This window comes from Alkalitalea saponilacus (assembly GCF_900168165.1).
In the GTDB taxonomy this organism is placed as follows: Bacteria; Bacteroidota; Bacteroidia; order Bacteroidales; family Marinilabiliaceae; genus Natronoflexus; species Natronoflexus saponilacus.
Window position 1 is genome coordinate 1 of the sequence record NZ_FUYV01000007.1, and the last position, 57,671, is coordinate 57,671.

Sequence of the window (57,671 nt, forward strand, 5' to 3'; positions counted from 1 at the left end):
AGTTAAAACAGATTTACTAATCCTGGATGATTTTGGGCTTACCTATCTGGAGAATCAACAAAGGATGGACTTCTTGGAAATGATTGAGGATAGACACGGCAAGAAATCAACGATTATTGCAAGTCAATTGCCAGTCGCAACATGGTATGATGTCATTGGAGAAGAGACTATTGCCGATGCAATTCTTGATAGAATCGTCCATACCTCTTATCGAATTGAACTCAAAGGAGAAAGTTTAAGAAAAAAACTGTAATATTGTCAGTCCATCACGTTCTTTGAACCTTTAACAAAAAGGAAAAATCCTCCGGTTCTAGGGGGTCAATATCACCGGAATATCCAACAAACACCTCTGATGAAACCCGGCAGGGTTTGACGGAAATAATCAAACTTGGATTGGCACCATATCTGGCATCAACTCCCATGGGCAGTCATCTGTTTCTAACAATGAAAGAAATTCAAACTATTGAAAAAAATACGCAGGAAGATCCTTTTAATAACTGGATTTTTGAAGTATATGCAGGAAGTAATTTCTCATTTGAATCACAAAGAGATAATTTTACGGCTCGTTATGGCTTTTACGCCAACAAAACGACGGAAGATATAAAACTACAATTCAGGCCATACTTTAATTATGGGAAATTGAGATTCGAAACAGATAACGAAACAATTATCCGCAAATCACATAGAAATGGCTTTGAAGGTTTTGCAATAAAGAGCATAAATGACCATTGGTCAATGGGTCTGTTTTTGTACTCACTTTCGAGTACATTTCATAATACTCGGTTCAATGTTGAATTAATACCAGGAATTGAGTACAGCCTTTACCCCTATCAGGAAGCAACCCGAAAGTCAATAACAATGTCGTACCAACTTGGAGCCGGATACCATAATTACATTGAAGAAACAATTTTTAATCAAACAGAAGAGTTTTTATGGGGTCATAAACTAAATCTATCTGTAAGAATTCAGCAGCCCTGGGGGAACATAATGGGAGGTATTAACGGATCTCACTATTTTCATGACTTCAATGCCAACCGCGTAGATCTATTTTCCAATCTAAACCTGAGGATATTCAGTGGTTTTTCACTCAGTTTTCGGGGAAATTTTAACTTCATTAACGACCTCGTTGCATTGCCCATAGGCGACATGTCTGTTGAAGACATCTTGCTACAGCAAAGACGCCAGAGCACCAATTATCAGGCAAGTGGATCCATTGGGTTTTCATATACGTTTGGGTCGAAATACACCAATGTGGTAAATACGAGATTTTAGCATCAGTTAGATAATACGACACCTGATTAATTAATAGGTCAGCCGTTGGCGCGAGTTTGCACCTTAAATCCTCTCCATTGACGCTAAACGAAATTTGACGTAGTCATTTTTTAATTCGTTTGCAGTTCATGACTAGCCCGGGCTTCGACTTTGCCCCGATTGCAAATCGGCGCGAACGGGAGGCTAGAACGATATTTTATTTGCGAAATAGCCGTTTTATCGGGAGCACAAAAAATAGAATCAAAAATCCTCGGGAGACGCACTCAAATTCGTGATAACGTTTTCGCACAAGCACAAAACGAATCACAAATATTAGCTACCACTATAGCCAAATTCGAGTGTTCAAATCCAGATCTTCAACAACATCAGTTAGCAGACCAAGATAAAAGTAGTGTTTTTGAATAAACTCCTTATTGTTTATGGGTTTTAGATAACGAGGTTCAAAGAGATCCGTTCGGGATGGGATAGTAACATATAGATAATTATCAATAAATGAGAAGCTAACATTAGCATTTAGCTTTTTCTTATAGTTTAACATTTTATCCATAAGGGCTGGAGTAAGCTTATAACGTGACTCTACCTGATTCTCTGCAATTGTCAGAAATCTTTTGTTGAACTCAATATTTTCAAGCTTAACATATACTGCTTTTTTCATATAACCAAAGAAATTCAATCTGACTTTTCTTAATAAAGGCCTATTTCTGCGGTTAATTAACACTGTTTTGGAACTGAATCGTTTATTAAACTTCACCGCAATAAAAATCCCGTTAAAGACTGCCCCCTCAGTCAATATGGGGTCAGTAGTGATTTCTGACATATAAACAACGGTACTATTTATTCTACAACTAATAAAATCTTCTCCCTCATGGTTATAAACATAATGATTAAACAAAAGGCTTTTTCGTAACAGATTTACACTCATCTTCTGATTGGGAAGATATTGCACATCTTCATAGAAATATTCGAGTAAGCCCAGAATAACAACATCTTTGAACTTAGACCTTATATTTCTCATAACAATATCGAGATTGACGAAGAGTATAATCACTCCGGCCATTATCAACATAACAAAAAGAAAGGTAAAAAAATGTAATTCTAATATAATGCCCACAACAACCATAGCAAACGAAATAGAAGCAAGGATCCCCCCTAACAGAATACCCCTTGCGCTATTTTTCCTTACCTCCTCCAATGGTTTCAAATGGGGCAGAATCTTTTCAAATATTTCATCAAAACTTTTCCCTTCTGTTTTCATAATTCAGGTTAAGGTATTTAAATATAAATGGTTACAACAAGGCATTAAGTCCAAAATTGTAAGCCATTTTCAAGTTGACAATTGTAGAAACAATAAAAAAGAGTTGGTTTGTGATTTGTTCGTGTAAAAACTTCAATACATCCAAGAACTAATATCTTTAAATAAGCTTATTGGAACGAGCAACCACTCAAACTAACGGCTTGCTAATATAGCTAAAAAAGCACGAATTAATGCTCGACTCTGCTGCTTAACCTTTGAAACGAAATTCGTGCTAACGGAACCGGGAAGTCACAGAAACAAAATGACACATCGCCCTAATTATTTAAATACTAACCTCCAAAATAGTCAGAACTATATTTGATTAAATAAAAGAGAGACATAGTGGTAAAAACTACCCCAGCCACGGTAAAAAACCATGCCATCCAATACGGAGGGCGGTAGCTCATCACCATTTGATTATTGGCAGTGAGTTGTTTTATGTATACTCCACCTGGCTCTGTCCAAATTGTTATGCTATCACCAATACTAAAAGTATAGTTTTCTATAACTTCTCGTTCTTTTCTTCTATCGGTGTAATAGATTTCTTTATAACTTTAAGATAGAAAACGGATCTTTCTAAATCAACTGCTTTGGAATAATATACTGCATCGCCATAACTAACAAGTTTACCTTCGTGTAACTTGAGATCTTTAGGAGTATCAGGGATATCGTTGACTATTTGTATTCCTCCTAATAATGATGCAACACCAAATGGCAATCCGATAAATAAAACTCTTAAATACCCACTCTTCTTGAATATGCTCATTGTAATAATTCATTTTTTCAACTTCACCGCCCATGCTCGGCGAAGCTTGTAACTTCGTCGTTTTAAACCGTAGTCTTATGACTACACATATCTAATTATCTAAGCTGGCAAAGTCAAAACATCAACCTTCAAATAATTACTCAACCCTGCATAATTGCGTGCCGAACTCCATAAATAATCTTCCGGCCTTTCAACAATTCCCTCAACAACAAGATTGTTATAAATGTAGTTTAGCGTTTGGTCGAAAAACTTATTGGACTCTATCATTTCTGCATGATTACCATCTTGCCAGAATTTATATTCTTTTACGTTTTTAAGGTTCCCGGCGGCTTTTTAAAAGTAAGAGAGCATCCACTCACGCCGACTTACCGTTGGTGCGAGTTTACAACTCATGCCCTATCCACCTTAAATCCTCTCCATTGACGCTAAACGAAATTTGACATAGTCATTTTTTAATTCACTTACAGTTCATGACTAGCCCGTGCTTCGACTTTGCCCCGATTGCAAATCGGCGCGAACGGGGAGTTATTTGCGTTTCTTCCAGATTTTGGGGTTTCTACTGGTATGTTGGATAGCTAAAACATAGATGACTCCATTTTCAACAATAAAGAATATCCCAAAAGGGAAACGTTCTATTAAAGCCCTTTGAATATTTTTATAAACTACCTGAAAATGGCTAGGATTTCTTTGGATGGCATTAATTTTTGCATCTAAAGCCAGTAAAAACTCATTCCCTAAGCCTTCTCTTTTATCATTGTACCAGATAGCTGCTTCAGTGGCATCTAATTCGGCAAAAGGCTTGATAATTAGCCTATGCATCAGAACTGACTTTTTATCCTGGCTTTAACTTCGTCCCAGCTTGAGCCTTCCTCCGGGTTATTTTTATGGCCTTCAAGCCTTTCTTCCAATAATTGCTTGGTTTCTTCCGATAATTCAACCTGTTCATCACTTTCAGCAATACTGTCCCAAATGGCTTCAACCATTAAAATGCGCTCTGAAACGCTCAATTTTAATATGTCTTGCATTATTTTTGTCATACTACAAATTTAACGATTTCTACCTGGTTTTAGTTCCATTTTAATGAACAAAACCCCCTCCGTTGGCGTGCTTTTCTGATGACTGACGAGGACGAATACCGATTTACCGACTTGTGCGGGGGGATAATTTTCCAAATATCCGAAAAACTCTTTCTCTAATAGATTCTGCAACAAAGTTATTTAATGACATTCTATCCTCCATTGCAAGTAAAGCTGCTTTCTGATGAAGCTCGGCCGAAATCCGAACATTAAAACTGCCTTTAAAGGGCTTTTCTGGTGTAATCCCCTCTTCCTTACAGTCAGACAAATATGCATCAACAGCTGCTTTAAAATCAGCTTCTAACTCACTGCCTGTTTTCCCTTCATAAGATATCAGACCATTGATACCAAGAACTTTTCCATACAACAAATCATCTTCTTTGCTGTATTCAATGCTTCCTGTATATCCTTTATGTTCTAAATTTTTCATGTATCTATAATTTGTTTTTCAATGGGCACATGGAACTCGCCACATAGTCATTCCCTAATGAAAAAAGCTTTGACTTCATCGATCTGTCGATTCTCATGGCTCGTTTCATAATCCTAATACCTCTTTAATTTGTTTCAACTGATACTGCTTCATAATCCCAGATGGGTCGGCTTATGAAGCATTATGGGCAATCCATCTGGATTCATAAACTTAACCCGGGAACCCGAAGTTTTCCCTTTTCTCACTTCTCTAAATTCAAAATAGCCTAAAAGCTTAACCATCTCATCGTAATGAAAATCAGATGGCATAGTCAAAAAACGGGCTATTAACTTTTCTCTTTTAGACATAATACAAATGTAACTATATTTAGTTGCAAAATCAACAGTTTTTATTTTAATGGATGATATTTCTCCATTTCTTTCTGCAAATCCTCCAAAGTGTCTATTCTATAGCGTTCAGTACTACTTACGTATTTGTGGCCGGCCATGCATTACACTTCTCTCAGATTGTGATGTTTGAGCCAATTGGTAATGATGCTTGCACGGATTTGTGCCATGTTTGTGAGTCTTGGTTCATAGCGGTTTATCATAGCTTTTATTCTGAACCTGCCAGGGAATAGACAACCGTTGGCGAAAGATTCTGTAAAGGCAAAGCGGCAGAGCCGAGCGGCAACACGTGTCAATTTCAACTCAAATCCGCTCCAATTTGCCCCATTCTTTTATAATCTCCAAATAATTTCTTAAACCTGTATAATTTCGTGCACTCGAATATAAATAATCTTCCGGCCTTTCAACAATTCCCTCAACAACAAGATTGTTATGAATGTAGTTTAGCTTTTGGTCGAGAAACATATTTGCAATTCATGATTTAAAGCAAAGCGCAAATTACCGCTCACAATAACGAGGTGAACTGGAATAAAAGTACGAATTACCGCTCGGCTCTGCCGCTTAGTTTACCAAGAAATTCGCGCGAACGGGGGGGGGGGTAGACTAAAAAACCATTTTCAAGCTTATTGATAAAATGCTTACCAATAAAAAGTTTAAAGATTTTTTTAATAAAAATATTGCGGCCTTGTAATATAATAGCACGAATTGCAAATTGACAAAGTCGAACTTGGTTTTGCGATAACGGGATTACCTAATATATATAAAACCATCCAAGTCTCTGGTGAATGTGTAAGTATCCTTATTCTGCTCATACCATTCACGCGCTTGAAGTATCAACTCCCACTTCTCATGTTTATCGTCTTCTATCCTTGGATTAATAACTCTGTCTAAACTATTAATAGCAGTAGGGAAGCCATCAACCATCATTGCTAAGTGATGTATGGCATCTGTGCCTACCCATCCATAATATTTTATCCCATCACCATAATCCTCCATAAGCCGAATACTGTCGTCATAGAGATACTGGAATAACCGCTCGATAGTTTCCTTCTGCCTTGCGTAGTTTAAAAGTATCATATGGTTTAATATTTCCGAAGCAGAATCCTCGTGGCTGGTTCTATCAATTTGTAGATTCGCCAGAGAGTCTATCGTATGTTGGTCCCCCAAGCGAGCAAGGGCGGCATCAAGGTTACTATGAAGTAATTTACTGCCACGAGGCCGCTCACGTTTCCCCCATGCCCTTAACCTTGGGAGCTCGCTTTCTAACCCCAACCATACAACTAATAATGGTAGATCATAATTACCACCCCTAAAAAACATAGAGTCTCTCATTGCCTCAACATGAGAAGGGGTGAATTCATTAACATCAGCCCACTTAGTTAAACTCCCTGTTATGCAGGCTGTCTCATCAAGTAGCGGATTTTTGGCCATTTCAATTATCTTACCTATGAAACACTCCCGGTTAGTGGTATCATCCTTGGGAATATGCCTCAAAAAAACAGCAAGTCTACAATGAAAATGCACGTAACGACGACAAGTGGTAAGGGTATCAAGAATACTACTGTAATAGCTAACGCTGAATGCCACATCCTGAGCTAAAAGCACATAATTAGGTTCAAACTTCTGTTCTGCCAGAACGCTATCGATATCGGCCATTATTTCCGCATGCTGCCCCTTAATTGTGCCAACAAATAAGGTCGCCACTGCTATAAATAATACTATTCTTCGGTCCATTGCTGTAAATTGTTAAAGTAATAGAGTTTTTCAATCAGGAAGAGCACCTGGTAAGCCTTTAGTTTAGCTCCGTTATAACGACCATAATTCATTATATTAAAGGGATCCAGGACTACTCCAAATTCTTCCCTCACATCCCTAAGTCCAAAGATGCTATGCCCAAGCTCGTGGGCAATCGTAATGTCTTGATTAGTCGATTTAGTGGTTACTGTGGCAAAAGGATGCTCACCAATTCTTGGAAAATTTAAATTTCTAATTGCATACCCATTTATGATTCTGCTTTCTTCGCCTACAATATCTTTACCAATTATAAAAAGGTAATAAGTATTAGACTTTCGATTTATGCTATTATGAATTGACGATGTTGATACTCTACAAGTCCTATCAAGCTTGTCATCTTGGTTTAAGTTGTAGTCTAAACTAATCCTTTGAACATTACCAATGTTCATATTAATGTTCACGCCTAAAGGGCTAAAAATCTTGTTAACTTCTGCTTCAATATCATTCCAAGACTTTCTATAAGTGGGGTAATCATCCTCCGTCGGGTGCTTTACTAAAACAATCTGAACATTGAAAGTATAAGATGGTATTGGCTTCACTGCTACCACATTTAACTTCCCTACCACCTCGCTTTCTGGGGTACTGCGTGCTTCAACAAAGTAGTTCCCAGTTCTTGGGTACTGGTTGCCAAGTAACTGAATATTCAGAAAATCGTTATCGCTTAACTGAGCTTTGCCATTCCCCGTTAAAACAATATCTCTACAAGTATTGTGCCCATCAAACGTTAGACTAACCGTTTTTTCTTCTTTTTCACCAATAAAAACCCAAGGAACTCCCTGGCCCATAGGAGTTGAGAAAGATGGATATTGCTTGCTCTCTCCATTCAGTATTGCGCAATTAGGATCTGCTGGTGAAACTGTACAGTTATAATCTATTCCATAATCGTAATCTATACTACCACCTTTTCTAAACTTCACGTGGGTAGGTGGTAAGCAACTTTGTTCTTTTGTTATTGTATAGGTGATTGGCGATCCAAGTTTTGGTACTATAGTGAGAGAATTCTCGTCCTTGGTAAAAGGATACTCCACCCATGAATTATCAAATTCAATATTTTCTCCATTCCACTCCACCTTCCTTATAAAGCTAAGTGCATCCGCAAAATCCGAAAAGTGCGCTCTAGGATTCCGCTCATAATAATAAAAGTCAACTCCCCTAATCTTAAGCTCTAGCGGGTTAATCCTTTCAATCGTGCGTTCTCGGTCTATTGGGTCTATCCTAAGGTCAATCTTGTCAGAACTTTCAGGGGTAGAGTTATAGAACACCTGTGGCATTAATGGGACAAACCTAACAAAAGAGGGCAAATTGTTTCTGCTACTATAATCACACCATAATTTAAGAATTACCTCTTGACTTGAAAGGTCTAATTCAATAAATTCATTATCAATAAGTTCAATTTCTTCACCTTCATAATACTTCCATTTAGATCTTTGAGAATACCTAATTTCACCAGACCTGTTTAATACCCCACCTCTTAATTTCACTTTGAAAACTTCTTCAGTTGGAAAATAGTAAACAACCATTTCTTTCAAAAAATCAATTGATGAAGCACCTAAAGCTTCTCTATTATATATTTCATGCAGTTCTCCTTCTATTTCAATATAATGATCACCTGAAGAATAATACGCCCCTTCCTCCTCATCCTGACTCCACGCAAACAAAATCTTCTCCGGGTTATGAATCAAGTCCCATTGGTACTTCCATAGCTCCACACCGTCGGCGTAGTCCATGAGGTTGCGGGTTTGGTTTTGGGGCAAGTAGTGTTGGGCTTTGTCGCTAAAGGTGTGGCGCAGGTTAAAGGCACCATGCGCCAATTCGTGTGCCAGTAAATCCAAATCTCTTGTTTCAAAGTTAAAAATAAATCCGTAATTGCCCGCCAAAGGCATAAATCCTTTTCGGTTGCTGGCCAAACTGGGTATGTCAACAAAAAACAGGTACATGGTGTTGTCATCGGCAGGGCGGTTGCGCTTGTAGGTGCGGATGACCTTGTTCATGTCGGAAGTGTACTTGCTGAGCATGGCGGTGCCTTCCACTTTAAAGTCCTCCTCATTAATGCGGCCTACTTCTATGGCATCATCTACCCTCACCTGCCAGTTTACAACGGCAGAGGAGTAAATCTCGTTCAAGCGTTTGCTTATGCTGCTGGTATTGGTATTGGCAGATGGAAAACCTGCCTGATTTACCGGAACCAGTACAACTTCTTTTATTTTGCGGTTATAAGTAACCAGACCAAGGGAACCGGCTTCAGTCAGCATCTCGTCGGTTACAGAGTCATTAACATGTACCGTTGATGCCCGCGCCACTGTCAGCATCTCTTCTTCTCCGGCCATACCGCCGGTAATGAGTAACTCCAGCATGTTGTTTTGCCCCGGCCGCACGGGTGTAATAATGCCACTCTCGCGAATCACCCTGAGACTGTCACGGCTACACAGGCCGGTGGGAATAATGTTAACCACATCGGTATTTCCGGCATCTATGGATTTCCATGGAATATGATTCCCACCGCGGTCGCGCGTGAAGTATGCGTCAGGTTTAATGATGTTATTTCCATCATGGTCGAAACCAAACCTTTGAGTTGCAGAGGGTCGAAACTCTACCTGACAACCATAAACCCGGGATTGAGCCTGAGTGCGGATGTTCGAAGAGCTTCCGGGACTGGAAGTAGGAGCCTGAAAGACCTGTCCGGTTGCCTGGTCGGCAACGTAAACAGTTCCGGGAGTAATAACTCCCATGCTCGGCGAAGTTTGCAACTTCGTCGTTTCAACATTTGTAGTCTCCTGACTACACCTATCTAATTATCTTAGCTGGCAAAGTCAAAACATCAACCTTTAAATAATTACTTAACCCAGCATAATTACGGGCACTTGACTACAAATAATCTTCGGCATGTTAAACTATTTGCGCACGAACAGGATTATTATGGATATATTCGATTTTTTCAGCTATGAAATCGTTTGAATATAACAATACAGCATGATTCTCATGCGTCCAAACCTGATAGGAACTATTGCGCTTATGTTGTGATGCGGCTTTGCTAAAAACACTTAATAGCCATTCTCTTCTGCTCTCTGGTATTGAATTTATCGTTTCAATAGGTCTTTTACTTGTGAATTTCATGATATCTCGAATAGTGCCGCTCAAATCGCCAATGCTGCTATTGGCAATTAAATGAACATGGTTCGACATTATGACATAAGCAAACAACTGAATGCCTTTATACTCCATAGCAAAACGAAAGCTATCCAGCACTATATCCCGGTAAACTGAACGTGAAAATATATCAGCCCAATATACTACCTGAAACGAGCCATTAATTATCCAACATTATATCAAAAACAGGACATCGCCATGAACCGGAAGCTATTGGCGAGTTCTATGCGATTATTAAAAAACAAATGTTTGACGCATAAAATGTGAAGTAGTGTAAACCGTTCTGTTCCTTTATTTGATAACCTTTGGACATTACTGATCTTTTTAATTTGAAGATAACGAATTTACCATATATTTGATTGTGGTAATGGCAGATCTTGGTAAATCAAGCGCCATAGCCGAGCGACAAACTGCTAGTTATGATGCGATGTAGTCAACCAACGCTTTTTTTTACACACAAGACTACGCCGAGCAGAGGGCAGAGATAGTTGCAAACTACTGAAAAAAGAAAGCGTAGAAGCAATCTACGCTTAGCCCTTTCAATCTTTTATGCAATTATTTATAAACTACTATTTGCAGGGGATTATTTGCGTTTCTTCCAGATTTTGGGGTTTCTACTGGTATGTTGGATAGCTAAAACATAGATGATTCCATTTTCAACTATAAAGAATATGCCAAAAGGGAAACGTTCTATTAAAGCCCTTTGAATATTTTTATAGACTACCTGAAAATGGCTTGGATTTCTTTGGATGGCATTAATTTTTGCATCTAAAGCCAGTAAAAACTCATTCCCTAAGCCTTCTCTTCTATCATTATACCAGATAGCTGCTTCAGTGGCATCTAATTCGGTAAAAGGCTTGATAATTAGCCTATGCATCAGAACTGACTTTTTATCCTGGCTTTAACTTCGTCCCAGATTGAGCCTTCCTCCGGGTTATTTTTATGGGCTTTAAGCCTTTCATCCAGTAATTGCTTGGTTTCTTCCGTTAATTCAACCTGTTCATCATTTTCAGCAATACTGTCCCAAATGGCTTCTACCATTAAAATACGCTCTGAAACGCTCATTTTTAATATGTCTTGCATTATTTATGTCATACTACAAATTTAACGATTTTTACCTGGTTTTAGTTCTATTTTAATGGATAAAATTTCCTCCGTTGACGTGCTTTTCTGATGACTGACGAGGACTGTTTATCCCGAAAAGCGGGAAACACCGATTTACCGGGCTTGTGTGGGGGGATTTAAATCATTGCAGTCCTTGAACCTGTGAAATATTCTTTTATAGATTCTATCTTCAAGAGTTTTTCTCTTTTTTCAGGGTCTAGTTTTACTTCTCTATTTCCATAAACTAAAGATTCTAATGGAATACCTAAGTATCTGTTCAATAGGGTTATCATTTTTAAAGTCAATGGGCGTTTTCCATGCAAAACTTCAGACACCCTGGTTTTCCCTCCGAACAAAGGTGCTACATCAGCCTGTTTTAAATTCATCTGTTCCATTCTAAACTTGATGGCTTCAACCGGATTTGGCGCTGCCACCGGATAATGTTCTTGCTCGTATTTTTCAACAAGTAAAGACAATAGCTCCATTTCTTCACCTTCCGGACTGTCGGGTTCTATCGCATTTTCATTGCTGTTAATCAAAGTGTAAATGCGTTCACAAGCTTCGTTGTACTCTTGTTCTGTCTTTAATATTTTAGTTTTCATTTGAAAATAATTAGTTTAAATCATTGGCCAAATGTAACTTCCATGAGGTGGTATTTTCATCTTCTTGTTGTGAGTTTCGCACTCATGGGCGTTTCATCCGAAAATAATTTAGTTAATTCATTGGTATAATGAAACTTCCATGAGATGTTGTTTTGGCTAAGGCCGATCATCGATTCATTTTCTTGTAGTGAGTTGCTCACTCATGGGCGTTTCATCCGTAAATAATTTTTATGAATATGGCCGGATGGAACTCGCATGATGAATTTTCATCCATATTTGTGGTTAACGAATCATGCTCGTTTCATAACTTACTGTTTTTGCGTCTATCTTGTCGTATTCTTTATGCATTCCAAACCAAACGACAAAGACTATTTTTAACTTATATTCAATGTCAATAATCAGGCGATAATCATTGCCTTTAATATTGAACACTACTCTTTTTGAACTTATTATACTGGCATTGCCATATTTTGCTTTTAGTTCTTTTGCATTGTTCCATGTAGAGAACCGAACTTCGTAAATCCAGGCTTTTACAGACTCTTCAGCCTGTTGATACTTGCTTTGCTTGCAATACTCGGTTAATGTTGATTCTTTTATTGTTCGCATACTCTACAAAGAAAACAAAAGTTACCCTTATTGGTAACTTAATTTGATTTTATCTTTTTGACATATCTATACTGTATGCAAACGTATCAAAAAGTCATTTCAACTTAGTCACTACGCTTTTTTATACAAAAGACTACGCCGAGCAGAGCTACAAAAATTTGCCGTATTGTTTGATATGACCGTTGACCAAATACTGAACTTTGAAGGCGAACTACCTAAAGAAATTTCTTTGGAAGACAAAACCGAAATGGAACAGTTTAAACTCATTCAGCAATTAGAAGAAGAAGATAAACAAACTGTTTTCAAAATCATCAACACAATGCTTACCAAATCTAAGTTTAAAGACTTCTTTAATATAAATATCGCGGCGTTGTAAAACAACAACACGAATCGGAGATTCGCGCTAACGGACAACGAGCTTCTTAATCTCTTTAATAGAACACAAGACTTACCGGATGACCAAAAGAAGACCGTTAAAGATTTACTTTCTGCTTTTTTGTTGAAATCTAATCTTAGGCAGCAACTAATTTAAAATCACTTTGCATGAATCGCAGATTTACACTAACAAATATAGGAACGCAAATTATTATTTACTTTTCTTTCATGAATTTTTTATATGCCCACCAAAAACAAAACAGTGCAATCAATATTAAAAACGACAACACCATTGATTTACCGCCAACATCATCTAATTGCCTCAATATTAACAGCCCTAATTTAGGTCCTTTCCCTCTTGGTAATTCTCTATTCTCTAGTAATAATTTCTCATAACTACTCTCTAAAAGAAAGGCAAGTACTAAGGCAACAAAACCCATGATTATATTTAAATACCAAGAATCTTCAAAATTCCTTTTCATAAATTTCATTAACTAAATTACCTAAATTAACACCAACCTTTGCTAATATCCATTCTACTAAATCTTTATCCAAACCTAAAGAATATAACCGTTTTACAGTTGCTTCAGCATCATTATTTAAAGATCTTTCTATCAGCCTACTATATCTGCATCTTGACTTCAACAATCTATTCGCTAAAAAATTCGTCAGAAAAGCTTGCCCACAATCAAAAATCACTGTTTCATAATCATATCTCATACCTCCCATCTCAAGAAAAGCCATATTCAAACAAGTCATTGTACTTGCCTGTAACCAGCTGGAATGAAAAGTTTCTACCCCGCTGTAAACAGCAGATCTCCAATCTATGAAATCATATGCATCCTCAACACTTGTACCACCCAAAGTTAACAATGCCATTTGCAAAGTGATATCAATCATAGCACCAACAGTAAACTTTACTCCTGTTTGCACAACCGTTTTTCCTATTCCATATCCTGTACCAGTTGCAATAATAAAAACTGCATCGATTGTAAAATCATTTAAATCATATTCTATATCAAATTCATATATACCTGGCGTTCGATCGTAAACACTATACATATCTATAAACGGTGTTTTTTCTCTTGGGTCTTGTCTGAATGAATAAAACCCATCAAGCATTGCTGAAATACGCCATGGTAGTTCTTCAATTCGATTTTCTTGATTGAACGTTAGTACCTTTTCTTTATTAAAATACTGCATGGTTAACGCAACTGCCTGTGAACCTGAAAAGTTCATTTTTGCAAGATAATATCCATAACACCAATATATCAACTCATCGCCACAATAATATTTTGTATTACCAGATTTCTCATTCCAAAAAACAGAATTGTCAATACTATAAAGTACTTCATCTTGAACGTTAAAATACCTTCGAATATCTAATGCACCACCTTTTAAGGATTCTATTGCAAACAATTGCCTTGATTTCTTATTGTTTAGCAACACACCTCTAAAGTTCCAATGTTTATTACCCCAACTATCAAAATAACTCTCAATTTGAGATGGCAGAATTTCAATAACACGAATATGATTATTTGTTATCGCACTAATTGTGAAGGGTGAATTTATGCAATATGATGTTGCACTACTAATGCTTTTCAATCCGTCCAAATGTTCTTCGATATATTCATTTGGAAGGAACGGATTTCGTTTTACAAAAGTCTCTTTTTTTATTTTTAAATCTAAATCATAATCAACAAAATAATAAAAAGCACTATTCTTATCAGCAGCTTTTTTGATGTTCTTATCCCATGGATATGGTACTTTATAATCAGCACCTTCAAATGTCAAAATCTTATATTGACAAGAATTATATGGCTCATCAAAAACAATTATCTTTCCTAATGCAATCGCCGCCCCCTCACTCTCATCCTGGCTCCACGAAAACAAAATCTTCTCCGGGTTATGAATCAAGTCCCATTGGTACTTCCATAGCTCCACACCGCCTGCATAATCCATGAGGTTGCGGGTTTGGTTTTGGGGCAAGTAGTGTTGGGCTTTGTCGCTAAAGGTGTGGCGCAGATTAAAGGCGCCATGCGCCAGTTCGTGTGCCAGTAAATCCAAATCTCTTGTTTCAAAGTTAAAAATAAATCCGTAATTCGCTGCTAAAGGCATAAAACCTTTATGGTTGCTGTCCATGTTAGGTATATCGAGGAAGAATAGATACAAGGTGTTGTCGTCGGTAAAGCGGTTGCGCTTGTATTGTCGGATAACCTTGTGAGGGGATTATCCCACTCTCGGCGAAGTTTCTTTGCAAGCAATATGGCAGAGCCGAGCGGAATACGTCGATTTCCGCTACGCTCCAATTCTTTGGTTTAACGGTCAATTACAAATCGATACTATTTTGCACGTAACCCTTAAATAGCTTAGCCCATTTCTCTATTGCCTTATATGCATCGGGATTACTGCTTTTTAATCGGTTAAGTTTATCAGCTACTTTTGACGCCCAAATCTTTGTTCCTCTATCCGTAATTAAACTTATAAAGTCATCATCGTAACCTTTAGCTAACAGCACATCGCAAAGGGTTTGGTAGTCTTTAACCAAAAAGGAAGGACTGTACTTATCCTCTTTATTAGGCTCGTCATCTCTCCACTGTCGAATAACCTTCTGCATTCCGTTGACAAATAAAAGACTAGCAACAATACTAAGAAAGCCATAAACGAAAGTTTTACCACCTAAAACACCAATAATGCGTAATAAGTAAATTACACTTACCCCCAAAAAATCTCTTTTAGGTTTTTCAATTATTGATCCATAATCAACACATAGTATAAATAATACAACTATACCTGAAAGCAAAAAATCAATCCACCAGTGTCTAAAATCATTCGTACGCATCCTTAATAATTATATGAATATTCCTATAAGTTTGCTACGTGGTAATTCTAAACAACTTACGCACTTAAATTTTCAACACTAAGATGCCTTAGTTTTAAAATTTTGAGAGGTTACTGTTATCACAAAACTCTCAATTTATGGGCATCCCCCGTTCATCGAAGCTTTAATCCGTCGATTAGAGGGCGAAATCTTTTTAACAATTATCTCCAACAAAACAAGCATAAAACTACCGACCATTAATACAAAAACAATATTGGCCAAAAGGCCATTGTGTTTTATTATTATTTCATCGCCTCTATTTGCCTGAACAATTATATATTCTCCATGCATTCTATAAAACCATAACTTAACTTCATCTCCTGGCTTAAATGAATCTGCGTATTTAGTATTTCTATGAATAATTCTTCGTTTAAATGAATCAATTCTGAGAGCCATACAATCATATGTACTATCATTACCTCGAAGATTCGTCATTGTCCATCTACAATGACTATATACTTCAACTATTTCTCCATTAACAGTTTTAAATAATGGTAATATTCTAATTCCGTAAACAATGTGAGCGATAATAGTTAATACTAATATTATTTTCCCTAACAAAAACGTATTATCCCAGAAAATGCTTTTAGCATCAATCTTACTCAAAAATGTCTTCATGCTCTATATTTTATGCTTACCAACATATTTATCATACATAAATCCAAACCCACTTTTAAACCAAACTCAATCTCCATAAAGCTTTTTGTATAACTTATCTTGTTTGAGTTTTTCAACTTCTCTTTTATTTAACTTCATCTTAGGCGGTTTGTCTTTTTTCTTGCGTGTTAAAAAGAGATAAATATGCTTGAAGAAATTCGGTGGAGGATTATCATCATCAAGGTTATTTACTAATCCATTTACATACAACCTGTTTTTACGATAATAGCGGACTAGTTCATAAACCTTATAATAAATGCAGATGCTAAACCCAAATATGGCAATGATAGGTATTGCCATTAATCCCGGCTTGCCTAAGTAATGCGCAATAAGTTTTACAATAATAGCATCTCGCATTTGACCCGCATGGCCGGAGATTTCTCCTTCCTTAATATGAGCAAGAAGAACCTCCTCATCGATAAACATATCAAAAATCAATAACCCCAATGAAAGCAAAAATCCGCATCCGTATATGAAAAGATGAGTAAAATATACCGATGGAGGCTGAAATTTCTTTATAGGTTGCGGCTTCATATAACATCGAAATTAAATCAACAGAGCACTCCTCCTACTCCACCTCCCCCTTGCCTTCCAGCACGCCATCGTCAGAAATAAAAGGGAATTCTTCAAGTTCTTCGGTTTTTATTTCAAGAAGTTCTATGAGGGTTTCGAGGGAGTCGGACATGCGTTGAAGTTCCTCCGGAGAGAGGCGTTTGAGTTTTGAAGAGAGACGTTGTTGCAGCAAATCGGGAGTTTTTTGCAATAATTCATCGCCTGATGATGTTAATGTGATATGCGTAACACGCTTATCACCCGATTTTGGCAGTCGTGCCAACAGTCCGTTTTTCTCAAGCCGGCCTATAATCCCGGTTACGGTGCTTGAATTAAGGTTCAGATGTTCCCTGATGGCACGTTGTGTGGCCTGATAGTTAGGAGAGTTTTTTAAAAATTCCAGACAAAGTATCTGAGGAATGCTGACGCCAAAATCCTTCTGAACCTTTTTCGACTCCAGATTGATGGAGCGGACTATACGCCGTATTTTTATAAGGATGCTTTTATAATCCATTTTTGCGCAATTTAAAAACGAAAAACTTCTCCCACAGCAAACCTGTTGGTCACTTTAATCTGAAATTTGTCGGACAGTGCCTCAAAAGCCGATGCAGCAACATCGGGTCTGTTATTCTCTTGCGATAAATGCGATAAAAACACAACTTTTAATTCCGGATGATGATGGCTTTGCAATAACTCGCATGCCTGTGTATTGGATAAATGGCCAAAATCACTTGCAACCCGGGTCTTCAGGTAATATGGGTAAGGACCGTTCCATAACATATCTTCATCGTAATTGGATTCAAGAAAAAGGGCCTGACAAAAAGCCAGATGTGAAATTACATTATCACAAGCCTTGCCAATATCGGTAAAAACGCCAACGTTTTTACCTTCATACTCCAGCCGGAAACTGCAAGGTTCAGCTGCATCATGGTTTTTCAGAAAAGTGTGAACCTTAAATTTTCCAATATTAACAACATCTCCGGGTGAGAACAACGAGACCTTATCAGGTCTGTTTGGCCCCCAGCTTTTTTCCCACGACTTTTTGGTCATATAAACCGGGATTTCCAATTTCTTACTCAAAACCCTCACTCCCCGAAAATGGTCGGCGTGTTCATGTGAAATAAAAATGGCTTTAACTTTTCTGATATCTAACCCACATTTATTCATTCGTTCCAAAACCTGACGCCGACTGATTCCGGCATCAACCAGAACGGCCTCTTCTCCATTACCTATGTAATAACAATTTCCGTTGCTCCCCGAAGCAATTGCACAAATTTCAAGCATCCTTGTTTATTTTAATCCCTGACAACCAATTGTAATTTCCTTAACTTTTCCAAACTCTGCCAACAAATCTTCAGCATAATCAATGGCTTTTTCCAAAGCTTCTCTTTCACCGTTATAGGCCGGAATAATCATCAAAAATCGTTTGGTACTTTCTGTCACCATGGTACGAACCGAATCACTGGTAGATGTTCCAAAAGCACCGATTTCATCTCTGAAAACCGGAAGGTTTTCAATGTTTAAAGCGCCACGACCAATGCCTTCATAAGGTTCATCAGTTTTTCCTACCCCAAATGAAATATTCCCGGAAATTTTATCGGCATCATAACCTCCAATAGAAAATCCGGTTTTAACCGACACCATATTAAGAATATCAACCATATTATTGACCTGATACAGTCCCTTGCCCAGAGCCAAACGTCGTAATAGGCTTTCAGCTGCCGGACGATACCGGTTAGGGTCTTTGCCCAGTTTTCGGTAGGCATTTTTTGTGGCAGACACAACAGAATGATTTCTTATAGATTCAGGAGACAAATCCGGAGTTAGCATTTCGCAAAGCTCATTCATGGCAGTCACCAGCTCATCGTCTGACGGTTTAACATCCACATGAACCAATAAACAACCAAATGAAATTTCCGGAAATGTCTCTGCTATTTGATTTTCGATAATAATGTTCATTTGTCAAAAATAGCAAAATTTCCACAAAGCCACCAGTAAGCATACGGCAACTAAAACAAAATTTGCATCTTTGCAATCATGATAAACAGAAAAATACTTCCGAAAAACATACAAGCAATTTTTTTCGATATGGATGGCGTTTTATACGACTCCATGCCTAATCATGCCTCTACATGGGTGGAGAGTTTTCGCCGGTCAGGGATTAATTTCCCCGAATATGATGCATATCTCAATGAAGGCCGCACCGGTCCGGCAACCATAAACATAGCATTTGAGAAATGTGGCAACCGCCAGGCCACCGAAGACGACATCAAAACCATTTACGATACAAAAACGGAATTGATGCAGGCAGCTCCGGAAGCTCCTATAATGCCGGGGATGAAGGAAGTGGTAAGAAAAACCATCGAAGCAGGATTAAAAGTAGTTGTCGTGACCGGTTCACGTCAGCCGTCATTACTGGCTCGTTTGGAATCCGACTACGGCATTTCCCGCGATAATGTAATCAATGGGTTTGATGTTAAAAGGGGAAAGCCCGATCCGGAACCATACCTTATGGCTCTGAAAAAGGCAAATTGCAAAGCCTCCGATGCCATCGTAATTGAAAATGCCCCAATGGGGGTGGAATCATCTGTAAAAGCGGGAATCATCACCATAGCAGTAAACACAGGAATCCTGAAACCTGAGGTGCTATCTGATTCCGGAGCTTCAGTTGTTCTACCCGGCACCGAAGAGTTACTAAAGCATTGGGGAGAAGTGACCGATTCAGCTATAAACCGTTAGAATTAACTTACGCGGACCACCATAGTTTCTGAATTCGCATAAATAAATCCCCTGCCACATACCCAAAGCCAGCCTTCCATTGGCAATTGGAATCGTGAGAGACTGCCCCACAAGCGAGGATTTAACATGCGCAGGCATATCATCCGAACCTTCCATGTTATGTTTGTATTCTGAATGGCTTTCAGGCACCACCTTGTTCATAATGGTTTCAAAATCTTCACGGACGGTGGGATCTACATTTTCATTCAATGATAGTCCGGCGGAAGTGTGCTGAATAAAAATATTCACCATCCCTGCCTCAGGCAAGTGCCCAAGCTCCGATTCAATATATTTGGTAACAAGATGAAATCCCCGACTAAATTCAGGAAGCTTAATAAAACGCTGTTCAATCATACAAAAGATTTGAGATTTTCTACTTCATTAAAAAATTCCCTCCTTCAAATATAAATAATTACCGAATATATTTTGAAGGATTTGCGATTAAAAAGAATAGTTCAGGATCTTCTGCGGGAATTCTTTTCACATGAAACACATATCCTGTTGTGATATTGCAAATTACAAGCATTATAAACAAATACTCAATCTTTGGGTTAGATGGTCATGTATGTTTCTCCCTATTTTTTTGATACATTTGTAATTCACATATAACTGATGTTGAAAATATTCTTTTATAAGAATATATAGTTAGACTTTTAGATTTTTATATAATAGATAGATGTGGATTCTTGATTTCATGCCAATTACGCATTTAACAGACAAACCATATCTATATACATATCAACCGAATAAGATACCATAACGAGTTGATGTTTAGAATATCTTTCTGATGTCAGACAAAGGTCATCAATCAGGAATCCCAGAATAAAAAATACGTATTACGTATTTTTTATTTACAGCATCACAAAAATTACAAACAGATTATTAACAAAGGATAAGAAAAAGGGACTATGATAAACCAGGTAAGAGAATTACTTGAAGCCGAAGCCGAAGCCATAAAAAAAATCCCCGTCACCAACGATTTTGAAGATGCAGTCAATCTCCTTTTTCAACAAGTTCATGAAAAAGGAGGCAAACTGATTACATCAGGGATGGGTAAAGCAGGCCAGATAGCCATCAATATGGCAACAACCTTTAGCAGTACGGGCACGCCGGCAGTTTTTCTACATCCGTCCGAAGCACAGCATGGAGACTTGGGAATTGTGCAAAAAAATGACATCATGCTGCTTATTTCCAACTCCGGTAAAACGAGGGAAATTGTTGAATTAATAGATCTTGCAAAAGGCCTCCGTCCCGATATTAAGTTTATCGTCATCTCAGGAAATCCTGATTCGTTATTAGCGCAGGCAGCCAATGTCAGTATATTTACCGGCAATCCAAAGGAAGTATGTGCGTTGGGATTAACGCCAACAACATCTACTACCACCATGACTGTGATTGGAGATATACTCGTTGTTTTGCTGATGAAGAAAATTGGTTTCAACAATCATGAGTATTCTTTACGTCATCACGGCGGATACTTGGGTGATAAATCGAGAAAAGCAGCCAACTTAGAAAAAAAATAACAACATTATGAGCAACTTTGATTGGAAAAAACTTCAGAATGGCTCCGACATCAGGGGAATTGCCCTTGATGGGGTTCAGAATGAAGAAGTGAACCTGACGCCTGAAGTAGTGGCGCGCCTTGGTGAGGCCTTTGCCGCATGGTTAAATGAAAATCACCCAACCTCAGAGCAAACCAGAATAGCAGTTGGTATGGACTCCAGACTTTCCGGCCCAAGACTCAGCAAAGCATTAACTGACCAACTCGCTAAGTGTGGTATTGAAGTATTTGATGTTGGACTAGCATCTACACCGGCCATGTTTATGAGTACGGTAATGGGTGAGGAACCCATGCACGGAGCCATCATGCTTACTGCCAGCCACCTGCCATACAATCGTAACGGACTTAAGTTTTTCACACCAAATGGAGGTTTGGAAAAAGAAGATATCTCTAAAATTCTGGAATATGCATCCGGATTACAAGAATACAAATCTGAAAGCAAAGGAAGTGTAAAAAGTTGCTATTTCATGGAAAAATATGCGGCTCACTTTGTGGATTTAATCAGGACAAAAGTAAATCACCCCGACCACTACAATGAACCCCTGAAAGGATTAAAAATTGTAGTGGACGCAGGAAATGGAGCTGGCGGATTTTATGCCACCAAAGTTCTGGAGCCTCTTGGAGCCGATATTTCCGAAAGCCAATACCTTGAACCCGACGGCCGTTTCCCCAACCACATTCCAAACCCTGAGGATGATCTGGCCATGGCCTCCATCATTAGAAAAGTAAAACAAGTCAATGCAGATTTAGGTGTTATTTTTGATACCGATGTGGACAGAGCCGCTCTTGTTAGTCAAAGTGGAACTCCAATCAACCGCAACAGCCTTATTGCTTTAATTTCAGCCGTGGTTTTGGATGAACATCCAAAATCCACCATCGTAACCGACTCCATCACATCCAATGGCCTTGAATGGTTTATAAAAGAACATCTCAAAGGCAAACACAAAAGATACATGCGAGGTTACAAAAATGTAATCAACGAAGCCATCCGGTTAAACAACACCGGAGAACCATGTTGGTTAGCCATTGAAACATCGGGACACGCTGCACTAAAAGAAAACCATTTCATGGATGACGGCGCCTATCTGGTTACTAAACTGATCATTAAAATGGCTCAACTTAGTAAATCAGGCAAACGGCTCACCTCTCTGATTGAAAAGATGCCGGTACCTGCAGAATCAGCAGAAATCAGAATCGGAATCAATACTCCTGAATTTAAAGAATATGGCGAAAAGGTAATTATGAATCTGGGACTTTTGGCCGGAAGCAAACAAGGATGGGACATTGCACCGGATAATTTTGAGGGAGTTAGAATAAATTGTGATATTCCCGGACAAAAAGGGTGGTTCCTCCTTCGCTTATCGCTGCACGACCCGGTTATCCCCTTAAATATTGAGTCGGAAGATCAGGGTGGATTAATCAGAATAAAAGAAGCGCTGATGGAGTTTTTCAACGATTATGATAAACTTGACTTAAGTGGTTTTAAGAACATATAGAAGATGAGAATTGAGAAAGAACAATCCATAGCAGTAATCATTGATGTGCAGGAAAGACTGTTCCCTCACATCCATGAAAGTGAAAAACTGGCAGTAAATTTACAAATATTGATAGAAGGACTTAACGTCCTTCAAGTGCCAATTAAGGTAACCGAGCAATATAAAAAAGGCCTTGGTGAAACCATACCGGCCATCGCTAATCTGCTCACAGGGTGTAAATCGGTTGAAAAAACAGCCTTCAGTTGTTGTGATGAGCCGGCATTTCTCTCAGACATAGAGAAAAAACCGGCTAAATTTGTCATTCTGGCAGGAATCGAATCCCATATTTGTGTGTTACAAACTGCATTAGATCTGAAAGCCAATGGCTTTCAGCCTGTGGTGGTTGAAGATTGTGTTGCTTCACGTAATCCTGAGAACAAACGCATCGCCATTAACCGCATGCTACAGGAGGGGATTACCGTAACAAGTTATGAATCGCTTCTGTTTGAATTATGTCGTATGGCTGGTACAGATCAATTTAAAGCCATATCAAAACTCGTAAAGTAAAAAGTTCTATGCGTCATATTTACGGTATCGGAGAAGCACTTCTTGATGTCATTTTTAAAAACAACCAACCCGTTGGCGCAACGGCAGGTGGCAGCACGCTGAATGCTATTGTTTCTTTGGGACGAATGGGTTACAACCCCAGTTTTATCAGTGAAATTGGAAACGATCGCATTGGCGATCTGATCGACAATTTCTTGTTGGAGAACGGTGTCTCAGACACCTTTCTCTTTAGGCGTGAAGGGAATCGTTCTCCTTTGGCACTGGCATTCCTCAATCAAAAAAATGATGCCGAATATGAAATATTTAAGGACTATTCATCTCAATCACTCAGCGGTGAAATGCCCAACTTTAAAGAAGACGACATAGTACTTTTCGGTTCATTTTTCTCTCTGAACCCGGCTTTGAGACCTCAGCTGAAAAAATATCTCAGGGAAGCTAAAGATAAAGGAGCCATCATTGTTTACGATCCGAACTACAGAAATCACCATTCGCATAAAACAGACAAACTGATTACAGTAATTGAAGAGAATTTCTCAATGGCTGACATTGTTCGTGGCAGCGATGAGGACTTCAAAAACATATACGGCACAGAAGATTTGAAAGAGATTTCTGATCGGATTAGAAAACTTTGCAACAACCTTGTTATTACAGCAAACTCACATGGGGTTCATCTGTTTGGAAACGAAGTTGACAAATGGTACGAAGTGCTAAAAATTGATCCGGTAAGTACAATAGGTGCCGGAGATAATTTCAATGCCGGACTCGTGCATGGCCTTCTCAAGCAGAACATATCAATCAATAATATTCATTCAATCACAGAGGATCAATGGGATGAAATAATTCCCTGCGGCATTGCTTTTGCTTCTGAAGTATGCTGCTCGCTTGACAATTACGTACCAAATAACTATATTCAAACTTTGGATAATCAGGTTTCAGAAATTAAAAATTTACAATATGCGACCTAAAACAAACAACATGACTGTCTTAAAAAAGAAAGTTCAATTCTCTTTTTGGGTGTTTATCGCTCTTACAATTTTGTTGGTTATATTTTCCGTGCAAAACTCAGGCGCCATTGAAGTAAAGCTTCTATTCTGGAAACCAAATGTATCGTTGTCAATTTTGCTGATTGGAACCTTTTTAACCGGACTCATTACCGGAGCACTATATGCTTACAAACGCTTCCTGCCCGAAAAAGGAGAATACATTGAATACAAGGAGTTACCCCCGGAAGACAAATCGAAAGTTGAAAAAGATATTTAGCACCTCCATATTTCCTCCTGTTCACTATTTTGCCCATCTGGCATCCTGTCAGGAGGCTGTTATTGAGCGCTATTGTAACTATTCAAGGCAAACTTATCGCAACCGGTATGTTATTCTTGGTGCAAATGGTGTTTTACCATTAACAGTTCCGGTTGTGAAAACATCTGGCAAAAAAACCTGCACCAAGGATGTTGAGGTAGATTATGACACACCATGGAACCAGGTTCACTGGAAATCCATTGAAGCAGCGTACAACTCTTCTCCCTACTACATCTATTACAAAGATGATATTGAGCCAATATTTACAAAAAAATGGAAGTACCTGCTCGATATGAATCAATACGCTTTGGAAGTTGCTATGGAATGTACCGGTGTTTCTGCAAAAATCAGTTTTACAAAGGAGTGGCAAAGGGAGTATCAACATCCGGATTTTCGTGACTCCATACATCCCAAAAAAAACTATTCGGTTGATAAAAGTTTCAGACCGGAGCCTTATCGTCAGGTTTTTGCGCTCAACCAACCGTTTATACCAAACCTGAGTATTCTGGATCTGCTTTTTAACAAAGGACCAGAGTCACTGATTGTACTAGAGAAGAGCATTAAAGCAGATTAATTGCATCCTGAATAATATCTGCATGATCAAAAGCCAACTCAGGAAGTTCATCAATTTTGAACCAAGCTGCATCGTGGGCATCATCTCCGGCATTTAGTTCAAGTTCAACATCTGTTAAGGCCAAATAGGCAACGGTAATGGTGTGTCCACGAGGATCCCGGTTAGGTTTTCCATAAGCTCCAATTTGCTTAACCTTTACACCGGAAAGGCCGGTTTCTTCTTCCAGTTCTCGAAGCGCAGTATCTGTGAGATCTTCATTTTCGTCCACAAATCCGCCGGGGAGTGCCCACAAACCTTTAAAAGGCTCAAACTTTCTTTTTATCAGCAGCAACTTTGATTGATCAATTCCAACCGAAAAAACAACAATGTCGCAAGTTACAGAAGGACGCGGGTAGTTATAAGTATGCATAATATTATTCCATCATTCGCTTGATAACACGCAGGTGGTGAGTGTATTTTTGCAATTCACGATTAAATATACCCTGATGATCCAGATGATCTAACCGAACCTCACCGCTGGCATGTAAAATACGGCCTTGCCCCAAACAAATTCCAACATGGGTAATTTCACCTTCGGGATTATCAAAAAAAGCAAGATCTCCTGCTCTGGCCTCTTCCACGAAACTAACCATGGCTCCATGTTCAATTTGCTGTGAAGCATTGCGAGGTAATCGCTTTCCCATTATTTTAAAAACAACCTGAGATAAACCTGAACAGTCGATGCCAAATATATTTCTCCCACCCCACAAATAGGAAGTATTTAAAAATCCTTTTGCAATTTCTTCAAGATCTGGAGTACGATCAGGAACAGTACTTTGGCAATAAAATTCCTTATGACCTATTACAAAAGAGTTTCGGTCCTCACCATTAAAAACAATTCGGCTTCCCGCTGAAATTAATTGAGCTGACTTTTCTGGCTCACGGATCAACTTGAACATGGGCGTAGGTATTATCACTCCGGGAGCTGATAGCCACAACTCTATTTCTTTGTCCCTGACCGGATAATACATGCGCTCATCTATCCAGCCTTCATATCCGTCAAATTCAGTTTTGATTTTAACCCAGCCATTCATTATTTCATCTACGTAAAAAACCTCACCAAACAACAACTGGGTTTCGAGCTCAGATTTTTCGGAAGGCTCACGCCTTACCGAAAGCACACTATATGGACTAATCGAACCTCTCATATCTCGCTTCTGTTTATATTAAAGGGGATGCAGCAATTTATGCTCCATAAAAAAATCAAATCGAAAGATAATTAAAAGAATGATTGGATGTAAAAATAATCTCAAAATTATTATTATCAACTGATGTTCGGTAAAAAAGAGTTAATAAAAAAACTTGGGTTTAGATTCCTTTCCGCAAGGCGGAATTCGCAATGACAGTTACTTAGCTTTTAATTGAATGGGGTTCGTAACGGCAAAACCGTTACGAACCCCATTCAAAGCAAAAATCCACGAAAGTCATGTCATTTCGACCAAAGGGAGATATCTCGAAAATTTTCCAAGACACCAATGATTCTCCTTAAAAACAAAAAAGTCACATCTCATGTTATATCCATAGATTGGAAAAAATGCTTAGATTAGCATTATAATAAGGATGGTTACAATTATTGGCATTTCAGGTTATGCGGAATCAATAGATCATCCTGAACTAATTTATCTAAATCTTGATTAATTGATTTTAACATGATTGACTCTATAAAAAAATATTCCAAAGCAATCAACCGTATACTGCTATTTATAGCCGCCATTTTACTTGTTATTTATATATTTCCCCGACAAGGAAAATTTCGGTATGAATATACACACGGGCGCCCATGGACTCATGAGACTTTAATTGCACCGTTTGATTTCCCAATACATAAATCTCAGGCAGAACTGCGCGCCGAACGAGAGAATGCTCTTCATAATTTCAGACCCTATTTTAATTATGAGCCATCTGTCTCGGGACAAATGACCCAGTTTTTTGAAGAAACTTATGTCAGTCAACTTCCCACGCTGCTTTCAACCTACCCATTCTTAACCAACAGGTTAAGAAACAATGATTCAAAAACTGTTTATAATCATATAAAGGAACTTGCACAACAAAAATTGATCAGCATATATAACACCGGACTCATATCGCTTCCAGAAGAGTATGAAGAATTACCAGAATCAACTGTCATTATGGTGGTACGTAATAATTTTGCCGAACCATATGAAATAGGGGAGTTTTTTAACTATCAGAGTGCATACCTGGAGCTTTCCACGATTATTTTTGACATCATTGATAAAAACAGCAATGTATCACAGGATCAGACTGATAATTTAATCAGCAATCTGCAACTCAACAGATATTTGGAGGCAAATATCCGTTTTGAGCCGGAGCGTACTGAACAGGAACGTCAAAACATTCTCAGGAACATCAGCCTCACCAGCGGAATTGTCCTGGCTGGGCAACGCATCATTGAGACAGGTGAACTAATTACCGAAGAGACCGGAAGAATACTTGATTCACTCAGACTGGAATATGAAACAAGCTTAGGAAGGGGCAATAGCCACTACTTTATTCTTGCAGGTCAAGCAACCATCATCGTTCTTCTGTTTGTTATTATATTTCTATTCCTTTACTATTTTAGGACAGATGTATACAACAACCTGTTGTCTGTCCTTTTTCTTCTCATGATGGTGTCATCTATGATCCTGATGGCAAGCATTTCACATCGCACTGACAATTTCCCTATATATGTTATCCCGTTTGCGATTCTACCTATTATTGTAAGAATATTTTTTGATTCACGGCTTGCATTCTTTATACATGTAACCACGGTGTTACTTGCTGCATTTTATGTGAGTAATAGCTTTGAATTTGTAATACTACAAATACCCGCAGGGCTAACAGCCATGTTCAGCTTGTTCCGTATGGTACGACGCTCCCAACTTGTACGAGCCGCCATTTTGGTTTTCCTTTCATATTCATTATTCTACACCGGATTATCACTATGGCAGGAGGGTGATTTTCTACAAATCAATCACAATACTTACTTCTATTTTCTGGCAAATGGAGTGTTGCTGTTAATGATTTATCCACTGATTTACATCTTTGAGAAGCTATTTGGATTCTTATCCGATGTAACTCTGGTGGAGCTTGCAGACACCAACCACCCGGTGCTCAGGCGACTGGCTGAAAAAGCTCCTGGTACATTCCAGCACTCCATTCAGGTAGGGAATCTTGCACAGGAGGCTGTTTACAAAATTGGAGGAAACCCGCTGCTTGTAAGAGCCGGCGCCATGTATCATGATATTGGCAAACTTTGGTCGCCAATATATTTTACTGAAAACCAGTCATCAGGCATGAATCCGCATGACAACATGCCTTACGATGAAAGTGCACAGTTAGTTATTCATCATATTGAAAACGGGGTAAAAATGGCGCAAAAGGAAAAACTGCCTCGTCAAATCATTGATTTTATCACAACCCATCAGGGAACCATGAAAACCAAATATTTTTACAACTCTTATGTGAATCAAAACCCGGGTGAAGACCCGGATGTAAGTCTCTTCACCTATCCCGGGCCAACGCCATTCACCAAGGAAACAGCTGTATTAATGATGGCCGATTCGGTTGAGGCAGCCTCCAGAAGTCTTAAAAACTATTCGGATGATGAGATTGATAGGTTGGTGGAAAACATCATAAACGATCAGATTGCAGAAAACCAGTTTATTGACGCACCCATCACATTCAAAGAAATTACAGAAGTAAAGGAAGTTTTTAAGCAAAAGCTTAAAAACATTTATCATGCAAGGGTTGAATATCCGAAATTAAAAAAAGGGAAATAGGCGATAGGTTAGTGGGTTGTTAGGATATTAGGAAACAAGCAGGTCGTTAATCCTGAATAACACTGGATTACATTCAATATTGTTTGGAAAATGATGTTTTGTCCTAAATTACTGTGCCGTTAGGCACAAAATATCGGTAGAAAGACATGATATCATCAGATTCAGTGTCCCTTAGGGACACAAGAATTAATGGTCATATAAATATTTCACCTAAATTTACTATATATTGAAATTGCAGACTACAAAAAAATCCTCTTTCGTTAAAAAAAAGAGGATTTTTTATATTTAAATCACATTCAGTATTATAATGTTCCTTCGGGAAAGAATCTCTTTTGGAAAATCAGGATGATAAAAATCCCAACAGTAATGGCCGAATCAGCAATATTGAAAACGGGACGAAAAAAGATAAATTCGTTACCTCCAACAAATGGGAGCCATTGCGGATAGGTACCAGTAAGCAGTGGGAAATAGAACATATCAACTACCTTTCCATGTAAAAAGGGAGCATACCCACCACCTTCAGGCAAGAAAGTGGCAACACGGCCATAACTTGCATCAAATATCATCCCGTAAAATGCACTGTCGATGATATTACCCAAGGCACCGGCAAAAACAAGACTAACACTCACAATCAAACCTGTATGCGCATCTTTTTTAGTGAGATTATACAGATACCAACCAATGGCAGTTACAGCTACAATGCGAAAAATACTAAGTATAATTTTACCATACTCACCAGCGAGCTCCATCCCAAATGCCATACCATTATTCTCCACAAAGTGGATAATAAACCACTCGAAAATGCGATATTCTTGTCCGAGCATCATGTTGGTTTTAATCCAAATCTTTAGAACCTGATCAATAATAAGGATTACACCGATGATAATAAGTGACAATTTCAATTTGCTGATATCAACCTTCATCCATTCAAATTTTTAATATCGCTTGTACCATGCGATAAAATTGATAATAATTTACCACTCAATATTTGTGCCGTTCATACCCCCTACCCCAAAAACAAAAGGTGACACGCGATATCTGTTTACCGCTGCCACCAGTAAATTTATGAATCTGTTTACGCTTTATAATCAGAGTTGGACTACTTCTGATTGCGCTTTGCATCAATACTTAGCGTAGCATGTGGAACAGCACGTAACCTCTCTTTAGGTATTAACTTCCCTGTTTCACGACAAACTCCATAGGTTTTATTTTCAATGCGTACCAACGCCCCTTGCAAATGCTGGATAAATTTTTGTTGACGCTGAGCCAGTTTGCCTGCCTCCTCTTTTGATAAAACTGCAGCTCCCTCTTCCAACACCTTAAATGTAGGTGACGTATCCTGAGTGTCATTTCCATCGCCAAGAGTTATGGTGTTTTTCAACAAGTCATAATCTTTTTTAGCTTTGTCCAGTTTGTTAAGAATAATTTCTTTAAACTCCTGAAGCTCTTCTTCCGAATATCTGGTTCTTTCGTTCATAATATAATCCGTTTTTGGGTCGGTAAAACTTAGTTCTTTTGTATATAAATAGATGTCTGGATTTCATTATCCACTTCTACGTTAACAGCCGTTGATTCGTTACATTTTTCCACAAGGTTAATGGCAGTAGCTAAAGTTTGCGAACCAATGTATTCACGATGTTTTTCAACAGCCTTCTCAACCAGTTCGTTACGCTCAATGGTAAGATTAATTTTATCTGTTACATCAAGACCACTGTCTTTCCGCAAATTCTGAATCCTGTTTATCAACTCCCGGACTATTCCCTCCAGTTTCAACTCTCCAGAAATGGTAATATCCAGTGCAACAGTGATTTTACCTTCATTCATCACCAGCCAGCCCGGAATATCTTCACTTAAAATTTCAACATCTTCAGGTTGCAGATTAATGGTTTCGCCATTAATATCGATGGAATAACTTCCCTCCTGCTCAAATCTGTTGATGTCATCTGCACTCATGGAGTTAACCGCGGCTGCAATTCCTTTCATGAGTTTGCTGTATTTTGGCCCCAGAACTTTAAAGTTTGGCTTTATTTTTTTCACCAAAACTCCACTGCTGTCCTTAAGGTATTCCATCTCTTTAACATTAACCTCAGCCAAAATCAGATTTTCAACGGCAGCAATCTGCTTTTCAAAAGCATCATTTAAAACCGGAATCATGATTTTTTGCAAAGGTTGGCGAACTTTAATGCTCACTTTTCGTCTCAATGCTAATACCATGGATGAAATCTGTTGTGCATAAGCCATTCTCTCTTCGAGTTGACTATTGATCAATTTCTCATCAAACTCAGGCATTAATACCAAATGCACCGACGGATCCTTATGCTTTCCTGTAACGGAATTAAGATCGCTGAAAAGCTGCTCCATATAAAAGGGAGCAATGGGAGCACTCAAAACAGCTACGGTTTCAAGGCAGTGAAGCAGTGTCTGGTAAGCTGCAAGTTTATCCTGATCGAACTCTCCACCCCAAAAGCGTTTACGGTTTAAGCGCACGTACCAGTTACTGAGATTTTCAGTAACAAACTCCTGAATGGCTCTTCCTGCACGTGTTGGCTCATAACTTTCATATGCTGCCGTCACTTCCTTAATAAGACTGTTAAGCAATGAGATAACCCAACGGTCAATTTCCGGACGTTGCTCTACCGGCACTTCCGGTTCTGTTCCTTTAAAACCATCTACATTTGCATAAAGTGAAAAGAAAGAATATGTATTATAAAGCGTTCCGAAGAACTTGCGCTTAACCTCATCTACTCCCCCAACGTCAAATTTAATATTATCCCATGGTTGAGAGTTGGTAAGAAGATACCATCGCAATGGATCGGAACCATATTCTTCGATGACTTTGAAGGGCTCAACAGCATTCCCAAGTCGCTTGGACATTTTGTTTCCATTCTTATCCAAAACCAGTCCATTGGAAATGATATTTTTAAAAGCTACCGAATCAAAAAGCATGGTTGACAAGGCATGCAGAGTGAAAAACCACCCCCTGGTCTGGTCAACACCTTCGGCAATAAAATCGGCCGGAAACGGCAGATTATCTTTATTCTCAAAAGGATAATGCATTTGAGCATACGGCATGGCTCCTGAATCGAACCAAACATCAATCAGGTCAGTCTCACGATGCATTGGTTTTCCATCATCCGAAACCAAAATAATATCATCTACGAAAGGACGATGCAGATCAATTTTTTCGTAATTAGTCTGACTGAAATCACCAACTTTAAATCCTTCAAAAGGATTGGAACTCATGACACCAGCCTTAACCGCTTTTTCAATTTCGCTCATGAGCTGCTCAACAGAACCAATACAAATTTCTGATGAACCATCTTCTGAACGCCAAATTGGAAGGGGGGTTCCCCAATATCGTGAGCGGCTCAGGTTCCAATCCACCAAATTTTCGAGCCACTTGCCAAAACGGCCGGTACCCGTACTTTCAGGTTTCCAGTTAATGGTATTGTTCAACTCAATCATGCGGTCGCGCACAGCTGTTGTTTTAATAAACCAACTATCCAGGGGATAGTAAAGAACCGGTTTATCGGTTCGCCAACAGTGTGGGTAGTTGTGCTCATATTTCTCCACCCGAAACGCCTTATTCTCTTTTTTCAGCATCACAGACAGGTCAATGTCAAGCGTTGGGTCGTCATCGGTGAGTTTTTCGTCGTAGGCATTTTTTACATACCTACCGGCATACTCACCATAAGTATCAATGTTTACATTGCTTTTCACAAAAGTAGGATCCAAATCCTTAATCAGGAAGAACTTCCCTGTGCGATCCACCATAGGTTGACGCTTACCTTCCCTGTCGATTAAAATCAACGGAACAATTCCTGATTGCTTGGCCACCCGGTCGTCATCAGCACCAAAAGTAGGTGCGATGTGAACAATTCCGGTACCATCACTGGTGGTAACATAGTCCCCAATGATTACCCGAAAAGCATCTCCATCAGGTTTAATCCATGGAATGAGTTGCTCATAGCGAATGCCGCTGATTTGTTGACCTGTATATTCGCCTGTTATCTGGAACGGTATTTTCTTATCGCCGGGTTTGTAATCCTCCAGTTTTAATTCAGCACTTTTCTCATTGAAATATGCACCAAACAAATCTTTAGCAAGAATGACGTTGACCGGCTCACCTGTGTATGCATTAAAAGTTTTTACCTGCATGTAGGTTATATTTGGCCCCACCGCTAGTGCCGTGTTGGATGGCAGTGTCCACGGGGTGGTTGTCCATGCTAGCAAATGAACTTCATCGGCATTCTCAAACAGAAACTCCGAATCGCTGTTACGAACAACTTTAAACTGAGCAGTACATGAAGTATCCTTAACATCTCGATAACAACCCGGCTGATTCAGCTCGTGCGTGCTCAAACCAGTTCCGGCAGCCGGTGAATAAGGCTGAATGGTATATCCTTTATAAAGAAATCCTTTCTGGTGAAGTTCCTTGAGCATCCACCATAGGGTTTCAATGTAACGGTTGTCGTATGTGATGTAAGGATTATCCATGTCGACCCAATAACCCATTTTATGGGTCAGGTCTTCCCACATGTCGGTATATTTCATTACATCTTTGCGGCAGGCCTTATTGTAATCGGCCACCGAGATGTTTTTTCCTATGTCCTCTTTGGTGATTCCAAGCGCTTTTTCAACACCAAGCTCTACAGGCAAACCATGGGTGTCCCATCCGGCTTTACGATGTACCTGAAATCCTTTTTGAGTTTTATAACGGCACACAACATCCTTAATAGCTCTGGAAATCACGTGATGAATACCCGGCATTCCATTGGCGGATGGAGGCCCTTCATAAAAAGTGAAGGCCGGATGTCCTTCTCGCAATTCAAGGCTTTTTTCAAATGTTTTTTGCTTCTCCCAGTGTTTTAACACATCCTTGTTAATCTGAGAGAGATTAAGTCCTTTATATTCAGGGAATTTATTACTCATTTTCTATGCCGTTTTTATGCTTGCTCTTACCTGTATTTTGGGTATTTTAAAATCTCACAACGATAATTCATCAATAAAGCAGGTTGAAAAATCGTACAAATATAGAGTTTGACGGCATTAAAAACAAGTAAGAGCAATGAGAATCATCCACTATAGTATTATAGTGGAATAAACAGCCTCGCTAAGTAGTCAAAATGTGGCCCTTCGGCCACTTTTTCAAATTCAAACCCGTTCTGGTGAGCATAATATCCCAATAATTCATCGTCGATGAAGAGCCAGGGAAACTTTTTCCCGGAAAATGAGCCATAGCTCATTTTATATACCACTTCGCCGTAATATTTATCATTCAAGTTTAGAAGAATGCTTCCGTCGTCATTTAAAAACAGATATCTAAGATCAGATGAATCAAGCAAAACCTGTCCCCCGGGTTTTAATATTTTTTTTAAAACCTGAAAATAACCCTGAAGTTTATCAACTGAACCAACTATCCCAATACCATTCATCAGCATCAAAATGGTATCAAATTGCTCTTCTGTGGGAAAATCGAAGAAATTAGCATTGACAATATGCTTAACATCTCGAGTTTTCATGACCTCGCAAGCAAGTGGCGACAACTCCAAAGCGGTAACATCAAAGTGTTTGTTTTGCAGATATAAGGCATGGCTACCCATGCCTGCGCCAACATCGAGCACTTTCCCCCGACACAACATCAGTGCCTTCTGCTCGAGTTCAGGCATTTGGTGAAAATCCCTAAACAGATAATGAACCGGCAGAATATCTGTTTCAGCAATGTCGCTCCAGACCCTGATTGATGAATCAGGTTTGCCATTGGCCATAAAATCCATCCCAGCCTGGCCAATGATATCATGTTGTGGTATAATCTTATCTTTCATTCACTATAATATTAATCGGCAATAACCACTTCTACGCCCATGTTTTCAAGTGCTTCCTTGGCTAAAGCAGATAAACCAGAATCGGTAATCAGTACATCAATTTGGCTGATGCCACAAATAACGGCAAGGCTGCGCTTTCCAAACTTAGATGAATCAGCCACGACAATTACTTTTCTGGCCATTTTAATCATGGTACGATTTAAGGCAGCCTCCTCAAGGTCAGGTGAAGACAGTCCCAGATTGACGTCAATTCCGTCTGCTGCAATAAATAACTTATCGCAAAAGAATTTTTTGAAATTATCGATGGCCATTGCACCCACCAATGAAAGAATGTTGTGACGCATGATTCCACCCGGCACAATAACCGTCAACCGTTCCATATCGGCCAAATGCCCGGCAATGTTTAATGCGTTGGTAATGACTGTCAGATTATTAAATCGGTTTAGATGGTGCACCATTTCGCGAGTGGTTGTGCCGCTACCAATAAATATGGTGTCACCTTCTTGCACATATCTTGCTGCTCGTCGACCAATGGCCTCCTTCTCCCGAATATTTACACCTTGCTTCCCTGAAATTTTCAAATCGAGGGTGACCTTATCCGTTTTTATGGCACCACCCCTGGCCCGAATCAGAAGCTTTTTTTGTTCAAGATTACTCAAATCGTTCCTGATGGTCACTGCACTCACTTTAAAGTGTGCACATAAATCAGTCACATTAACCTGTCCCTGTTCATCAAGCATTTTCAGAATAAGACCGCGACGACCAATGGTAGATTCAGGATTATAATCGTGTTGCATTTGAATCTGTATTTTGGGTAAAGATATTAATTAGGATGCTATTCAGGAAATAATCATTGATCTCTGCTGGAATTGAATGAAGATAAATGAGAGAAATGACTGATAATAGAACTTGTCGGACCGCAACGAGATAAAAAACAGTGGTATAAAATCGGCAATTACAAAATTGACAATTCTATACCACTGAAAATTTATGAAGAGCAAAGCTCTTCGCTTTTGGTGTTCGTAAAACTAATTTTTAACAACTTTAAAAACGCTATCATTGACAATTAAAAAGTAAATGCCATTTGTCAATCCCGACATATTAACAGATTGATTGATGTTTTTAATTTCAAATATTAACCTTCCGGAAGAATCATACAGTTTCCCTTTACATTCAGGTGTTAATCCGTCGCCAACAACAAAAAGTTCCTTCAAAACGGGATTTGGATAAACTTGCAAATCGCTGGTTGTCATTAAAAATTTATCGCCGACGCTTATCGTTATAGTCAAAACACCTAAATTATCATCATAAACCAAATAATAATTATCTGCTTCTCCCCCAAATACTATAATATCATATTCTCCAGGCTCGCTTGCTTCATCCGCATCAGTTGTTGCAATTGGAAGTTGCGTTAAAACATCAGATGTTTCATCATTTACAAATCCAGCGTATTCTATCTCAAACTCAGGGTTTGATTCTCCATATTTCCGAGTTACATCTTTTGCCCTAACTGTTAATGCAGCTTTTTCAACAGTAATAATTATTTCATTTGTATATTCCTCAAACTTTTCCGAATTTCGTTCAGCTAAAAACTCTATTCCATATATGTAAACTCCGACACCGGGAATAAGATTCTCTTCATCAAAAATTAAAGAACCCTCAACATTAATTACGACACCAGAAAAATCAACATCCAACAACTTGGTTCCATATACAATAGTCATTTCAGAGGGAATATTTTCAACTTCAACCTCCATCTTAAAACCCTGCCAACTCAAAAATGGTAAACCATTGTTCATTGTTTTGTTGATGCCCCAAGTATCGTTAGTTCCATTTTCTGAATTACCGAGAAAATCCCAACCGGCCTCTTGGTATAATGAAATCATTTGCATTTCATCTGTTTTCTTCCCCACTGCATTTCCGGCACTGCTGGTCATTCCAGAAGTCTCTTCATTCCAAAAATTTGAATTATCAATATAACCAGAGTATTGCTGCCAACCTACAAGACCTCCTTTCTGTGATCCATCAGATTGAACCAACCCTGTAGAGTATGAATTCACAACATAAGATTTCCGCACAAGAGATGTCAAACCACCTGCCCTGCCTGAAGCTGTTGATTTAACACTCCCCACAGCAAAACAATCTTTAATAATTCCACCAGCGGGACCAGACTCAACCAAATTATGATGCCCCCCAACTAACCCACCGACATTTAACCTTGCTTCCACATCAACAGATGAAAAAGAACTAAATATGTAACCAGTAGCTGTAGCGCCAATTAATCCACCTACATTCGTATCACCGGTAACTTCACCAGTAGCTGAACAATTTTGAACAATAGCGCCATGGCTTAAGTAGCCAATTAATGCACCGGTTCTGGATCCTCCTATAATTTCACAATCTCTAATATGAACATATGTAATTTCACTAAATTCTCCAGAAACCCATCCGAACAATCCAGTGTGCATTGTTTCTGTCCTATGAGAATAAAGATTCTCTATAACATGTCCACTCCCATCAAAAGTCCCGGTAAATTGTACAAGGTCATTTCCTATAGGAAGCCAACCCTTACCATCAAACCAATCAATCGTTTCTGACGCATCAATATCAGCCGTTTGAACATAATGAAAACTCCATCGATCAGAACTTTCAGCAATCCAATATAAGTTCTCCAAAGTCTCTATTTGATATGGATCAAGCGATGAGCCGTCACCGAACTCTGGAATTGTTGAAACTTGAGCTCTTGCGCCTATGCTAACAAGTACAAAAAAAATAATTATACCTAATCGTAAATTTACCAGTCTCATAATCTTGGATTTAAGTTTAAAAAAAAGAAGATATTTGCTATTGATTTTCTCCACCAACCTCTTATCAACCGGGAGCACCTCCCCATTGCTTAAATTTGCCACAAGGCTTGCTTCAGAGTTGATGGCTTTCAGAAATTTTCGATTAACCAAATGGCGTGGATGTATTCGCTGGAAGTGCCGCTCACCCAACTCTTTTTCAAGTTCATCTATGGAATTTGCCAATCGCATGGTTCCACCATCGCTCATGTAAGCGATGGAGAAATCATCAGCTAATTCTATTCGAACGATATCTGTATTAATGTTGTCCATTGAAAGTTTTCAAACTCACATGAAAAGAGAAATCCTGAAACAAAGGAGAAAAAAAACAATCGAAAAAAAAGAGCCAATTATTATTTGCCGGAGTTGAATGAGTATTTGCCGGAAATATTTGATTATTTGCTTACTTAACAATTACAAAATTTTTATTATTTTCGACGGAAGAACCAAAGCATGTACCGAATTAAAACAATATCGTCAATAATTCTCCTCTCTCTTTTTATGGGGGAAGTCATCTATTCACAAACCATCAGACAAGAAAAATACGCCCGTTTTTTCAATCTGCAATTGGGTGATGGATTGCCATTCGGTCAAATTCTTGATATTATTCAGGATCAATCCGGATTTATTTGGATAGCCACAGACAAAGGTTTATGCCGTTATGACGGCATAAACTTTATTCACTATCTGCCTTACGAAACCGACACGCTCTCGTTGCCGCATTCATTTGTTTCATCCCTATCCATCGACGATCAAAACAACCTTTATGTTGGCACCCACAAAGGTGTTGTTGTATATAACAGAAACAACGAGACCTTTGACAAAGTTCCTTCTCCAAATTCAGATTCTTTCAGTCACGATATCATAAGAAAAATAATAATGAGCGGCAGTGACACAATTTTTGCAGCTGCTGTTAACGGTGTTCTCAACCGCTATATCATTAGTGAAAACAAAACTGATTATTATTACCATTCGCCTCCACAGCAACCTTATTATACCTATCATGGTCTGTATAAGGACAGAGATGGGAATATCTGGACCGGAGGCAGAATGACAGGATTGCATAAATTAGATGTCTCCAACAATCATTGGCAGCAGATCCATCTGCATCTGGCAGATGGAAGCGAAAGGCAACCCGATGTCGCTGATTTTTTTATTGACTCAAACGGGAATGGTTGGCTGGGATCCATCAATGGATTTTATTCTGTGGATTTGCAAAACAATCTATTGACAAAACTTTTCGGCTCCTCAACGTTCAGTATTTTGGAAAATGAACCGGGAGAATTATGGTTAGGAACGGGACACGGATTGGTACACTTCAATGCAAATAAAAACAGCTTTACGATTTATAACCACGATCCCAACGATAAATACTCTCTGGTAAATAATCACATTAACATACTGATGAAAGACCGGCAAGGCAATATGTGGATTGGAACAAAAAACGGCATATCCGCTTTTTCAAAAATCATAAATCACCCCTATCATGTACGCTTAATACCAGGCAATGAAGAATCCCTTTCCCACAATCATGTAACCTCTTTATTGGAAGAAAAGGATGGATCTGTATGGATTGGAACCAACGGAGGAGGACTTAACCGTTGGCATCTTAACGAAAACAGAATTGACGTAATCAGAAAGGAAGGTGCCACTGGAAAAAGCCTGATAAGTGATCGAGTTTCTGCACTTGCTCACGACAAAGAGGGTTATTTATGGATTGGGCTATGGGAAGGCAGAGGGTTTAACCGATTAAATCCGGCAACTTTGGAAATCGAAGACCATCGCATCAACCCGTCTTCTCTCAGAAGTGACTGGTACAATGACTTTCTAAATGACAGCGAGGGAAGATTCTGGCTGGGAGTTTGGGGTCACAAAGGCATTGTAAACTATGATCGGCAAAACAGAAGAATATTGCCTCCTGATTTGGCTCATATCCATCAGCCATACAACCAAGCAATTCATCACATTATAAACGATGGGGTAAATATATGGGCAGTAACTAACAGGAACGTAATCTACAGGCATTGCGAAACATCTGATAAATTCACTCCATATTGGCATGCAGCGGAGTTCGACCCGGCATTCCCCTACCCTCGTCCCTCTTATGCATCCGAAGGAAACTACAATAAATTTAGCAATACAATTTCTGCTGCTGCAAACAACGGATCGGTAGTGATTTTAACCGATCAGCATCTTCTTTATAGGGACAACAACAATCCGGACGAGCCATTCAATTCAATATTTACAAACACTGAAAATTCTCCGCTTTCAAAAACACATACCATTATAGCAGGAGAAGTTCCAGAAACATGGCATGCCATTTCAAATGAGGACATCTATTTAATAGATACGAAAAATAAAAAGTTGATCCCTTTTATAAATAAAAAAGATTTCCCTGTTGATATAAAGCAAATATCTGCTGCTGTAACAAAAGGTCAGAAACTATATATTTTTGGAGATAATTATTTATTCAAATATGATCTGATAAACCATCGATTCTTCGATGAACCGGTAACGTTTGAGATGACCGAGCGAGATAAAATAGAGAAACTGCAAGCATTCAATGAGAATCTATTTATTATAGCCGGGAACGGCCTATTCGTTCCTTCAGAAGAGAATCAGTGGGAATGGTTGGGTTTACAAGGAAAATACCAGAAAGGACTAAATGCCAGAAGGCTACTCTCTTTCACAACCGACTCATTAAGCAATTCGATATGGCTTGGAACTGAAAACGGTCTCTACAAATTGATCAGAAATAAAAACAAAGCAGATAAGATTGTTGAGTTAAGTGGTTTAAAAAATCGACAAATTCTAAGTCTCGCAGTCGATAAACATCAAAAAATATGGGCAGGGACAGACTCAGGGCTGGTTTCTGTCAACCCCCTAGACTTAAGCATTTCATATCATAACAGAACACCAGAAGATCGATTGGCATGCCATTTAATAACCTTTTTAAAAGAAGATAAAAATGGAAATATATGGGCAGGAACAACCAATGGAGGTGTCAACAAAATCAACGTAAAAAATCTTTCCATCACTCATTTTCCAGGAAACGAATCCGATATCTCTGGATTTAAAGGCATCACTGCAAGGAGTTACAAGGAGACACGCGATGGAACAATTTGGATTGGAGCATGTGGACTAAACAGGTTTAATTCAACGGAAAACTCTTTTAGTCGTTATCCTGTTCCGAATGAATTTCCATGCGATATAATTAACTCCATAGTTGAAGATAATAATGGATATTTATGGCTTGCTATGGAATATGGTGTCGTAAGATTTAATCCACAAAATGGAGATTTCATAAGAGTTTCACCTGAAAAATTTGGATTACCCTTATTCACAACCTACCACACCTCAATATTGCATTCATCAGGCAATTTAATATTTGGTGGGTCAAATGGAGTAATCAGGTTTAATCCTGAAAAGCTCATCGCAAGCAACAGTAATTTCCCGGTCAACCTGACAGAAAAATATATACACGGACAAAGGCAAAAAGGCGAAATAGGTAAAAACTTTCCCATCAGGTTAAAACATGATGAAAATTTTTTCTCACTAAAGATTTCTTCAATGAGTTACCCTATGCCTGATGAAAAGATTTTCTATCAATTGATTGGCATAGATGAAGTTCCTCAACCTGTCCCAAAGGGGAATGAAATCTTTTATACCAGCATTCCGCCAGGGAAATATGTTCTTAAACTCTTTCAAGGTGAGTCGATCCCGGTAGAGTTTAAAATAATAGTAACACCTCCATTCTGGAAAAGATGGTGGTTTCAATTGGTATTATTTGCATTTTTACTTGGTCTGACATTCTTCTTTTTACATCAATACATTAATAGAATAATTGCCGAAAAAAAAGCAATTGAAACCGAACAAAAACTGTTGAGAAGCCAAATGAATCCCCATTTTATATTTAATTCATTAAGTGCCATTCAAAGCTTCATATTTTCCAATTCACCTATGGAAGCCGGGCGATATCTTTCAAAGTTTTCGAAATTGATAAGACTCACGTTACAGCACACGAGGGAAACCTTCATCCCACTGCAAAACGAAATTGAGTCGCTTCAATTTTATCTTGACCTACAAAAACTCCGTAGAAACAACACTTTTGAATACCACATTCATACAAATGGATTGGAGACCAGCTCCATTGCACTGCCTCCTATGATGGTGCAGCCATTTACTGAAAATTGCATAGAACATGGGTTTACCGAGACAAAATCGGATGGCAGGATAGATATCACATTTGCATTATTACAAGACAATTTAAGAATAGAAATCTTAGACAATGGAATTGGGGTAAACGAGTCGCTTCGAAGAGCAAAAAAAGATAAATCACATGAATCACTGGCTTCCATTATAACCCGAGAACGACTGGAAACTTTTAAACAGAAAAAAAACAATTATTATTTAACCATAAAAGATTGTTCAGAGCTAAATATACCTAAACATCCTTCAGGAACCTTAGTTACAATCATGGTGCCTATTACAACAATCGAAGAAACAAAATCCATTAAAGGAAAATGAGCGCAACAACTGAAACCATAAAGACCTGCATCATAGATGATGAATTGCCTGCAAGAGACAACCTAAAGGCAATGCTAAATGCATTATGTCCAAACATTGAAATCGTTGGTGAGGCAGAGAGCGTTTTAACCGGATTAAAATGCATTAGAACTCATCGACCCCAATTGATTTTTTTAGATGTCCAAATGACTGATGGAACAGGTTTTGATCTGCTTAACAGATTGGAATTTGATAATTTTAATCTCATATTTTTAACGGCTCACGATGAATATGCCATTAAGGCCTTCAGGTATTCGGCCATAGATTATCTGTTGAAGCCATTAGACCCGGATGATTTAATCAACTCTGTAAAAAAAGTTGAAAAGCACATCCAACACATAAACAAAGAAAAAGATATACAGTACGATAATATTGCTAATGGGAAAAGAATTATTCTGAAGACATCCGACAATATATACATTGTTAATATTGATGAAATCATTCGTTGCGAAGCCAACTGCAACTACACAACATTTTTCCTACATGGAAACCAGAAAATCATGGTTTCCAAAACACTTAAAGAGCAGGAGACTATTCTTTTACCTCATGGATTCTTTCGCACACATCAATCTCATCTGGTAAATCTTCAACAAATTGTTCGAATTAATAAGTCTGATGGGAACAGTGTAGTTATGAGTGACAACTCTCATGTACCGGTCTCCTCACGAAAAAAAGATGATCTGATCCACAAAATTGAATCACTCTAAACCTATCTCCTCTCTAGCAACACCACGTTTTCAACGTGGTGTGTATGTGGAAACATATCTACCGGCTGAACTTTTGCAACCCGATAACGAATATCCAGTAAATTAATATCGCGTGCCTGGGTGGCCGAATTACAACTCACATAAACAATCTTGTCGGGTGCTGCATTTAAGATGGTTTCAACCACATCTGAATGCATACCGGCGCGAGGTGGGTCGGTAATGATGACATCCGGACGACCATGTTGCTCAAAAAGTGTATGTGTCAGCATATCTTTCATATCTCCGGCCAAAAATATGGTATTATCAATGCCATTGATTTCAGAGTTTTTAATTGCATCTTCAATGGCCTCCGGAACATATTCAATTCCCACAACTTTTTTGGCATTTCGCGCGATAAAGTTGGCAATGGTGCCTGTTCCTGTATACAGATCATATACTGTTTCATCGCCGGTTAAGCCCGCAAAATCACGAGCAACTTTGTAAAGATTGTATGCCTGCTCTGAGTTTGTTTGATAAAATGACTTAGGGCCAATTTTAAATTTTAAATCCTCCATGGATTCAAAAATATGATCACGACCGGCAAAGAGCTTCACATCCAGATCAGTAATGGTATCATTGGCTTTATTGTTGATTACATACATCCATGAAGTAACTTCGGGAAACTTTGAAATCATATGATTGAAAAGATCTGCACGAGACAAGCTATCATCATTAAAAAGCGATAAAATAACCATAACCTCACCGGTGGATGAAGTTCTGATGATGAGTGTGCGCAAATAACCAGCTTTAGCTCGTATGTCGAAGAACTCAAGACCTTTCTCAAGTGCATATTCCTTAATTGCCAAACGAATCTGGTTTGAAGGATCACTTTGAAGATAACACTTCTCAACATCAACTACTTTATCGAACATTCCAGGAATATGAAACCCTAATGCATCACCATCGGTAATTTCATCACCGCTGTCAATCTCCTCCTGAGTAAGCCAGCGTTTATTGGAAAAAGTAAACTCCAGTTTGTTGCGGTAAAAACGTTCGGCATTTGAAGCAAGGATGGGCATGACTTCAGGAATTTCCACCTTTCCGATTCTCACCAGATTGTTTTTCACCTCCCTTTGTTTGTAAAATAACTGTTCAGTGTAAGGAAGTGCCTGCCATTTGCATCCACCGCAAACACCAAAATGCGAACAAAACGGATCTACACGCAAATCGGAATAGTAATGAAAACGAATTGGAAAACCTTCATAGTAGTTTTTTCGCTTTTTATTTACCTGAACATCGACAATATCCCCTGGAATGGTTTGGGTAACAAATACCACCTTGTCGTTAATTTTGCCAAGGGATTTGCCTTCGGCAGCTACATCGGTAATGACCAACCGTTCAAGTAACGGTTTATTTTTTCTGGAACGTCCCACTTAATCTTTTTTTTGGTGCCGCAAATATATCAAAAAATGCCATGAATGAAATGGCATTTTTATTTACCTTTGCCGTTTGTTTGAATAAAAACACGAAATTCTCCTTTTATATTGTAAGGTTTAGAAGAAAAATCATAAAAATTACATTTTTATGAACTGATTGTAATCAATTGATATTTTAATAATATAATGGAAAGAAAAACGCTTACTTACAAAGACATTGACGCCTCCATCCTAAAATCGCTTCCGAATCCAACAGGCGAGGCATACGAGATTAAAATCAAAATTCCTGAATTTACATTTTTGGGAGTAAAGGAGCAGCCTGATTTTGCTGATGTTTTTTTAACCTTCTACCCCAAGAAGAAAATCATTGAGCTGAAAGCATTGAAACAATATGTTTATCATTTACGAAACATTACTGTTTCATATGAGCGACTAATTAATGTATTTTACGATCACATTATGGAAGCTTATGAACCTGAGCGCGTAAGAGTGGTAATGGTTTTTAACCCAAGAGGCGGAATCAGTTCTAAGCTAACCATTGATTCGGACTGGAAAGTTCGTGGTGGGGAGGAAAAGTTTGGCGACTGGAAAAACAATATGGAAGATCAGTGGACTGTGACGCTTTAGATGTTGAGATGTTTGAAGTTTAAGGTTAGAAGTTTAAGGTTGAATTTTCGTTTTTAATTCTAAAATACACTTTTTGGCAAAAAGATGTTTTGTCCATATTGAGGATTAAAGTTGACAGACATTATACATTTTCTTAAAACTTTACCGAACAACACCGATAAAACACTGAATATAAATACAACAAAGCACGAATATAATTCGTGCTTTGTTGCTTATATAAAATCGATATCAGACAAATCAATACAGATTAACCATAGGTCGGTCTCTGTATCCATGACGACCAAAAATCAGATTCAACCCAAAGCGGATGCTTAAATCACGCTGATTTGGAAACATCATAAAAGGATCGTTGTCATCAATATACACATCGGCATATTTAGTGGGGATATAATCTGCCATCATATAAAATTGCAATGGACCTCCCAGTATGGTAAAACCGGCTCCCAGCCCATTGCCACCATTAATACGATAGCTGTAATTCATATTAAAAGCCACAAAAGTTAATGGTTGTACATTGGCTGAGAGATTAAAGTCCTGAGTGAAATTGTATTTCTGAAACAGGCTTCTTGAAAGCAGACCAAAGGACAGATAGTGCGTGAGATTGTACTGAGCTCCCAGATACATTCCCGGGGTTAAAGGAGTACGGAATGAACCATGTCCAACCTGATAATCGATAATTGATTTAATAGAATCTCCAATGGCTTCAAAAGCCTCTTCCCAATCATCCTTGTTATCACCATCAATTTCCACTCCGTCAAATGTATATTTTCCATTAAATGAAAGTGTATTGATATCGTGTTTCCAAGTTATAAAACCAAGATTATGGAATGCAGCCGAAAACGTCCAGTCGTCTGAGAGTTTATAAACAGCACCAAAATCAAAAGCAATTCCCGGGTTATTAAATCCGGTCAGATATTTCAAAAAATCATCACCGTCAAGATCTTTTCCGTCAATAGATTCAGGAAAATCGCCGGGCGTATCTGACTCTTCAACCTCAATTGGTGCAGAAGAGTAAACCGTGCCATCAACTATCAAGTCCCAGTGTGTACGATTTGACTCAACAATAAAAGTGCTGATATCGGTCAATGCTGCAGCGTGTCCAAAAAGAGGTTTGATATTAATTCCGACAGTAAGATATTCATTCCATTCCCTGCTGTATCCAAAATTAAGTTCCTTGTAGGAAAAACTTTTTATGCGCATTGTTGACAGATCGAGTCTTTGTCCATCTGGGAATCCATTTTCAGGAATTTTAAATAAGTCAGATGGCAACCCAAACTGGATTCCATTTCGGAATCCCACGTTTAAGGAGAAGTAATCCCTTCCATACCTGAAACCAAGCCCCAAAAGATCTATATCCTGGTAAAAATTAATGGTGGTTGATTTGCCTATTTGGCGATACAATTTATCATAGTCGAACCTGGAACTGATGGGACTTAAGTATTCTCCCCCATGTCTTTGGAGAATTGTAGAAAATGCCACATCGCTTTGCATCATTAAATTTAACGATGGAAGAGAAACATAAGCATTCGCTCTTGGCTGCATAGCCGGGTTGATATGAGAAGACTGAGGAATGGTCTCCATAAAGTACAACCCCATGGGGGATTGTGCTTTAACTGTAGTTGAAACAATGAAAACCAAAGTAATTATATATATTTTCTTTCTAAAACTCATTATGCTATTTTTTGGTTGTTCAGGCTTACTTTATACTTAATTGTTTTTCGTTGGTCATGGAATTTGTCCTTCCAAATCAAAATTAAAAACAGTTTCTAAACGGGCATCTTCAAAAAGCTTTATAAATACAGAACCATTTTCAGGTGTTGCCAGAGTTGTCTCCAATATGATCTCCATCGCCTTTTCATCAATAAATTTATTGATCTGATCTCTGTTAACAGATATTTTGAAACTTTCCTTTACCGAATTCAGAACCCGCAATTCCTCATTTACCATAGCTGCCGGTATTACTGTACTTGGGGGTATCAATGTAGAAATTCTGTTCCCGTCAATGTCTACCACCCACGCTTCAACACTGGCATTTAAAGGCAACCAACTGGTGAAATCAAAATATAGATTCACCTCTTTCATTCGCCTAACCTCCTCTTCATCATCTCCAATTATATCGAGGAAATCAAATTCAATGGTATCTTTTCGTGCGTATTTCTCAGTACGAAACCACATTGGAATTTCAATAATGAGATCGGCGCGTAGTTGATCAATAATCCCCATAAAATTTTGTTTGCCATCATCATCCGGATTTGATGTTGCAAATAAATCGCACAACATTTTAACAGGATATCCATTGCCAATCTCTATGATATTTGAATTGGCCTTATTTATATAAGGACTAAGAGTACTAATTCTGGGTTGAACCGGTGGTCCATAAACCGCAGGGTTAACCTGCATGGTTAACTCGTCACCATTGAATAAATTCAGCAACCAATCATATTGATCAGGATCAGTCTCCTCCTCTTTATAGAAACGTACATTGTTTGCCGTAACAAAAAAAGGCACTCCAATGGAGTTTTCCACTTCTACATTGAGGATAAAATCTCCAAATTCGATTTCGTCAATCAAATCAAGTTCTTCAAAAGCATCAAAAGTGAGTGATGCATTCAGTTCCTCCGATTCCTGGACACCAAAATAACCGAAAGTGATTTCCGGTTGCATCCCGGTTAAGCTAAAACTCAGATCAATGTTCTCAATTTCTGCGTTAGGATTGTCTGGAGTAAAAGATGTAATCACATTGATGTAGCTAAATTCCTCTCCGGGAACCATATCCGGATCCTGATTAAAATGGATTTCATGATTGGCTAGGGAATAGTCAGAGACAGAAAAGTGATTGCTTTCAGGCGTTACTATATGTGAAAACGTTAATCCATCACCATTTTCATCTTGAACTTCAGGAATCGAGATATCAATCTGACCAGACTCATCTGTAGGGAATACCACATACATATTCAGTATCCCCTGGTTCAAAGTTAAACTGTCGTATCGAACATCACCCCTGTGATTCATCTGAACTTTTTGTGAAAACTCAATAGAATTGGCTGATTTTAATGAAGTGGAGCGAAGAGAGAAGTAATCCCAGTTTGCATCTACATCATTGAGCTTTACAAGCTCTTTCCAATCGATATATACCTCTTCACGATATTTCAATGAAATTAGGCCATCTTCACCAATGTGCAGAATATCCTCATCAATATCATCGAGGAAATCGGCCAGGTTAAATCCGATTTTCGCAAAAGGGCCTGCAAGCCCGACCTCACGGTTATCGTCAGAGTTGTCGAGATTTACATAAATGTCATCTTGCTTACATCCGTAAAGTAATAGGCCAAACATGCAGCACAGAATCATCCAGTTTATTCTATATTTAATCATAATCCCTATTTTTTATTCAATAATTTCAATCTCCACTCTTCTGTTCGCGGCCCGTCCTTCTTCGGTTAAATTAGACTCGATTGGACGGTCAAAGCCATATCCCTGGGATTCTATCCTTCCGGGGGCTATCCCTTGCGTTTCAAGATAGTTTTTAACAGCCAAAGCTCTGTCCCGCGACAGTCTCCGATTAAGTGCTGCAGAACCAACATTATCGGTATGTCCTGCAACCTCTATTCGAACAGAAGGATTTTCCTGAAGCAATCGAACCAACTTGTTGAGTTCAGAATATGATTCTGAACGAAGAGTTGCCTGCCCTGTTGTAAACAGAATATTCTCAACAATCACTCTGGCTCCGGTAGTCATATTTTGCATATCAATATTGCGTACCATTAATGTGCTATCAGGGTGAAACTGCAATGATGTATTTATATAAAAATATCCATCTGCATTAATTTCCATAAGGAACGGACCAACATCATCCAGTTGAATTTCATAACGCCCCGTTACAGTGTCTGCTCTGCTAGATATCACACGCTCTCCAACACCTGGTCTGGAAATCCGGAAACGTGCCGTAACAGGATTTCGCGATTGTTCATCACGAACCAAACCGGTAACTGTATAGATTGTGCGGCTTCTAACCAGCTCGAATGAACGTTCCCCTTGTTCTCCTGTCATTTCATTTGCTTGCAATGGAATATTCCGGCTAAAATAATCCATTGCTGAAACATTCATACTCATATTTAATTTATCTTCAAACGTAACTGAATAAAACCCTGAGTTAGCATCGGAATAAACTCTGTAAAGTATAGAATCGGTCTCTGTTGATCGGAAAATAATTTCTGCCTGTAAAGGGCGCTGATTGGCTCTATCTGTAATATTTCCCCACAAAGTGTATGGATGTAAAAGCTTCTCTAATTGATAATCTCTTCGCAGACTCGCATGACGCTCGTCTGGCATTTCAAGCGTATCAATTACCGTTCTGTAACCGGGAACATCTACCTGCAATGCAAAATTTCCAACATCTTCCAGTTCAAAATAATATTCACCTGATAAAGAATCGGAAATTGCAACATTTACAGCCTGATTTGAATTCAAATCAATAAGCGTTGTTCTGGCAGACAATATCTCACCATTATCTACATCAGTAACTTCTCCCCAAAGCGTGAAGGGTATACGCGTATCGGTAACAACTTTATATAAGTCCATCCCGCCAAAACCTCCGGGACGATCAGAAGCTATAAATGCAACCAAAGGATCGGATGTGGGATAATAGAACATATCATCTCCGGGGGTATTAATCGGATATCCCAGATTAACTGGTTCACTCCAGGTTCCATCAGCTTCTCTTTTACTTTTATATATATCAAAACCTCCAAAACCGGCATGACCATTGGACGCAAAATAGAGTGTTCGACCATCTGGAGTAACATACACAGCTTCCTCATCTAAAGGAGTGTTTATGGCGGACCCCAAATTTTCCGGTCTGGAAAATCTGTTTGAGCTTTTAATCTGAGCGACCCAGATATCCTTTCCTCCTTCCCCTCCGGGACGATCAGAGACGAAAAAGACTTCTCCATTGTTGGTTACTGAAACTGAAGTTTTTTTAAATGCTTTACGGTCAATACCACCTTTAATCCTGCTGCTTCTTCGAACTTCTCCATTTCTGATTCGTGCAGCCTGTACATGGCCAAAGCGACGTCTTCCATTATATACATATAGTAAATCATCATTTTGGTTTATTCCTGCAACACTCGCGTGCCCTCTTGAAAAAAGACGTGACACCTCATTGGCTTCTGAAAACTCACCATTTTCATAACCCGCTTCCATAACCCGTTCTGAATAAGTTGCTCGGTGAACAGGCTTGGTGGGCAATCTGTCGGGACTACGGGTAGTAAAAAATATCTTATTATGATCAGGATATTCTACAGCAGCATATTCATCATAATACGTGTTGATAGTCGGCCCCATGTTGATGATGAAAAAAGGGAGGGAATCATTCGCAGCTCGGTAACCAAATGTGCATTCACTTATAAGCTGATCAAATTCCTGTTGAAATCTTCGCTGCCGCCATTTGCCAAGAGAATTGTAGTATTCAACATATGCATCACGTGCGTCTAAATATTTGAGGTTGGCCTGATATGCTTTCCCCAGAAAGTAAAAATAATCCTTTGCCACATCAGCACTACTTTTCAAGAAATATGATAAAGCGCCATGCTGCCTGTTGCTAAATAGGGCGCTTACGCCCAACTTATAATTCAGCTCAGGAAGAGTACTATTTACATCATAAAGCCTTTTGTAGGCGCGATAAGCACGATCGTAAATTTCCTTTCGATAGTATGAATCACCCTCTTTTAACAGATCGCGCAATTCTTTTGTATTTAATCCTTCTGACTCAGCTGTTAAATGTTCAATATTGATAGAAGGATTGCTTTGGCTAAAACCAAAAGCACAAATTAACATCAACAAGCTCAATGTGAGCAGGAATCGTTTCATTCTTACTAATTTGGTTGAATAATATATTAATATGCAACACCTTATATCCTTTTAACCCATGAAAACCAGAAAATATTACATTAACTTTAAAAAAACGAAATTAACAAAATATAATAAAAGAAGAAATTTTGCTCAGTTCTGAAAAGAAGAAAGCACCTTACACTGAAAGTTTAAATCATTAATTTACTGCACATTAAACCCCATCCTAACTCAAAAGCCATATTGCGACAAACATATTCATAAAAAGAAGAGGTCAACAGATTTTTAAAAAAAATCTTTTTTTGACCAACAGTCACATTTATTACGTGAACAACCTAAACAAAAATGTAAAAATTAAGTAAAAAATAATAAGTTTAATTCGAAAAAATACAACGGGAACAACGCACACCATACCTTTAATTTTCATACCCTTACAAAATCGACAAAGGCTCTATTTTTCAAAAGGCATTAAAAAAAATCAGAATAATTCACCATAATAGGTGACAACATTGACAACCTTATTGCAGGCAATATGAATCAATTCAGGTTAACATCAAGTAAGAATCTACTGAGCAGAGAACATGGCATTTTTATCTCAGCAGATATTAATCATGCGCTAATTGAATATGGGCTCATTGTTAAAAGCAACTATTTGCAATGGTTGATTTATGGTGAAGATCCGCATCCTTCAAAAATGAATGATTTAGTTTTAAATATGTCTGATCAATTACTTGAACAGAACAAAATCGATGCAAAGCTGACTGAACAGCTGCATCGCAAAACGCAAAAATACCTTTATGATTTGCCGACCCGTCGAAGAATGGCTCTCTCATTTGTGTTGTTCAACTCGGTGGATTTTAATAAAGCCATGAATGAACTAATTGATCATGATTTCTCTGAAAAGGACAAAAAAAGAATAGTAGGTCGAGAAGTAGAGAAAGAGATATATGTGACAGGAAGCTATAACCTAGAAAACAAAATATTGGAATACCTCACTCTCGAAGCCACTCTCTTTGTTGAAGAGTATAAAGGTTTATTCAGAAAAATTTCCCGGGATAGAATAATCGAACTAATTGATGTTCACAGCAAAACATCAATAGCCCAATTCAGTTGTTCTATTGTGGAATAACTAAATGTTACCTTATTAGTTTTATGGTACCGGTTTTATTCAAAACAGCATTATCGTATGTAAGAACCTGAACAGAGTATGAATAAGTTTCAGAAGGCAAGGGTTGCCCTTTAAATTCGCCATCCCAGCCTTGCTCAATATTGTTTGATTCGAACACCAACTGGCCAAATCGATTATATATTTTCAAGGAAACCAACTCCTTAATTCCCCAGCCTTTTACAAACACCTTTGAATTCTCCCCTTCCATTCCGGGAATAAATGCGCCAGGTAAATCTACTGAATAGATGCGCTGTACCGTTAAGTTAAATGGAAAAGTGACGGTAAAACATTCACTGGTATCAGTAACAGCGAGGTGATAGTTCATACTTTCCAAAGCTTTAAATACCGGATCAGGGCAATCAGCGCATGATATGTTCGCCGCTGGGCTCCATTCATATCGCAGTATTTCATCTTGAAACAAATCAAATTGAATCGTCTCACCAACAATCAAGGTGGTATCTATTATTGATACCACAGGTGGATGCTGAACAACAATTTCTGTAGTTGCAAAATTCTCGCAACCATTCTCGTCAATTACATCAACCCTATACCAGGTTGTAACAGATGGGCTGGCCTCGGTTACAGCTTCATCTGGATTAACCAGGCTTTCTGAAGGCGTCCATTGGTAAGCAGCACCTCCTGAAGCAAATAAAGTTGTTACATCTCCTTCACAAAGGACAACATCGGGATTAGTTTCTACCAATGGAAGTGGGTATATCACAATATCATCCATTATCAATGTGTCTGTACAACCAAAATCGTGGCCAGCAACTAGTTTGATTCGATAAAAACCTGCTTCATGATAATTGGCTATCGGACTTTCTTCATCCGACACAGAATCGTTTCCAAAATCCCAGCGCCACCAGTTTGAATTATGTGATTGATTATTAAGGATGACTTGCCATGGCACACATCCTGTTTGGGTGTTTTCCAGAATAGAAAAATGCGCTCTCACATCCATTACATGGATGGTATCCCTTATAGCAATATTACATGTATTCTCTGCATCGGAGCGAATGATCATTATTGGATATACATCCCCGGGTTGTGTATAGGAATGAGAAACTGCTTCTCCGTTGGCTGAATACCCGTCACCAAAATCCCATCTAATGTCATAAACATCATTTATTTCAACAGCCGAGAAAAAGACTTCAGTCCTGAGACAAACTGTATCGGCAACTGATATTTCGGCATAAGGGCCGCCCACATCAATATATTCATGAAGTATTATGGTATCGGCACAACCATATGTTGTGCGTGCGATCAGACGTACATCAAATTCCCCAGGTCTGTTATATATGTAATAAGGATTTTGCAAAAAAGAGCGACTTCCTCCAACACCAAACTGCCATTCCCATGTTCCCTGATATTCAGTTTCGGACAAATCGTGAAACTGCACAACCAGAGGATAACAATTGGAGGAAAGCACATCTGCTTCAAAAGCTGCCACAGGCGGCGATTGGATATGTATGAAATTTTCAGCAAAAAGCGAAGCCTCGCAACCATGCACATCAACAACATCCAAATTGACAGAGAAATATCCCGGCTCTAAAAAAGTAAAATCAGGTTCAGCATCAGTTGAAACGCGACCATCGCTTATTTCCCACCTATATGAAACTATATTTCCGGGAGAGATATCAAAAAGATTTACAGTATCTCCAACACATCCCAAATTCCCTTCGGCTTCAAAGAGAGCCTCGGGAAATATCGCCTGTACGGCCTGTTTTTTATTTATAGACTTTATGCAACCAATTTCATCTGTAACTTCTAGTGCTACGGAATATGATCCGAATTCGTTGTACTCGTGATAAGGATTCTGGTCTACGGAACTTTCTCCATCACCAAATGACCATAGCCAACTGACAATTGGGGACTCAGATTCTGTTTGATCAACAAAACCAAAGACTACCGGCATACAACCAGTTTCATGACTTGCTTCAAAATCGGGTTGCGGTTCATAAATTCGGATTGTATGGTGCATGGTATCAATACAACCATTAGCATCTCTTACAATTAAAAGAAGGTTGTTCTCTCCGGTGTTTTTAAACTCATGTACAAAGTCGGGAGACATACTTCCTATGGATACTCCTTCCTCTTCTATTTTCCAAAGATATCTTATGGTCTGATTATTATGTAAGAACGGCGACAAGTCCTCAGATGCAGAACCGTCAAAAGTGAGGGCTGTTTTGCGGCACGGAAGCCCGCTGACTAATTCAAAATCACTCCTGATCTTTCTGGCATAAACTTCTCGTGTAGCAATAAATTCACAACCTGTAACCGAGTTTTCGGTTACCAGCCTGACAACATAATTGCCGGATTGTGAGTAGTTATGCACAGGATTCGGTACGTTGCTTACAAAGGGAGATCCATCTCCAAAATCCCAGTAATAGCTGGTAGCATCCTTTATAGAAGATTCAAATTGGTAACTATACGGATTTTCACAATTGGTAATTACAGAAAACTCGGCATAAGGGCCAAGAATATTTAGGTGGTTGTTTAGAATACGCTTAGAAGGACAGCCGTTATTAAATACAGTTAAAGAGACATCCATCTGGCCAATATCGGTATAGTTATGTGCAGGAATAGGAAAAAACTGTTCCGAATCATCACCAAAATCCCACACCTCACGCGTACGCATAGATACCGGAGGGGAAGTAATTTCGAATAAAATCATTTCACTAGCGCATCTGCTATAATCGCCAACGCGTGAAAACTGCACATCAACTTCCACACCAGCATTCACATACTCAGTAGCAGAGTGCACACAACCTCTGTGAGTAGTAACAGTGAGCGTAACCGGAGTTCGCTCACCTGTTTCAATATGAACGTCAATAGATTCTCCGAGCTGATCCTGCAAATCACCCACATTCCATTTCCATGATACAATATCATCTCTTGTGGTAATGTAATTTGTGCGATCCTGGAATTGAAGAGTCATAGGAGCACATCCGTTTAGAGCTCCACTATTTCCTCCTCGGCCTGGGCTCATTTGCACATCTGGCAAGTGTACTATAACTGAATTTTCTTTAAAAAAGACATCCTGACAACCGGCAGAGCTGGTCACTACTAAGGTATCAGTAAAGCTTCGCAACAAACGTCCACCCATCATAGCCGAAGTATATTCTACAGATGGGTTTTGCTGAATGGATACTTGGCCGTTTCCAAAACGCCACTCATAACTTTCAGCATTGGTGGATAAATTCTGGTAATTAATGATGACGGGTAATTGGCAGGCAAAATTGTCGGGAACAGAAAAATGAGCAACTACCTCTTCGATGTTAATAGCTAACATCGTGCTGTCTATACAAACCCCGTTATCTGCAATTAGCCAAACCTCGTAATCTCCAGGCTCAGAAAATGATTTTAAAGGGTTTTGGGATTGGCTGGTCGTACCATCCCCAAAACGCCACAGAAAGTTATTTGCATGATTGCTGTTATTGGTAAATCTTATATTTTCACCGATACATGCTACTTCGGATTCGACAGAAAATAGTGCTTCTGTTTTAACAATGCTTACAAGATTTTGACGTATTACAGAATCTTTACAACCAATATCATCAGTAATAACCAGCTTAATGGAATACTCGCCGGGGTTCTGGAAAAGATGATCGGGAGATAACTCTTCAGACTGATTTCCATCCCCAAAATCCCAAAAAGATGTAAATCCCTGCCTGGCATTGCTCAGGTTATTTAAATGAACCAACAACTCCCCCTCACAGGATTGAACTTTATCAATCCCAAAGGCAGCTTTTGGTTGCACCACCTCCACAGCTTCCTCTATCACGTACGAGTTTGAACATCCATGTTCGTTAACAGCAAGTAGCGTTACATCAAAAACTCCGGTTGGCAAATAAGTATTAACAGGATTCTCGTCGTAAGATAGATTCCCGTCACCAAAACTCCAGGTAAAATTAATTTCTGAAGAGTTTAAGCTTTGGTTTACAAATTCTACCTGAAATGGTACACATCCAATTGTATCACCTACTATTTCAAAAGAGACAACAGGTTCAGCATGAACTGTGATAAAATTCTCCATTATGAGCGTTTCAGTTTCGCCCCCATGTCTTACGACTAGTGTTACTGTATACTGACCTACATTGGTGTAATTTGCTGTTGGATGAGGGGCTGTGGAAAAACTACCATTGCCAAAGTCCCATTCAAACGTTGAGTTTTCCAATGGGTCTGATAAGTTCGTAAACTGAACACTTAACGGAGAACACCCTTCGCTTAAATCGACAGAAAATGCAGGAGTTATTTGAGCAGAAGAAAAACTCCAGCAAATAATTAATGCTGCCAAAATACTTATATTTCTTTTCAATTCAATCATTACAGTATGGAAATGTCGGTATTTATTGGAACATCTGCCCCATATCATCCGTAAAGCAAAAAAATACTATTAACAAGATAGTTTAAGCTTTAACTTGACCACCGATTTATTTATTTAAACACTTGGTTAATGAAAACAATATTTTCAAAATTGCGCACTATAAATTAAATTACTAATTTGAGTAAAATATATTTAAAAATAAACACATCCGTTAAATTCATTACGAAAATCAATAATGACGGGTTGCGTAAAAATGCTTCGGGTCTGAATTTAAATAGGAATAATGACAATGCAATCAAATAAAATAGTGCTCATTATTATTTTAACGGCTTTACAGCCCTTAAATAGCATTATTGTTTCTCAATCCATACATTTTAATCAAGCGTTTTCTTCTCATTTAACATTAAACCCTGCCAATACAGGCAGGTTTGACGGAGACTGGCGAGCGGTCGCCATGTATCGTCACCAGGGACACGAAATGTCTTCAGATTACAACACCTCCTATTTTAGTTTCGAATATCCGGTATATATCAATTCAGAAAAAATAGAAACCGGAATATATTACAGTAGGGACAACTCATCAGGATTTTCTTTTCCTGCCGACCGCATCAACCTCTCAATCAGCAACGGCATTCACTTAAACATCAATTCAGTTTTATACGCAGGCATTCAACTTGCCTGGGTTCATAAGCAAGTTGATTGGTCTAACACCACATTTCCCGATCAATACTCAAGAGACACAGGAGGTTTTGATCCATCCCTCCCCACTTCTGCCCATCTGGAGAACGAATCAACCAATTATCCCGATGCAGGAATTGGAATATTATACCACAGAAACACAGAATTAGGCATATTTAATATTGGTTACTCATTACAACAAATTAACCGGCCACAGGAATCATTTTTTGGTGAAACCTTTCAGTTGCCGGTCAAACACATATGGCATTCAAAAGCCGACATAAACCTTTCAGCCGATTATTTCGTGATTCCCACCATTGTTTATTTAAGAATGGGAAAGAATCAAGTTTCTTTAACTGGTATTCATTTTGGATATAATCTTGATGAATGGATGAACCAGAATAACAGCATCATTGCGGGAGTTCATTTCCGCAATGCGTCGATGGCAAACGCCCGTTCGGTAATCTTCAGTGGTGGAATGACTTGGCAATTCTGGACATTTATGCTCTCTTACGACACCAGCATATCCAGACAAAACACAGCAAGACTGAACAGCACAGGACTGGAATTTGGGATAGCATTTAAGCTTCCGTCAACCCAACTTAGTAATAAGATGATACCATGGGAAAGATTTTAATCACTTACATACTC

General features: G+C 38.6%; 53 protein-coding genes and 1 pseudogene (1 of these 54 running past the window's edge). 17 read left to right on the top strand and 37 right to left on the bottom strand.

The window, feature by feature from the left end:
- Together B5X70_RS07275 and B5X70_RS07280 are read left to right on the top strand one after the other, a co-directional pair.
- Positions 1 to 253, top strand: a 253-nt coding sequence (locus tag B5X70_RS07275; RefSeq protein WP_159449996.1) for an ATP-binding protein, incomplete at its 5' end; no start/stop codon positions are given.
- A 116-nt stretch (positions 254 to 369) separates the two neighbouring features.
- Entirely contained in the window at positions 370 to 1,272 is a 903-nt protein-coding gene (locus B5X70_RS07280) for a hypothetical protein (protein WP_143255043.1), read from the top strand.
- Positions 1,273 to 1,594: 322 nt separating this feature from the next.
- On the opposite strand, the gene B5X70_RS07285 is transcribed toward B5X70_RS07280, so the two are convergent.
- The 14 genes from B5X70_RS07285 to B5X70_RS07355 form a co-directional block, all read right to left on the bottom strand.
- A complete protein-coding gene (locus tag B5X70_RS07285; protein ID WP_079557245.1) occupies positions 1,595 to 2,527 on the bottom strand; it encodes a DUF3137 domain-containing protein in 933 nt (310 codons plus the stop codon).
- Positions 2,528 to 3,068: 541 nt separating this feature from the next.
- The gene (locus tag B5X70_RS07290; RefSeq protein WP_079557246.1) at positions 3,069 to 3,332 is read right to left on the bottom strand and encodes a hypothetical protein; all 264 of its coding nucleotides are present in this window, start codon (positions 3,330 to 3,332) and stop codon (positions 3,069 to 3,071) included.
- Positions 3,333 to 3,431: 99 nt separating this feature from the next.
- Positions 3,432 to 3,599, bottom strand: a complete 168-nt coding sequence (locus B5X70_RS18040) for a hypothetical protein (protein ID WP_157666520.1) — start codon at positions 3,597 to 3,599, stop codon at positions 3,432 to 3,434.
- Positions 3,600 to 3,857: 258 nt separating this feature from the next.
- On the bottom strand, positions 3,858 to 4,151 hold the full coding sequence (locus B5X70_RS07295; protein WP_079557247.1) for a type II toxin-antitoxin system RelE/ParE family toxin: 294 nt from the start codon (positions 4,149 to 4,151) through the stop codon (positions 3,858 to 3,860).
- Complete coding sequence (locus B5X70_RS07300) at positions 4,151 to 4,369, bottom strand: addiction module protein (RefSeq protein ID WP_079557248.1); 219 nt, start codon at positions 4,367 to 4,369, stop codon at positions 4,151 to 4,153. Before B5X70_RS07300 ends, B5X70_RS07295 begins: the two co-directional genes overlap by 1 nt.
- Positions 4,370 to 4,472: 103 nt before the next feature.
- Positions 4,473 to 4,838 carry a type II toxin-antitoxin system HicB family antitoxin gene (locus B5X70_RS07305; protein WP_079557249.1) on the bottom strand — a complete coding sequence of 122 codons (366 nt, stop codon included), beginning with the start codon at positions 4,836 to 4,838 and terminating at the stop codon, positions 4,473 to 4,475.
- A 149-nt stretch (positions 4,839 to 4,987) separates the two neighbouring features.
- The gene (locus B5X70_RS07310; RefSeq protein ID WP_198314176.1) at positions 4,988 to 5,185 is read right to left on the bottom strand and encodes a type II toxin-antitoxin system HicA family toxin; all 198 of its coding nucleotides are present in this window, start codon (positions 5,183 to 5,185) and stop codon (positions 4,988 to 4,990) included.
- A 786-nt stretch (positions 5,186 to 5,971) separates the two neighbouring features.
- A complete protein-coding gene (locus B5X70_RS07325; protein ID WP_079557250.1) occupies positions 5,972 to 6,958 on the bottom strand; it encodes a hypothetical protein in 987 nt (328 codons plus the stop codon).
- Entirely contained in the window at positions 6,943 to 9,747 is a 2,805-nt protein-coding gene (locus B5X70_RS07330; protein WP_079557251.1) for a hypothetical protein, read from the bottom strand. Before B5X70_RS07330 ends, B5X70_RS07325 begins: the two co-directional genes overlap by 16 nt.
- A gap of 157 nt (positions 9,748 to 9,904) precedes the next feature.
- On the bottom strand, positions 9,905 to 10,264 hold the full coding sequence (locus B5X70_RS07335; RefSeq protein ID WP_232468322.1) for a transposase: 360 nt from the start codon (positions 10,262 to 10,264) through the stop codon (positions 9,905 to 9,907).
- Positions 10,265 to 10,748: 484 nt separating this feature from the next.
- Positions 10,749 to 11,042: a hypothetical protein gene (locus tag B5X70_RS07340; RefSeq protein ID WP_079557252.1), complete on the bottom strand. Its 294-nt coding sequence runs from the start codon at positions 11,040 to 11,042 to the stop codon at positions 10,749 to 10,751.
- Positions 11,042 to 11,230 carry an addiction module protein gene (locus tag B5X70_RS07345; protein WP_234995078.1) on the bottom strand — a complete coding sequence of 63 codons (189 nt, stop codon included), beginning with the start codon at positions 11,228 to 11,230 and terminating at the stop codon, positions 11,042 to 11,044. The genes B5X70_RS07340 and B5X70_RS07345 overlap by 1 nt, the downstream gene beginning before the upstream one ends.
- A 176-nt stretch (positions 11,231 to 11,406) precedes the next feature.
- On the bottom strand, positions 11,407 to 11,871 hold the full coding sequence (locus tag B5X70_RS07350) for a helix-turn-helix domain-containing protein (RefSeq protein ID WP_198314175.1): 465 nt from the start codon (positions 11,869 to 11,871) through the stop codon (positions 11,407 to 11,409).
- Between the two features lie 282 nt (positions 11,872 to 12,153).
- The gene (locus tag B5X70_RS07355) at positions 12,154 to 12,477 is read right to left on the bottom strand and encodes a type II toxin-antitoxin system HigB family toxin (protein ID WP_079557254.1); all 324 of its coding nucleotides are present in this window, start codon (positions 12,475 to 12,477) and stop codon (positions 12,154 to 12,156) included.
- 166 nt (positions 12,478 to 12,643) lie between these two features.
- On the opposite strand from B5X70_RS07355, the gene B5X70_RS07360 reads away from it, so the two are divergent.
- Positions 12,644 to 12,853, top strand: a complete 210-nt coding sequence (locus tag B5X70_RS07360) for a transcriptional regulator (protein ID WP_143255044.1) — start codon at positions 12,644 to 12,646, stop codon at positions 12,851 to 12,853.
- Between the two features lie 214 nt (positions 12,854 to 13,067).
- Here the strand turns inward: B5X70_RS07360 and B5X70_RS07365 are convergent, their stop codons facing one another.
- The 8 genes from B5X70_RS07365 to B5X70_RS07400 all read right to left on the bottom strand — a co-directional run bounded on the left by B5X70_RS07365 (position 13,068) and on the right by B5X70_RS07400 (position 18,901).
- Positions 13,068 to 13,334: a hypothetical protein gene (locus B5X70_RS07365; RefSeq protein ID WP_079557256.1), complete on the bottom strand. Its 267-nt coding sequence runs from the start codon at positions 13,332 to 13,334 to the stop codon at positions 13,068 to 13,070.
- A complete protein-coding gene (locus tag B5X70_RS07370) occupies positions 13,318 to 14,994 on the bottom strand; it encodes a hypothetical protein (protein WP_079557257.1) in 1,677 nt (558 codons plus the stop codon). The genes B5X70_RS07365 and B5X70_RS07370 overlap by 17 nt, the downstream gene beginning before the upstream one ends.
- Positions 14,995 to 15,181: 187 nt before the next feature.
- On the bottom strand, positions 15,182 to 15,694 hold the full coding sequence (locus tag B5X70_RS07375) for a hypothetical protein (RefSeq protein ID WP_079557258.1): 513 nt from the start codon (positions 15,692 to 15,694) through the stop codon (positions 15,182 to 15,184).
- 135 nt (positions 15,695 to 15,829) lie between these two features.
- Entirely contained in the window at positions 15,830 to 16,351 is a 522-nt protein-coding gene (locus tag B5X70_RS07380) for a hypothetical protein (RefSeq protein ID WP_079557259.1), read from the bottom strand.
- A gap of 66 nt (positions 16,352 to 16,417) precedes the next feature.
- Positions 16,418 to 16,924 (bottom strand): hypothetical protein, encoded by a 507-nt coding sequence (locus B5X70_RS07385; protein WP_079557260.1) that lies wholly within the window; start codon positions 16,922 to 16,924, stop codon positions 16,418 to 16,420.
- Positions 16,925 to 16,958: 34 nt separating this feature from the next.
- Positions 16,959 to 17,456, bottom strand: coding sequence for a MarR family winged helix-turn-helix transcriptional regulator (locus B5X70_RS07390; protein ID WP_079557261.1), 498 nt, complete (start codon positions 17,454 to 17,456; stop codon positions 16,959 to 16,961).
- 11 nt (positions 17,457 to 17,467) lie between these two features.
- A complete protein-coding gene (locus B5X70_RS07395) occupies positions 17,468 to 18,226 on the bottom strand; it encodes an MBL fold metallo-hydrolase (RefSeq protein WP_079557262.1) in 759 nt (252 codons plus the stop codon).
- Positions 18,227 to 18,232: 6 nt separating this feature from the next.
- Positions 18,233 to 18,901 carry a B3/B4 domain-containing protein gene (locus B5X70_RS07400; protein ID WP_079557263.1) on the bottom strand — a complete coding sequence of 223 codons (669 nt, stop codon included), beginning with the start codon at positions 18,899 to 18,901 and terminating at the stop codon, positions 18,233 to 18,235.
- Positions 18,902 to 18,979: 78 nt separating this feature from the next.
- On the opposite strand from B5X70_RS07400, the gene B5X70_RS07405 reads away from it, so the two are divergent.
- Positions 18,980 to 19,681, top strand: coding sequence for an inorganic diphosphatase (locus B5X70_RS07405; RefSeq protein ID WP_079557264.1), 702 nt, complete (start codon positions 18,980 to 18,982; stop codon positions 19,679 to 19,681).
- On the opposite strand, the gene B5X70_RS07410 is transcribed toward B5X70_RS07405, so the two are convergent.
- Entirely contained in the window at positions 19,664 to 20,074 is a 411-nt protein-coding gene (locus B5X70_RS07410) for a secondary thiamine-phosphate synthase enzyme YjbQ (protein WP_079557265.1), read from the bottom strand. The two genes, B5X70_RS07405 and B5X70_RS07410, sit on opposite strands and share 18 nt — an antisense overlap.
- A 554-nt stretch (positions 20,075 to 20,628) precedes the next feature.
- Here B5X70_RS07410 and B5X70_RS07415 point away from each other — a divergent pair.
- The 6 genes from B5X70_RS07415 to B5X70_RS07440 are packed head-to-tail and all read left to right on the top strand — an operon-like array spanning position 20,629 to position 25,196.
- The gene (locus B5X70_RS07415; protein ID WP_079557266.1) at positions 20,629 to 21,243 is read left to right on the top strand and encodes an SIS domain-containing protein; all 615 of its coding nucleotides are present in this window, start codon (positions 20,629 to 20,631) and stop codon (positions 21,241 to 21,243) included.
- A 7-nt stretch (positions 21,244 to 21,250) separates the two neighbouring features.
- Positions 21,251 to 22,777, top strand: a complete 1,527-nt coding sequence (locus tag B5X70_RS07420) for a phosphohexomutase domain-containing protein (protein WP_079557267.1) — start codon at positions 21,251 to 21,253, stop codon at positions 22,775 to 22,777.
- A gap of 3 nt (positions 22,778 to 22,780) precedes the next feature.
- Entirely contained in the window at positions 22,781 to 23,323 is a 543-nt protein-coding gene (locus B5X70_RS07425; protein WP_079557268.1) for an isochorismatase family protein, read from the top strand.
- A gap of 8 nt (positions 23,324 to 23,331) precedes the next feature.
- Positions 23,332 to 24,288, top strand: coding sequence for a carbohydrate kinase family protein (locus tag B5X70_RS07430; RefSeq protein ID WP_079557269.1), 957 nt, complete (start codon positions 23,332 to 23,334; stop codon positions 24,286 to 24,288).
- Positions 24,289 to 24,298: 10 nt separating this feature from the next.
- Complete coding sequence (locus B5X70_RS07435) at positions 24,299 to 24,583, top strand: LapA family protein (protein WP_159449997.1); 285 nt, start codon at positions 24,299 to 24,301, stop codon at positions 24,581 to 24,583.
- A complete protein-coding gene (locus B5X70_RS07440; protein WP_232468321.1) occupies positions 24,567 to 25,196 on the top strand; it encodes a WbqC family protein in 630 nt (209 codons plus the stop codon). The genes B5X70_RS07435 and B5X70_RS07440 overlap by 17 nt, the downstream gene beginning before the upstream one ends.
- Here the strand turns inward: B5X70_RS07440 and B5X70_RS07445 are convergent.
- Together B5X70_RS07445 and B5X70_RS07450 are read right to left on the bottom strand one after the other, a co-directional pair.
- Complete coding sequence (locus B5X70_RS07445; protein WP_079557272.1) at positions 25,183 to 25,605, bottom strand: NUDIX domain-containing protein; 423 nt, start codon at positions 25,603 to 25,605, stop codon at positions 25,183 to 25,185. The genes B5X70_RS07440 and B5X70_RS07445 overlap by 14 nt on opposite strands.
- A 4-nt stretch (positions 25,606 to 25,609) precedes the next feature.
- Positions 25,610 to 26,383 (bottom strand): C40 family peptidase, encoded by a 774-nt coding sequence (locus tag B5X70_RS07450; RefSeq protein ID WP_079557273.1) that lies wholly within the window; start codon positions 26,381 to 26,383, stop codon positions 25,610 to 25,612.
- A 501-nt stretch (positions 26,384 to 26,884) separates the two neighbouring features.
- Here B5X70_RS07450 and B5X70_RS07455 point away from each other — a divergent pair.
- Positions 26,885 to 29,017 (top strand): HD family phosphohydrolase, encoded by a 2,133-nt coding sequence (locus B5X70_RS07455; protein ID WP_079557274.1) that lies wholly within the window; start codon positions 26,885 to 26,887, stop codon positions 29,015 to 29,017.
- 302 nt (positions 29,018 to 29,319) lie between these two features.
- Here B5X70_RS07455 and B5X70_RS07460 read toward each other — a convergent pair whose 3' ends face one another.
- The 7 genes and pseudogenes from B5X70_RS07460 to B5X70_RS18570 all read right to left on the bottom strand — a co-directional run.
- Positions 29,320 to 29,940: a lipoprotein signal peptidase gene (locus B5X70_RS07460; protein WP_198314174.1), complete on the bottom strand. Its 621-nt coding sequence runs from the start codon at positions 29,938 to 29,940 to the stop codon at positions 29,320 to 29,322.
- A 176-nt stretch (positions 29,941 to 30,116) separates the two neighbouring features.
- Positions 30,117 to 30,494 carry a TraR/DksA family transcriptional regulator gene (locus tag B5X70_RS07465; protein ID WP_079557275.1) on the bottom strand — a complete coding sequence of 126 codons (378 nt, stop codon included), beginning with the start codon at positions 30,492 to 30,494 and terminating at the stop codon, positions 30,117 to 30,119.
- Positions 30,495 to 30,523: 29 nt separating this feature from the next.
- Positions 30,524 to 33,949 (bottom strand): isoleucine--tRNA ligase, encoded by a 3,426-nt coding sequence (gene ileS, locus B5X70_RS07470; RefSeq protein ID WP_079557276.1) that lies wholly within the window; start codon positions 33,947 to 33,949, stop codon positions 30,524 to 30,526.
- A 158-nt stretch (positions 33,950 to 34,107) separates the two neighbouring features.
- Positions 34,108 to 34,842: a class I SAM-dependent methyltransferase gene (locus B5X70_RS07475; RefSeq protein WP_079557277.1), complete on the bottom strand. Its 735-nt coding sequence runs from the start codon at positions 34,840 to 34,842 to the stop codon at positions 34,108 to 34,110.
- A gap of 11 nt (positions 34,843 to 34,853) precedes the next feature.
- Entirely contained in the window at positions 34,854 to 35,639 is a 786-nt protein-coding gene (locus B5X70_RS07480; RefSeq protein ID WP_079557278.1) for a DeoR/GlpR family DNA-binding transcription regulator, read from the bottom strand.
- 231 nt (positions 35,640 to 35,870) lie between these two features.
- Complete coding sequence (locus B5X70_RS07485) at positions 35,871 to 37,649, bottom strand: MBG domain-containing protein (RefSeq protein ID WP_232468320.1); 1,779 nt, start codon at positions 37,647 to 37,649, stop codon at positions 35,871 to 35,873.
- Between the two features lie 96 nt (positions 37,650 to 37,745).
- A pseudogene (locus B5X70_RS18570) lies at positions 37,746 to 37,958 on the bottom strand (LytTR family transcriptional regulator DNA-binding domain-containing protein); the annotation flags it as partial.
- A gap of 180 nt (positions 37,959 to 38,138) precedes the next feature.
- On the opposite strand from B5X70_RS18570, the gene B5X70_RS07490 reads away from it, so the two are divergent.
- Positions 38,139 to 42,212, top strand: coding sequence for a sensor histidine kinase (locus B5X70_RS07490; RefSeq protein ID WP_079557280.1), 4,074 nt, complete (start codon positions 38,139 to 38,141; stop codon positions 42,210 to 42,212).
- Positions 42,209 to 42,958 (top strand): LytR/AlgR family response regulator transcription factor, encoded by a 750-nt coding sequence (locus tag B5X70_RS07495; RefSeq protein WP_079557281.1) that lies wholly within the window; start codon positions 42,209 to 42,211, stop codon positions 42,956 to 42,958. Before B5X70_RS07490 ends, B5X70_RS07495 begins: the two co-directional genes overlap by 4 nt.
- Before the next feature lie 2 nt (positions 42,959 to 42,960).
- On the opposite strand, the gene rlmD is transcribed toward B5X70_RS07495, so the two are convergent.
- Entirely contained in the window at positions 42,961 to 44,370 is a 1,410-nt protein-coding gene (gene rlmD, locus B5X70_RS07500; protein WP_079557282.1) for a 23S rRNA (uracil(1939)-C(5))-methyltransferase RlmD, read from the bottom strand.
- A gap of 189 nt (positions 44,371 to 44,559) precedes the next feature.
- Here rlmD and queF point away from each other — a divergent pair, with 189 nt between their 5' ends.
- Complete coding sequence (gene queF / locus B5X70_RS07505; RefSeq protein WP_079557283.1) at positions 44,560 to 45,000, top strand: preQ(1) synthase; 441 nt, start codon at positions 44,560 to 44,562, stop codon at positions 44,998 to 45,000.
- Between the two features lie 237 nt (positions 45,001 to 45,237).
- On the opposite strand, the gene B5X70_RS07510 is transcribed toward queF, so the two are convergent.
- From B5X70_RS07510 to B5X70_RS07520, 3 genes are read right to left on the bottom strand one after another with little or no spacing between them, the layout of a single operon-like run.
- A complete protein-coding gene (locus tag B5X70_RS07510; protein ID WP_079557284.1) occupies positions 45,238 to 46,671 on the bottom strand; it encodes a DUF5723 family protein in 1,434 nt (477 codons plus the stop codon).
- 54 nt (positions 46,672 to 46,725) lie between these two features.
- Positions 46,726 to 48,375 carry a hypothetical protein gene (locus tag B5X70_RS07515; protein WP_079557285.1) on the bottom strand — a complete coding sequence of 550 codons (1,650 nt, stop codon included), beginning with the start codon at positions 48,373 to 48,375 and terminating at the stop codon, positions 46,726 to 46,728.
- A gap of 12 nt (positions 48,376 to 48,387) precedes the next feature.
- A complete protein-coding gene (locus tag B5X70_RS07520) occupies positions 48,388 to 50,868 on the bottom strand; it encodes an OmpA family protein (protein ID WP_079557286.1) in 2,481 nt (826 codons plus the stop codon).
- A gap of 511 nt (positions 50,869 to 51,379) precedes the next feature.
- Between B5X70_RS07520 and B5X70_RS07525 the strand changes: the two genes are divergently transcribed.
- On the top strand, positions 51,380 to 51,976 hold the full coding sequence (locus B5X70_RS07525) for a hypothetical protein (RefSeq protein WP_079557287.1): 597 nt from the start codon (positions 51,380 to 51,382) through the stop codon (positions 51,974 to 51,976).
- A gap of 7 nt (positions 51,977 to 51,983) precedes the next feature.
- Here the strand turns inward: B5X70_RS07525 and B5X70_RS07530 are convergent, their stop codons facing one another.
- A complete protein-coding gene (locus B5X70_RS07530) occupies positions 51,984 to 56,312 on the bottom strand; it encodes a PKD domain-containing protein (RefSeq protein WP_159449998.1) in 4,329 nt (1,442 codons plus the stop codon).
- Positions 56,313 to 56,631: 319 nt separating this feature from the next.
- Between B5X70_RS07530 and B5X70_RS07535 the strand changes: the two genes are divergently transcribed.
- A complete protein-coding gene (locus tag B5X70_RS07535) occupies positions 56,632 to 57,657 on the top strand; it encodes a PorP/SprF family type IX secretion system membrane protein (protein WP_157666519.1) in 1,026 nt (341 codons plus the stop codon).
- Positions 57,642 to 57,671 carry the 5' portion of a tetratricopeptide repeat protein gene (locus B5X70_RS07540; protein WP_079557290.1) on the top strand. It continues 1,440 nt past the right edge of the window, so only the first 30 of its 1,470 coding nucleotides appear in the window; it begins with the start codon at positions 57,642 to 57,644; the stop codon falls past the right edge of the window. Before B5X70_RS07535 ends, B5X70_RS07540 begins: the two co-directional genes overlap by 16 nt.

Bases quoted from the DNA above. Each gene is read 5' to 3' on its own strand.
- B5X70_RS07285 (WP_079557245.1), bottom strand. From the start codon at position 2,527: ATGAAAACAGAAGGGAAAAGTTTTGATGAAATATTTGAAAAGATTCTG.
- B5X70_RS07290 (WP_079557246.1), bottom strand. From the start codon at position 3,332: ATGAGCATATTCAAGAAGAGTGGGTATTTAAGAGTTTTATTTATCGGA.
- B5X70_RS18040 (WP_157666520.1), bottom strand. From the start codon at position 3,599: ATGATAGAGTCCAATAAGTTTTTCGACCAAACGCTAAACTACATTTAT.
- B5X70_RS07295 (WP_079557247.1), bottom strand. From the start codon at position 4,151: ATGCATAGGCTAATTATCAAGCCTTTTGCCGAATTAGATGCCACTGAA.
- B5X70_RS07300 (WP_079557248.1), bottom strand. From the start codon at position 4,369: ATGACAAAAATAATGCAAGACATATTAAAATTGAGCGTTTCAGAGCGC.
- B5X70_RS07305 (WP_079557249.1), bottom strand. From the start codon at position 4,838: ATGAAAAATTTAGAACATAAAGGATATACAGGAAGCATTGAATACAGC.
- B5X70_RS07310 (WP_198314176.1), bottom strand. From the start codon at position 5,185: ATGTCTAAAAGAGAAAAGTTAATAGCCCGTTTTTTGACTATGCCATCT.
- B5X70_RS07325 (WP_079557250.1), bottom strand. From the start codon at position 6,958: ATGGACCGAAGAATAGTATTATTTATAGCAGTGGCGACCTTATTTGTT.
- B5X70_RS07330 (WP_079557251.1), bottom strand. From the start codon at position 9,747: ATGGGAGTTATTACTCCCGGAACTGTTTACGTTGCCGACCAGGCAACC.
- B5X70_RS07340 (WP_079557252.1), bottom strand. From the start codon at position 11,042: ATGCATAGGCTAATTATCAAGCCTTTTACCGAATTAGATGCCACTGAA.
- B5X70_RS07345 (WP_234995078.1), bottom strand. From the start codon at position 11,230: ATGAGCGTTTCAGAGCGTATTTTAATGGTAGAAGCCATTTGGGACAGT.
- B5X70_RS07350 (WP_198314175.1), bottom strand. From the start codon at position 11,871: ATGAAAACTAAAATATTAAAGACAGAACAAGAGTACAACGAAGCTTGT.
- B5X70_RS07355 (WP_079557254.1), bottom strand. From the start codon at position 12,477: ATGCGAACAATAAAAGAATCAACATTAACCGAGTATTGCAAGCAAAGC.
- B5X70_RS07365 (WP_079557256.1), bottom strand. From the start codon at position 13,334: ATGAAAAGGAATTTTGAAGATTCTTGGTATTTAAATATAATCATGGGT.
- B5X70_RS07370 (WP_079557257.1), bottom strand. From the start codon at position 14,994: ATGGACAGCAACCATAAAGGTTTTATGCCTTTAGCAGCGAATTACGGA.
- B5X70_RS07375 (WP_079557258.1), bottom strand. From the start codon at position 15,694: ATGCGTACGAATGATTTTAGACACTGGTGGATTGATTTTTTGCTTTCA.
- B5X70_RS07380 (WP_079557259.1), bottom strand. From the start codon at position 16,351: ATGAAGACATTTTTGAGTAAGATTGATGCTAAAAGCATTTTCTGGGAT.
- B5X70_RS07385 (WP_079557260.1), bottom strand. From the start codon at position 16,924: ATGAAGCCGCAACCTATAAAGAAATTTCAGCCTCCATCGGTATATTTT.
- B5X70_RS07390 (WP_079557261.1), bottom strand. From the start codon at position 17,456: ATGGATTATAAAAGCATCCTTATAAAAATACGGCGTATAGTCCGCTCC.
- B5X70_RS07395 (WP_079557262.1), bottom strand. From the start codon at position 18,226: ATGCTTGAAATTTGTGCAATTGCTTCGGGGAGCAACGGAAATTGTTAT.
- B5X70_RS07400 (WP_079557263.1), bottom strand. From the start codon at position 18,901: ATGAACATTATTATCGAAAATCAAATAGCAGAGACATTTCCGGAAATT.
- B5X70_RS07405 (WP_079557264.1), top strand. From the start codon at position 18,980: ATGATAAACAGAAAAATACTTCCGAAAAACATACAAGCAATTTTTTTC.
- B5X70_RS07410 (WP_079557265.1), bottom strand. From the start codon at position 20,074: ATGATTGAACAGCGTTTTATTAAGCTTCCTGAATTTAGTCGGGGATTT.
- B5X70_RS07415 (WP_079557266.1), top strand. From the start codon at position 20,629: ATGATAAACCAGGTAAGAGAATTACTTGAAGCCGAAGCCGAAGCCATA.
- B5X70_RS07420 (WP_079557267.1), top strand. From the start codon at position 21,251: ATGAGCAACTTTGATTGGAAAAAACTTCAGAATGGCTCCGACATCAGG.
- B5X70_RS07425 (WP_079557268.1), top strand. From the start codon at position 22,781: ATGAGAATTGAGAAAGAACAATCCATAGCAGTAATCATTGATGTGCAG.
- B5X70_RS07430 (WP_079557269.1), top strand. From the start codon at position 23,332: ATGCGTCATATTTACGGTATCGGAGAAGCACTTCTTGATGTCATTTTT.
- B5X70_RS07435 (WP_159449997.1), top strand. From the start codon at position 24,299: ATGACTGTCTTAAAAAAGAAAGTTCAATTCTCTTTTTGGGTGTTTATC.
- B5X70_RS07445 (WP_079557272.1), bottom strand. From the start codon at position 25,605: ATGCATACTTATAACTACCCGCGTCCTTCTGTAACTTGCGACATTGTT.
- B5X70_RS07450 (WP_079557273.1), bottom strand. From the start codon at position 26,383: ATGAGAGGTTCGATTAGTCCATATAGTGTGCTTTCGGTAAGGCGTGAG.
- B5X70_RS07455 (WP_079557274.1), top strand. From the start codon at position 26,885: ATGATTGACTCTATAAAAAAATATTCCAAAGCAATCAACCGTATACTG.
- B5X70_RS07460 (WP_198314174.1), bottom strand. From the start codon at position 29,940: ATGAAGGTTGATATCAGCAAATTGAAATTGTCACTTATTATCATCGGT.
- B5X70_RS07465 (WP_079557275.1), bottom strand. From the start codon at position 30,494: ATGAACGAAAGAACCAGATATTCGGAAGAAGAGCTTCAGGAGTTTAAA.
- ileS (WP_079557276.1), bottom strand. From the start codon at position 33,949: ATGAGTAATAAATTCCCTGAATATAAAGGACTTAATCTCTCTCAGATT.
- B5X70_RS07475 (WP_079557277.1), bottom strand. From the start codon at position 34,842: ATGAAAGATAAGATTATACCACAACATGATATCATTGGCCAGGCTGGG.
- B5X70_RS07480 (WP_079557278.1), bottom strand. From the start codon at position 35,639: ATGCAACACGATTATAATCCTGAATCTACCATTGGTCGTCGCGGTCTT.
- B5X70_RS07485 (WP_232468320.1), bottom strand. From the start codon at position 37,649: ATGAGACTGGTAAATTTACGATTAGGTATAATTATTTTTTTTGTACTT.
- B5X70_RS07490 (WP_079557280.1), top strand. From the start codon at position 38,139: ATGTACCGAATTAAAACAATATCGTCAATAATTCTCCTCTCTCTTTTT.
- B5X70_RS07495 (WP_079557281.1), top strand. From the start codon at position 42,209: ATGAGCGCAACAACTGAAACCATAAAGACCTGCATCATAGATGATGAA.
- queF (WP_079557283.1), top strand. From the start codon at position 44,560: ATGGAAAGAAAAACGCTTACTTACAAAGACATTGACGCCTCCATCCTA.
- B5X70_RS07510 (WP_079557284.1), bottom strand. From the start codon at position 46,671: ATGAGTTTTAGAAAGAAAATATATATAATTACTTTGGTTTTCATTGTT.
- B5X70_RS07515 (WP_079557285.1), bottom strand. From the start codon at position 48,375: ATGATTAAATATAGAATAAACTGGATGATTCTGTGCTGCATGTTTGGC.
- B5X70_RS07520 (WP_079557286.1), bottom strand. From the start codon at position 50,868: ATGAAACGATTCCTGCTCACATTGAGCTTGTTGATGTTAATTTGTGCT.
- B5X70_RS07525 (WP_079557287.1), top strand. From the start codon at position 51,380: ATGAATCAATTCAGGTTAACATCAAGTAAGAATCTACTGAGCAGAGAA.
- B5X70_RS07535 (WP_157666519.1), top strand. From the start codon at position 56,632: ATGCAATCAAATAAAATAGTGCTCATTATTATTTTAACGGCTTTACAG.